Annotated in this window: 49 protein-coding genes and 2 pseudogenes (1 of these 51 only partly in view); 20 read left to right on the forward strand and 31 right to left on the reverse strand. The window is 73.0% G+C overall.

Going from position 1 to position 57,345, the window contains the following annotated elements:
• On the reverse strand, window positions 1–1,577 hold a 1,577-nt coding region (locus NX794_RS23675; protein WP_258780824.1), incomplete at its 3' end, for an AAA family ATPase.
• A gap of 183 nt (window positions 1,578–1,760) precedes the next feature.
• On the opposite strand from NX794_RS23675, the gene NX794_RS23680 reads away from it, so the two are divergent.
• The gene (locus NX794_RS23680) at window positions 1,761–2,645 is read left to right on the forward strand and encodes a DUF6426 family protein (RefSeq protein ID WP_258780825.1); all 885 of its coding nucleotides are present in this window, start codon (window positions 1,761–1,763) and stop codon (window positions 2,643–2,645) included.
• 77 nt (window positions 2,646–2,722) lie between these two features.
• On the opposite strand, the gene NX794_RS23685 is transcribed toward NX794_RS23680, so the two are convergent.
• From NX794_RS23685 to NX794_RS23695, 3 genes are all read right to left on the reverse strand, one after another.
• Complete coding sequence (locus NX794_RS23685) at window positions 2,723–4,168, reverse strand: aldehyde dehydrogenase family protein (RefSeq protein ID WP_258780827.1); 1,446 nt, start codon at window positions 4,166–4,168, stop codon at window positions 2,723–2,725.
• A 145-nt stretch (window positions 4,169–4,313) separates the two neighbouring features.
• On the reverse strand, window positions 4,314–5,960 hold the full coding sequence (locus NX794_RS23690) for a PucR family transcriptional regulator (RefSeq protein WP_258780828.1): 1,647 nt from the start codon (window positions 5,958–5,960) through the stop codon (window positions 4,314–4,316).
• A gap of 93 nt (window positions 5,961–6,053) precedes the next feature.
• The gene (locus tag NX794_RS23695; protein ID WP_258780829.1) at window positions 6,054–8,180 is read right to left on the reverse strand and encodes an ATP-binding protein; all 2,127 of its coding nucleotides are present in this window, start codon (window positions 8,178–8,180) and stop codon (window positions 6,054–6,056) included.
• Window positions 8,181–8,468: 288 nt separating this feature from the next.
• Between NX794_RS23695 and gabT the strand changes: the two genes are divergently transcribed.
• Entirely contained in the window at window positions 8,469–9,803 is a 1,335-nt protein-coding gene (gene gabT, locus NX794_RS23700) for a 4-aminobutyrate--2-oxoglutarate transaminase (RefSeq protein ID WP_258780831.1), read from the forward strand.
• Between the two features lie 388 nt (window positions 9,804–10,191).
• Window positions 10,192–10,905, forward strand: a pseudogene (locus NX794_RS23705) (phosphatase PAP2 family protein); the annotation flags it as partial.
• Here the strand turns inward: NX794_RS23705 and NX794_RS23710 are convergent.
• From NX794_RS23710 to NX794_RS23745, 8 genes are all read right to left on the reverse strand, one after another.
• A complete protein-coding gene (locus tag NX794_RS23710) occupies window positions 10,847–12,676 on the reverse strand; it encodes a chitinase (RefSeq protein WP_258780832.1) in 1,830 nt (609 codons plus the stop codon). The pseudogene NX794_RS23705 and the gene NX794_RS23710 overlap by 59 nt on opposite strands.
• Window positions 12,677–12,762: 86 nt before the next feature.
• Window positions 12,763–13,221, reverse strand: coding sequence for a hypothetical protein (locus NX794_RS23715; RefSeq protein ID WP_258780833.1), 459 nt, complete (start codon window positions 13,219–13,221; stop codon window positions 12,763–12,765).
• Window positions 13,222–13,355: 134 nt separating this feature from the next.
• A complete protein-coding gene (locus NX794_RS23720; protein WP_258780834.1) occupies window positions 13,356–14,786 on the reverse strand; it encodes an NAD(P)/FAD-dependent oxidoreductase in 1,431 nt (476 codons plus the stop codon).
• A 27-nt stretch (window positions 14,787–14,813) separates the two neighbouring features.
• Window positions 14,814–15,614: an ABC transporter permease gene (locus NX794_RS23725; RefSeq protein WP_258780835.1), complete on the reverse strand. Its 801-nt coding sequence runs from the start codon at window positions 15,612–15,614 to the stop codon at window positions 14,814–14,816.
• Window positions 15,615–16,544 carry an ABC transporter permease gene (locus NX794_RS23730; RefSeq protein ID WP_258780836.1) on the reverse strand — a complete coding sequence of 310 codons (930 nt, stop codon included), beginning with the start codon at window positions 16,542–16,544 and terminating at the stop codon, window positions 15,615–15,617.
• Window positions 16,544–17,707 carry an ABC transporter ATP-binding protein gene (locus tag NX794_RS23735; protein WP_258780837.1) on the reverse strand — a complete coding sequence of 388 codons (1,164 nt, stop codon included), beginning with the start codon at window positions 17,705–17,707 and terminating at the stop codon, window positions 16,544–16,546. The genes NX794_RS23730 and NX794_RS23735 overlap by 1 nt, the downstream gene beginning before the upstream one ends.
• Window positions 17,704–18,951, reverse strand: coding sequence for a polyamine ABC transporter substrate-binding protein (locus NX794_RS23740; protein WP_258780838.1), 1,248 nt, complete (start codon window positions 18,949–18,951; stop codon window positions 17,704–17,706). The genes NX794_RS23735 and NX794_RS23740 overlap by 4 nt, the downstream gene beginning before the upstream one ends.
• Window positions 18,952–18,985: 34 nt before the next feature.
• The gene (locus NX794_RS23745) at window positions 18,986–20,539 is read right to left on the reverse strand and encodes a gamma-aminobutyraldehyde dehydrogenase (protein ID WP_258780839.1); all 1,554 of its coding nucleotides are present in this window, start codon (window positions 20,537–20,539) and stop codon (window positions 18,986–18,988) included.
• A gap of 210 nt (window positions 20,540–20,749) precedes the next feature.
• On the opposite strand from NX794_RS23745, the gene ybiA reads away from it, so the two are divergent.
• Window positions 20,750–21,307, forward strand: a complete 558-nt coding sequence (ybiA, locus tag NX794_RS23750) for a riboflavin biosynthesis intermediates N-glycosidase (protein ID WP_258780840.1) — start codon at window positions 20,750–20,752, stop codon at window positions 21,305–21,307.
• A gap of 34 nt (window positions 21,308–21,341) precedes the next feature.
• Here the strand turns inward: ybiA and NX794_RS35930 are convergent, their stop codons facing one another.
• On the reverse strand, window positions 21,342–22,031 hold the full coding sequence (locus NX794_RS35930) for a DUF4190 domain-containing protein (protein WP_309506017.1): 690 nt from the start codon (window positions 22,029–22,031) through the stop codon (window positions 21,342–21,344).
• Window positions 22,032–22,193: 162 nt separating this feature from the next.
• Here NX794_RS35930 and NX794_RS23760 point away from each other — a divergent pair.
• From NX794_RS23760 to NX794_RS23775, 4 genes and pseudogenes are all read left to right on the forward strand, one after another.
• Window positions 22,194–23,319: pseudogene (locus NX794_RS23760) on the forward strand (adenosine deaminase).
• 47 nt (window positions 23,320–23,366) lie between these two features.
• On the forward strand, window positions 23,367–24,056 hold the full coding sequence (locus NX794_RS23765) for a glycerophosphodiester phosphodiesterase (protein WP_258780843.1): 690 nt from the start codon (window positions 23,367–23,369) through the stop codon (window positions 24,054–24,056).
• 224 nt (window positions 24,057–24,280) lie between these two features.
• Entirely contained in the window at window positions 24,281–24,688 is a 408-nt protein-coding gene (locus NX794_RS23770) for a hypothetical protein (RefSeq protein ID WP_258780845.1), read from the forward strand.
• 60 nt (window positions 24,689–24,748) lie between these two features.
• Window positions 24,749–25,378, forward strand: coding sequence for a CBS domain-containing protein (locus NX794_RS23775; protein WP_258780846.1), 630 nt, complete (start codon window positions 24,749–24,751; stop codon window positions 25,376–25,378).
• A 71-nt stretch (window positions 25,379–25,449) separates the two neighbouring features.
• Here the strand turns inward: NX794_RS23775 and NX794_RS23780 are convergent, their stop codons facing one another.
• Genes NX794_RS23780 through NX794_RS23790 form a run of 3 tightly spaced genes read right to left on the reverse strand, consistent with a single transcriptional unit; the run spans window position 25,450 to window position 28,290 of the window.
• Window positions 25,450–26,298, reverse strand: a complete 849-nt coding sequence (locus tag NX794_RS23780) for a universal stress protein (RefSeq protein WP_258780847.1) — start codon at window positions 26,296–26,298, stop codon at window positions 25,450–25,452.
• The gene (locus NX794_RS23785) at window positions 26,295–27,335 is read right to left on the reverse strand and encodes a zinc-dependent alcohol dehydrogenase (protein ID WP_258780848.1); all 1,041 of its coding nucleotides are present in this window, start codon (window positions 27,333–27,335) and stop codon (window positions 26,295–26,297) included. Before NX794_RS23785 ends, NX794_RS23780 begins: the two co-directional genes overlap by 4 nt.
• Window positions 27,336–27,384: 49 nt before the next feature.
• Window positions 27,385–28,290, reverse strand: a complete 906-nt coding sequence (locus tag NX794_RS23790) for a universal stress protein (protein WP_258780849.1) — start codon at window positions 28,288–28,290, stop codon at window positions 27,385–27,387.
• A 306-nt stretch (window positions 28,291–28,596) separates the two neighbouring features.
• Here NX794_RS23790 and NX794_RS23795 point away from each other — a divergent pair, with 306 nt between their 5' ends.
• Complete coding sequence (locus tag NX794_RS23795; protein ID WP_258780850.1) at window positions 28,597–30,549, forward strand: PAS domain S-box protein; 1,953 nt, start codon at window positions 28,597–28,599, stop codon at window positions 30,547–30,549.
• Window positions 30,550–30,567: 18 nt separating this feature from the next.
• On the opposite strand, the gene NX794_RS23800 is transcribed toward NX794_RS23795, so the two are convergent.
• The 5 genes from NX794_RS23800 to NX794_RS23820 all read right to left on the reverse strand — a co-directional run bounded on the left by NX794_RS23800 (window position 30,568) and on the right by NX794_RS23820 (window position 37,089).
• A complete protein-coding gene (locus tag NX794_RS23800; protein WP_258780851.1) occupies window positions 30,568–32,298 on the reverse strand; it encodes a GAF domain-containing sensor histidine kinase in 1,731 nt (576 codons plus the stop codon).
• A 136-nt stretch (window positions 32,299–32,434) separates the two neighbouring features.
• Entirely contained in the window at window positions 32,435–33,349 is a 915-nt protein-coding gene (locus tag NX794_RS23805) for a carbamate kinase (protein ID WP_258780852.1), read from the reverse strand.
• A gap of 5 nt (window positions 33,350–33,354) precedes the next feature.
• Window positions 33,355–34,356, reverse strand: coding sequence for an ornithine carbamoyltransferase (gene argF, locus NX794_RS23810; protein ID WP_258780854.1), 1,002 nt, complete (start codon window positions 34,354–34,356; stop codon window positions 33,355–33,357).
• 35 nt (window positions 34,357–34,391) lie between these two features.
• On the reverse strand, window positions 34,392–35,606 hold the full coding sequence (locus tag NX794_RS23815; protein ID WP_258780855.1) for an arginine deiminase: 1,215 nt from the start codon (window positions 35,604–35,606) through the stop codon (window positions 34,392–34,394).
• Between the two features lie 34 nt (window positions 35,607–35,640).
• Entirely contained in the window at window positions 35,641–37,089 is a 1,449-nt protein-coding gene (locus NX794_RS23820) for an APC family permease (protein ID WP_258780856.1), read from the reverse strand.
• Between the two features lie 223 nt (window positions 37,090–37,312).
• Between NX794_RS23820 and NX794_RS23825 the strand changes: the two genes are divergently transcribed.
• Window positions 37,313–37,723: a pyridoxamine 5'-phosphate oxidase family protein gene (locus NX794_RS23825; protein WP_258780857.1), complete on the forward strand. Its 411-nt coding sequence runs from the start codon at window positions 37,313–37,315 to the stop codon at window positions 37,721–37,723.
• 105 nt (window positions 37,724–37,828) lie between these two features.
• Here the strand turns inward: NX794_RS23825 and NX794_RS23830 are convergent, their stop codons facing one another.
• The 8 genes from NX794_RS23830 to NX794_RS23865 all read right to left on the reverse strand — a co-directional run bounded on the left by NX794_RS23830 (window position 37,829) and on the right by NX794_RS23865 (window position 46,030).
• Window positions 37,829–38,518: a response regulator gene (locus tag NX794_RS23830; protein ID WP_258780858.1), complete on the reverse strand. Its 690-nt coding sequence runs from the start codon at window positions 38,516–38,518 to the stop codon at window positions 37,829–37,831.
• A gap of 160 nt (window positions 38,519–38,678) precedes the next feature.
• Window positions 38,679–39,293, reverse strand: a complete 615-nt coding sequence (locus NX794_RS23835; protein ID WP_428985948.1) for a hypothetical protein — start codon at window positions 39,291–39,293, stop codon at window positions 38,679–38,681.
• Window positions 39,233–41,617, reverse strand: a complete 2,385-nt coding sequence (locus tag NX794_RS23840; RefSeq protein WP_258780860.1) for a phosphoketolase family protein — start codon at window positions 41,615–41,617, stop codon at window positions 39,233–39,235. The genes NX794_RS23835 and NX794_RS23840 overlap by 61 nt, the downstream gene beginning before the upstream one ends.
• Before the next feature lie 174 nt (window positions 41,618–41,791).
• Window positions 41,792–42,232 carry a pyridoxamine 5'-phosphate oxidase family protein gene (locus tag NX794_RS23845; protein WP_258780862.1) on the reverse strand — a complete coding sequence of 147 codons (441 nt, stop codon included), beginning with the start codon at window positions 42,230–42,232 and terminating at the stop codon, window positions 41,792–41,794.
• Window positions 42,233–42,403: 171 nt separating this feature from the next.
• Window positions 42,404–43,051 (reverse strand): superoxide dismutase, encoded by a 648-nt coding sequence (locus NX794_RS23850; RefSeq protein WP_258780863.1) that lies wholly within the window; start codon window positions 43,049–43,051, stop codon window positions 42,404–42,406.
• A gap of 85 nt (window positions 43,052–43,136) precedes the next feature.
• Window positions 43,137–44,171 carry an ABC transporter substrate-binding protein gene (locus NX794_RS23855; protein WP_258780865.1) on the reverse strand — a complete coding sequence of 345 codons (1,035 nt, stop codon included), beginning with the start codon at window positions 44,169–44,171 and terminating at the stop codon, window positions 43,137–43,139.
• A gap of 41 nt (window positions 44,172–44,212) precedes the next feature.
• On the reverse strand, window positions 44,213–44,971 hold the full coding sequence (locus NX794_RS23860) for an ABC transporter ATP-binding protein (RefSeq protein WP_258780866.1): 759 nt from the start codon (window positions 44,969–44,971) through the stop codon (window positions 44,213–44,215).
• A gap of 3 nt (window positions 44,972–44,974) precedes the next feature.
• Window positions 44,975–46,030 carry a FecCD family ABC transporter permease gene (locus NX794_RS23865; protein WP_258780867.1) on the reverse strand — a complete coding sequence of 352 codons (1,056 nt, stop codon included), beginning with the start codon at window positions 46,028–46,030 and terminating at the stop codon, window positions 44,975–44,977.
• Between the two features lie 330 nt (window positions 46,031–46,360).
• On the opposite strand from NX794_RS23865, the gene tsaD reads away from it, so the two are divergent.
• From tsaD to NX794_RS23915, 10 genes are all read left to right on the forward strand, one after another.
• The gene (gene tsaD, locus NX794_RS23870) at window positions 46,361–47,395 is read left to right on the forward strand and encodes a tRNA (adenosine(37)-N6)-threonylcarbamoyltransferase complex transferase subunit TsaD (RefSeq protein ID WP_258780868.1); all 1,035 of its coding nucleotides are present in this window, start codon (window positions 46,361–46,363) and stop codon (window positions 47,393–47,395) included.
• Complete coding sequence (locus NX794_RS23875) at window positions 47,392–47,967, forward strand: GNAT family N-acetyltransferase (protein ID WP_258780870.1); 576 nt, start codon at window positions 47,392–47,394, stop codon at window positions 47,965–47,967. Before tsaD ends, NX794_RS23875 begins: the two co-directional genes overlap by 4 nt.
• Window positions 47,968–48,067: 100 nt before the next feature.
• On the forward strand, window positions 48,068–49,276 hold the full coding sequence (locus NX794_RS23880) for an exo-beta-N-acetylmuramidase NamZ family protein (protein ID WP_258780871.1): 1,209 nt from the start codon (window positions 48,068–48,070) through the stop codon (window positions 49,274–49,276).
• 93 nt (window positions 49,277–49,369) lie between these two features.
• Window positions 49,370–50,389: a GNAT family N-acetyltransferase gene (locus NX794_RS23885; RefSeq protein WP_258780872.1), complete on the forward strand. Its 1,020-nt coding sequence runs from the start codon at window positions 49,370–49,372 to the stop codon at window positions 50,387–50,389.
• Window positions 50,386–51,711: an extracellular solute-binding protein gene (locus NX794_RS23890; protein ID WP_258780873.1), complete on the forward strand. Its 1,326-nt coding sequence runs from the start codon at window positions 50,386–50,388 to the stop codon at window positions 51,709–51,711. The genes NX794_RS23885 and NX794_RS23890 overlap by 4 nt, the downstream gene beginning before the upstream one ends.
• Entirely contained in the window at window positions 51,705–52,664 is a 960-nt protein-coding gene (locus NX794_RS23895) for a carbohydrate ABC transporter permease (protein ID WP_258780875.1), read from the forward strand. The genes NX794_RS23890 and NX794_RS23895 overlap by 7 nt, the downstream gene beginning before the upstream one ends.
• Window positions 52,664–53,533 (forward strand): carbohydrate ABC transporter permease, encoded by an 870-nt coding sequence (locus NX794_RS23900; RefSeq protein ID WP_258780876.1) that lies wholly within the window; start codon window positions 52,664–52,666, stop codon window positions 53,531–53,533. The genes NX794_RS23895 and NX794_RS23900 overlap by 1 nt, the downstream gene beginning before the upstream one ends.
• Before the next feature lie 172 nt (window positions 53,534–53,705).
• On the forward strand, window positions 53,706–54,221 hold the full coding sequence (locus tag NX794_RS23905) for an MmyB family transcriptional regulator (RefSeq protein ID WP_258780878.1): 516 nt from the start codon (window positions 53,706–53,708) through the stop codon (window positions 54,219–54,221).
• 310 nt (window positions 54,222–54,531) lie between these two features.
• Entirely contained in the window at window positions 54,532–54,825 is a 294-nt protein-coding gene (locus NX794_RS23910) for a hypothetical protein (protein WP_258780880.1), read from the forward strand.
• A gap of 170 nt (window positions 54,826–54,995) precedes the next feature.
• Entirely contained in the window at window positions 54,996–55,292 is a 297-nt protein-coding gene (locus NX794_RS23915) for a hypothetical protein (protein WP_258780882.1), read from the forward strand.
• A 54-nt stretch (window positions 55,293–55,346) separates the two neighbouring features.
• On the opposite strand, the gene NX794_RS23920 is transcribed toward NX794_RS23915, so the two are convergent.
• Window positions 55,347–56,546: an ABC transporter substrate-binding protein gene (locus NX794_RS23920; RefSeq protein ID WP_258780883.1), complete on the reverse strand. Its 1,200-nt coding sequence runs from the start codon at window positions 56,544–56,546 to the stop codon at window positions 55,347–55,349.
• 171 nt (window positions 56,547–56,717) lie between these two features.
• Window positions 56,718–57,345, reverse strand: the end of a protein-coding gene (locus tag NX794_RS23925; RefSeq protein ID WP_258780884.1) for a gamma-aminobutyraldehyde dehydrogenase. 809 nt of this gene lie beyond the right edge of the window; only the last 628 of its 1,437 coding nucleotides appear in the window; its start codon lies beyond the right edge, outside the window; its stop codon occupies window positions 56,718–56,720.

Raw genomic sequence — 57,345 nt, forward strand, 5'->3', positions numbered from 1 at the left:
CCGGCCAACCCGGCATACGGCTGCGGGTGACGGTCGGAGGCGTCGGCCGGGACCACGTGCCGCTGGCGGTGCAGGCCGGGGGCATCACCCGGGCCCGCGTACGCCTGGGGGCGCCGATCCGGGGCGGCCTCCGGGCCGCCGGACCCCCGGAGGGGCCCATCCGGGGCGGCGCCCGGGCCGCCGGACCCCCAGAGGGGCCCATCCAGGGCGGCACCCGGGCCGCCGTACGCCCGGAGGGGCCGGGACGGGGTGGTGTCCGGGTCCAGGCCGGACAGGAGTTCGTGGGCGAGGGTGCGGGCCTCTTCCAGGTGGCCGGCTGCTATCAGGGCGCGGCAGCAGGCGAGGCGGAGGGTGTTTCCGGCGGCGTCGCGGGGCGGGCGGGTGTCCAGGGCGAGGCGGAGCCAGCGCGCGGCCGTCGCGGGGGCGCCGGTGACGACCTCGGCGGCGCCCGCGGCGAGGATATCCGCCGCCTCGGCGTCGGTGCCCGCCAAGTGCTCGGCGTGCCGGGCCTGTTCGCGGGCGGGGCCGCCCCGGTCGATGATCGTCCGCAGGGCCTGCCGGTGGGTGCGCAGCCGGAAGGACAGGTCGGCGCTCTCGTGGGCGACGTGGCCGATGACGGGGTGCCGGAAGGCCGGGGGCCCGCCCCAGCCGGCCGGCTGCATCAGGTCCGCGCGCACCAGCTCGGTGAACGCGTCGAGCGTGGCCTCCTCGCCGAGTCCCGAGACGCGGGCGACATCGGCGAGCCGGAACGGTTCACCGAGGACGGCCGCCGTTCGCGCGACGGCCGCCGTGCGCGGACCGAGCGCGTCCAGTTCGGCGATCAGCGGGGCGGCCTCGCGCAGCATCCCGGCGCTGTCGGAGCCGGGCCGGTCCGGCCACTGGTCCGGGTCCCAGCGGGCGGCGACGAGCAGCCGCAAGTGGCGCGGGTTGCCGCCGGACGCGGCCGCCAGCCGGTCGCTGAACCGCCCGGGGCCGGTCGGGCCCGCCTCGGCCTCGTCCTCGTCGCGGAGTCCGCCGGGCGCCCGCCAGGTGTCGAGCAGGGCGGCGACCGCGTCGGCGTCCAGGGGCCCGGGCGCAAGGCGGGTCACGGTGCCCGTGCGGACCCCCTGGTCCAGCTCCGCGAGCAGCGCCGGGGCGCTCTGCCGGGGCCGGTGGACGACGGCGAGGACCAGGCGGGCCGGGGTGCGGACCAGGCGCAGCAGGAGGTCGAGCGAGGCGGGGTCGCACCACTGCGCGTCCTCCAGCACCAGGACGGCGCCTGCGGCCCGCTCGGCGACCGTCTCGTACGGGTCCCGCTCCCCCGCTTGCGGGCCTGCGCAGCCGGCGTCCCGGAAGACCTGTAAGGCGGTGGCGCCGGTGCGCAGGGCGTGGGCCCGCAGCACCGGGAGTCCGTGGCGGGCGGCCAGGTCCGTCAGCGCGACGGCCAGCCGGGTCTTGCCGATGCCGGGGTCGCCGGTGATCTCCAGCACGGCGCCGCGTCCCGCCGCCAACCGGCCGATGGCGTCGGCGAGTTGCGCTGTCTCCCGGTCGCGTCCGACCAGCGGGCCGTCGGCCATCTCCGCGGGCACCACGAACACGGTCACTCCCCCTGGCGGCCTCACAGGAACCCTACAGAAAGCCCGAAGGCGACGCTACGTAGTCCGTTACGCAGTTCTACGGCTACCGGGGCGGCCGCGCGCCGGAAAGACTCCGTTCCCGTCAGCACTCGTCAGACACACGTTCGAAATTCGTCTGGCACCCGTCCGACCTGGAGGAACACCTTGAGGCTCAGATCCATGGCGGTGGCCGCCGCGCTCGGCACCGCCGTCCTGACCGCCGTACCCGCGGTCATCGCCCCGTCCACCGCGTTCGCCTGCGGCGGCAGCACCCTGTGCCAGGACGAGGACCCGGGCGACGACGGCGGTGGCGGGGACAGCGGCGGCGACTGGGGCGGCGGGGACCCCGGCGGCTGGGGCGGCGGCGGAGACGGTGGCGGCGGCTGGGGCGGTGGGGACTCCGGCGGCGACTCCGGTGGCGGCGACTACGGCGGCGGGGGCAACGCGGGGTACGGCGACTACGGCAACTACGGGGACGGGGACGCGGGCGGCGACCCGGGCAGCACCGGCGAGGGCCTGCCGAACGTGAGCGAGGGGGAGATCGGCCAGCCGGTCGACGCGACGCTGCCCACCGTGGTGGTCAGCGGCACCGCCACGCGGCCCTCCGCGCCGGAGAGCCCGGAGATCCCCAGCTTCAGCTGGAGCGACGGCGGAGGCGGGGGCGGCAGCGGCGCGGGTCCGCTGGTGACCCTGTACCGCGAGGGCCGGAAGTGGGAGGACCAGCAGAACTGCTACGTCAACGACCTGAACGTCCCGAAGAAGGTGTCCGACACCTTCGGGTACAACGTGGCGTTCGAGGTGAGCACCAACATCAGCGCGAAGGCGAGCGACCTGCTCTCCGCCACGCTGGGGACGAAGCTCAACACGACCGTGACGCGCAGCTTCACCAGCGAGGTCACCATCGAGCCGGGTGGCTCCTGGGCGCCGTACGTCGAGTACCAGACCAAGGTGTACGCCATCACCACGTACAACCTGTTCGGTCAGTACACGACGGAGTACGTGAACGTCACGGCGCCGACCGGCAAGGTCACCGGCCGCGAGTGCCGCTGACCGGAAACGGCGGGACGGCCGCAGCCCCCGCACAGTGGGCTGCGGCCGTCCGGCCTTCCTGACCTGTCCGTGGCAGGTCAGAGCGCGAGACCGGTGAGGACCAGCACGCGCTCGTAGGTGTAGTCCTCCATCGCGAACCGGACGCCCTCGCGGCCCACGCCGGACTGCTTGGCGCCGCCGTACGGCATCTGGTCGGCGCGGTAGGACGGGACGTCGCCGATCACCACGCCGCCGACCTCCAGGGCACGGTGGGCGCGGAAGGCGACCTGGACGTCGTGGGTGAACACGCCCGCCTGGAGGCCGTACTTGGAGCTGTTGACGGCCGCGAACGCCTCGGCCTCGCCGGCCACCTTCTGCACCGTGAGGACCGGTCCGAAGACCTCCTCGCGGGCGAGGGTGGTGTCGGCCGGTACGTCGGTGAGGACGGTCGGCGCGTAGGAGGCGCCGTCGCGGTCGCCGCCGGTGAGCAGGGTGGCGCCGGCCTCGACGGCCTCCTTGACCCAGGACTCCACGCGCCGGGCCGCGTCCTCGCTGACCAGCGGGCCGACGTCGGTCTTGGCGTCGCCCGGGTCACCGGTGACCTGGGCCTCGACGGCGGCGACGACGCGCGGCAGCAGGCGGTCGTACACGGCGGCGTCGGCGATCACGCGCTGCACGGAGATGCAGGACTGGCCGCCCTGGTAGTTGGAGAAGGTCGCGATGCGGGTCGCGGCCCAGTCCAGGTCGGCGTCGGAGGCGTAGTCGCCGAGGACGACCGCCGCGCCGTTGCCGCCCAGCTCCAGCGTGCAGTGCTTGCGGGGCACCGAGTCCATGATCGCGTAGCCGACCTTCTCGGACCCGGTGAAGGAGATCACCGGCAGCCGCTCGTCCTGGACGAGGGCGGGCATCTTGTCGTTGGCGACCGGCAGGATCGACCAGGAACCGGCCGGCAGCTCGGTCTCGGCGAGCAGGTCACCGAGGATCAGGCCGGACAGCGGGGTGGCCGGGGCCGGCTTGAGGATGATCGGGGCGCCGGCGGCGATGGCCGGGGCGACCTTGTGCGCGCACAGGTTCAGCGGGAAGTTGAACGGCGCGATGCCGAGCACGACGCCCTTGGGGAAGCGGCGGGTGAGCGCGAGGCGGCCCTGGCCGCCGGCGTCGGTGTCGAGCCGCTGGGCCTCGCCGCCGTTGAACCGGCGGGCCTCCTCGGCGGCGAACCGGAACACGGAGACGGCCCGGCCGACCTCGCCGCGGGCCCACTTGACCGGCTTGCCGTTCTCGGCGGAGATCAGCTGGGCGATCTCCTCGGTGCGCTCGGCGAGCCGCCGGCTGACGTGGTCGAGGGCGGCGGCCCGGACGTGCGCCGGGGTGCCGGCGAACTCGTCCCGCACGGCGTACGCGGCGGCCACGGCCTCCTCGACCTGGGCGTCGGTCGGCACGCTGACCTTGCCGACGAGCCGGCCGTCCCAGGGGGACGTCACGTCGAAGGTGTCCTCGCCGGTGACCTGGCGGCCGGCGAGCCAGAAGGCGTGGGTGGAAGTCATAGGTGATTCCCGGCCCTTCCGCGTTGGGGGTGTGCTTGGCTTTCGTGGTCCACGGTAGGGCGGACCCGGCCGGTGGTCGCTTGTCCGTGCCGTAGCAGTCGGAGCGGGGGCTGCGCCGGAATGGCGGGGTGACCGGGGGCGCGGGTCAGTCGGGGGAGGTGGCCTTGAGGGCGAGCCACAGCTCCATCCGGACGTCGGGGTCGTCCAGGGAGCGGCCCAGGATCTCCTCGACGCGCCGCATCCGGTAGCGCAGGGTGTGCCGGTGGACGCCGAGGTCGGCGGCGGCGGCGTCCCACTGGCCGTGCCGGGACAGCCAGGCCCGCAGCGAGGCGACCAGGTCGCCGCGGCCGGTGGCGTCATGCTCGCGCAGCGCCCGCAGCAGGCCGTCCGCGAAGGCCTTCACCGCGTCCTCGGCCAGCAGTGGCAGCACGGAGCCGGCGGCGAGCTGCTCGTGCTCCACGAGCACGCGTCCGCGCCGGCGCGCCACCGACAGCGCCTGCTCGGCCTGTTTGTAGGCAGCGGCGGCGGCGATCGGCCCGGCCGGTGCGGACAGTCCGACGACGAGTTCGTGGTCCGCGCCCGTGGACTGCCCCGCGGCCTGTCCCGCCGCCTGCCCCGCGGACCGCTCGGGCGCCGCGCGGACCGCCTCAAGGGCGGTGGTGTGCTCGGTGCAGGCGGTGACGGCCGCGCCGCCGTCCGCGGCGAGCACCACCAGCCGTTCGCCGTCGGGGACGACGAGGACGGCCTCCCCGGCGCGGGCGGCGGCGGACTCCACGGTCTCGGTGAGCGTGCCCAGCGGGTCCCCGGCGGGGCCGGCGGGGCCGGCGGGGCCACGGGCGGCGGGGCCGGGCACGGACTCGGCGACGACCATCCGGAACGGCGCGTCCAGCAGCGCCCCGTACAGGTCGCCGGCGACGGCGCGGGCGTGGTCGGGTTCGCCGGCCAGCAGCATGCGCAGGACGGCGGTGCCGATGCGCTGTTCGGCGGCGTGCAGGGAGCGGGAGCGTTCGGTGGTGAGGGTGAGCAGGGCGATGGCGGAGTGCACGGCGTACCGCTCGGCGGTGCCGAGGGCGGCGGCGGTGCCGACGGCGAGGGCGGCGCGGGGTCTGCGGCCGGTGCCGAGGGAGTGCAGCTCGACGCGGTCCTCGTGCTCGGGGCCGCCGACGACGGAGGAGGCGGGGGCGGGGCGCTCGCGCAGCCGCTCCACCTCGGCGGTGAGCCGGGCGGCCCGCCGGCCGGCCCACTCGGGGGCGGCGGCGACGACGGCGCCGGAGGCGTCGTAGAGCGCGGCCCAGCCGTCGACCTGGGCGGCGAGGGCGCCGAGCAGGCCCTCGGGGCCGGCGTTCAGCGCCTGCCGGGTCAGCTCGCGCTGGGCGGCGAAACCGGCGGTGACGGCGCGGTACTGGTCGGCGGCGATGGCGGCGGAGACGGCCTTGCTGATGGCGAGGAAGGGCGTACGCCGGGGCACTTCGAGCAACGGCAGCCCCTCTTCACTCGCCGCGTCGACGAGCGCTTGGGGGACCTCCTCGTAATTCACCCCGACGGCGAACCCAAGCCCCACCACGCCCGCACCGGCGAGCCGCCGTACGTACCGGCGCATGGCCTCCGGGTCCTCCGCGTCCAGCTTGAGCGCGGTGATCAGCAGCAGCTCGCCGCCCTCCATATAGGGGACGGGGTCGGCCAGCTCACTGACGTGCGCCCAGCGGACGGGCACGTCGAGGCGGTCCGCACCGGCGCGCACGGTCAGTTTCAGCGCGGAGTGGTGGACGAGCGAGGCGAGGGTCGGGGGCATGGCACCTTCACGGTGAGGGGGGCCGCTGATCTTTTGGCCGCCGCGTATGAACGGCTCAACCCGATTCTGCCTCACCGTACGGGTCGCCCGCCCTCATCCCCGCAGATCCACCAGCAACGGCGGCGCGTGCTCCCCCCGCACACTGGTCAACGACAACACGGCATGCCCGGCCGGCACGGCATGAGCCAACTCGGAGGCGGACCAACGCTCGCGCTCCACCTGGCGGACGGTGACGGCGCGGGCCGTCGGCGCCTGCCCGGTGATGACCCGGCGCAGCATGTGCACGGCCTTGCCGGCCGGGGTCTCGGCGATGATCTGCCGGTCGGTGACGTCCCGGGTCTCGGTCCACTCCTTGCCCCACACCTCGGCGAAGTCCTGCCCGTCCCAGGGGGTGAGGCCCGACAGGGCCATCCGGCAGCCGATGGCGCCGAGCAGCGGGCCGCGGAGCGGACGGGGCGCGTCGTCCAGGGTGCGGAGGGTGAGCACCGCGCCGGCGCCCGCTGACCGCAGCCGCTGGATGCCGCGCACGGCCTCCGGGGTGACGACTCCGGAGGCGTCGTCCAGCAGCAGGCAGGCGAACAGGGAGCGGTCCTCCCGCGCCGTCACGGCCGCGGTGAACTGGGCGAGCACCAGCCGGGCGAGGATCCGGGAGGCGTCGGCGTGGCCGCGCTGCGGCAGGTCGACGCGGACGCGGACGGGATGGTCGAGGGCCTTGAGGGAGAACGGCCGGGTCCGGCCGGAGGTGTCGAAGAAGGGCGCGAAGGCCGGCCGGTCGAGCAGGGCGATCCGGTCGGCGAGCACCGTGCCGACATCGCCCGGGTGGGCCACCTGCCGCTCCCGGGCGTCCAGTTCCCTGAGCAGCGGCTCCTGCCCGGTGTCCGTGAGCGCCTTGCGGAGCGCGGCCAGCGGGCCGGGCGCGCCGTCGAGGAGTCCACGCAGCTCGGGCACGGACGGGAAGCGGCCGTGGACGGCGTGGAACGGGCCGAGAAGCTGGGCGAGGACCGTGGTGGAGCGGCGGCTGTCGCTGCCCGGGTGCGGGTCGGCGAGGTCGCCGACGAGGGCCTCGGCGAGTATGGCGGCGGCCTCGTCGGGGTCGGTGGTACCGCCGTAGAGGTCGAGGTCGTAGACGGAGTCGGTGTGGCCGATGCGGACCACGACGTCGTAGGACTCGGCCGGGCCGAGGCCGGCGCCCGCCGCGCCGACGACCACGACGGCGGCCTGCCCGGCTAGGGCGTGCAGGCACAGGGACTCGGCGAGGGGCCGGATCACGCCACCCGTCTTGCCGGAGCCGGCCGGGCCGACCGCGAGCAGCGAGGTGCCGAGCAGGTCGGGGCCCAGGCCGAGGCCCGCGCCCCGGTAGTGGTAGGGGTTGCGGGGGTCGTCGGCGGTGGTGCCGAGCCGGACCTGCCCGGTGAGCAGGTCGTGCCGGGCGTGCCGGGCGGGCAGGTCGCGCTCGCCCGAGGGGTGCAGGCAGGCGGCGGAGCCGTCCTTGAGCACGGCGCCGGTGAAGGCGGCGAGGGAGTGCCGGCCGGAGCGTACGCCCTGCCAGGCCCGGTCGATCCGCGCGTGGTCGACGTCCCGCATCACCCCGGCCCGGGCCTCAGCGGCCAGCCGCTCGGCGGCGGCTCCCGCACCGGCGGCCCGCAGGTGCGGGAACTCGGCGGGGTCCTGGCCGGGGGTGGGCGGGGGCTCGGCCGTGGGCTCGGACGGCTGCCAGGCGGGCGGCCCGAAGCGCCGCCACACCTCGCCCCAGCGGCCGAGGCGGCCGACGACGAACAGGATGGCGAGGGCGATGACCGTGTAGTAGCCGTACCAGAGGAACGCGTTGCCGACGCGGTCGTTGCCCTCCCGCCAGGAGTCGGGGGTGAACAGGTCGAGGGGCAGTACCCACCAGGTGCCCAGGTAGCCGTTCCACAGCAGCGACCACACCAGCCAGCCCACGAGGAAGGCGATGAGGGCGCCGCTGAGCAGTTGCCGGGTCGGGATCCGCTCGGGTTCCCGCTCCGGCCGGGGCCGGTGCCCCAGACGCCACACGCCGGGTGCCGCCTGGGGGCGCGGTGCCCGCAGCCAGGTGAGGAAGGTGCTGCCGTCCGGCCTGGGGGGCGCGCCGGGTGGCATCGTGGGCATGGGCGGCATGACGGCCCCCTCCACCGGTCCCGCCGGTCGTGGCAGTGGGGTCGCGTGGGTGTTGTGGGCGTCCCTGGTGCCGTCGGTGTCCATGTGTCGCGCCCCCTGGCCGGCCGTTCCGTGGTCGTCAGCGAGCAATGTAACGCTCCGGTACGGGGAGTTCAGCGCTCACGCGGCCGGGAAGTGGGCGCGGTGGTATGTCCACGGCGGACAACCGTGCGGACCGACAACGCCCACATGGAGCATGCCCACCCCGCACACCCGGCCCTAGCCTGCGAAGAAAGAGGTAAGCGTCCGAAAACGCACCGCCCGGACCAGCCCGGGACCGCCCGGTACGCAAGAGCACCGCACGAGCCACGCAAGATCATCAGGGAGCCCTCCATGACCGCACTTCCGCAGGAGCGCCGCGTCGTCACCGCCATACCCGGCCCGAAGTCGCAGGAGCTGCAGGCCCGCCGTACCGCCGTGGTCGCGCAGGGCGTGGGCTCCACGCTGCCGGTCTTCGTCGCCCGCGCCGGCGGCGGTGTCATCGAGGACGTCGACGGCAACAGCCTGATCGACTTCGGCTCCGGCATCGCCGTGACCAGCGTCGGGGCGTCCGCCGAGGCCGTCGTACGGAAGGCGAGCGCTCAGCTCGCCGACTTCACCCACACCTGTTTCATGGTCACCCCTTACGAGAGCTACGTCGCCGTCGCCGAGGCGCTGGCCGAGCTGACCCCGGGTGACCACGCCAAGAAGTCCGCGCTGTTCAACAGCGGCGCCGAGGCCGTCGAGAACGCCGTCAAGATCGCGCGTGCGTACACCAAGCGGCAGGCCGTGGTGGTGTTCGACCACGGCTACCACGGGCGCACCAACCTGACGATGGCGCTGACGGCGAAGAACATGCCGTACAAGAACGGCTTCGGTCCGTTCGCGCCCGAGGTGTACCGGGTGCCGGTGGCCTACGGCTACCGCTGGCCCACCGGCGCCGAGAACGCCGGCCCCGAGGCCGCCAAGCAGGCCATCGACCAGATCAGCAAGCAGATCGGCGCGGACAACGTCGCCGCGATCATCATCGAGCCGGTGCTCGGCGAGGGCGGCTTCATCGAGCCGGCCAAGGGCTTCCTGCCGGCCGTGCGCCAGTTCGCCGCCGACAACGGCATCGTCTTCGTCGCGGACGAGATCCAGTCGGGCTTCTGCCGGACCGGCCAGTGGTTCGCCTGCGAGGACGAGGGCATCGTCCCGGACCTGATCACCACCGCCAAGGGCATCGCCGGCGGTCTGCCGCTGTCCGCCGTCACCGGCCGCGCGGAGATCATGGACGCCGCGCACGCCGGCGGCCTCGGCGGCACCTACGGCGGCAACCCCGTCGCCTGCGCCGGTGCGCTCGGTGCCATCGAGACGATGAAGGAGCTTGACCTCAACGGCAAGGCCAAGCGCATCGAGGAGGTCATGAAGGACCGCCTCACCGCCATGGCCGAGAAGTTCGACATCATCGGCGACGTGCGCGGGCGCGGTGCCATGATCGCCATCGAGCTGGTCAAGGACCGCGCCACCAAGGAGCCGAACGCGGAGGCCGCCGCCGGTCTCGCCAAGGCCTGCCACGCCGAGGGCCTGCTGGTCCTCACCTGCGGCACCTACGGCAACGTGCTGCGCTTCCTGCCCCCGCTGGTCATCGGCGAGGACCTGCTGAACGAGGGCCTCGACATCATCGAGCAGGCCTTCTCGCGCATCTGAGCGATCGGCCCGCGTCTCACAGAAGGTGTCCCTCCGGTGGGCCGTGTGAAGAAGGTGTGCGAGGTGGATGGCGGGACGGGAATCCGTCTGCCCAAGCGCCTCGGCCTGCCGTAGGTTCTACCCCGATGAGAGATACACCCCGCCCGCAGGGGACTGCGGGCGGTCTCAGGCCGAGGCATCCCCAGCTCCGACCTGGCCGTGCCCTCGCGCACACAACCGGCGCCTGACGGCTCCGGGATCTCCTCACCGATCGGACGGTCGCCGCCCCAAACCCCCCGGGGCGCGCGACATCCCGATCCGGACGGCCGCCTCGGAACCATCCCCCCCGGTTCCGGGGCGGCCGACCTCCTTCCCCCGGCCGGCCCGGGTCTCTGCCAGGCTGGGAGCCGTGTCGACCTCCGTCCGCCGCTCCCTGTCCCTCCTCGCCGGGCTCGCCCTGCCGCCCGCTGTCCTGCTCGTGCTGATCACCTGGCAGGTCCTCGTCCACGGGCCCCTGCTCCGGCTCGACGCGGACGTCAGCCGGGCCCTGGTGCGTCCGGACGGGGTCGGCCAGTTCCTCTCCGATCTCGGAAACGTCCAGGTCGCGGTGCCGGTGCTGGTCGTCGCCGTCGGGTACGCGGCTTGGCGGGGGCGGGCCGCCGGCGCCGACCGGTGGTGGCTGTCGCCGCTGGGCGCCTGTGTGCTGATGGCGCTGGTTCCGGCGGCCGTCGTCCCGCTCAAGGCGTGGACCGACCGGCCGGGGACACCCGTGGTGCCCCCGGCCGTCGGCTACTACCCGTCCGGCCATACGGCGACGGCGATGGCCGCGTACGGCGCCGCGACCCTGCTCCTGCTGCCCTGGCTCCGCTCCCCCGCCGCCCGCCGGACGCTGGTGGCGGGCTGCGGGGTCCTGGTGCTCGGGGTGTCGTACGGGCTGGTGCGGCACGGGTACCACTGGCCGCTGGACGTGGTGGCGAGCTGGTGTCTGTGCGGCGTGCTGCTGACCGGCCTCGCCCTCGTCAGCCGAAGCAGCCGAAGTAGCCGCCTCAGCCGAAGCAGCCACCTCAGCCGAAGTAGCCGTCGAAGGTTTTCTGGAACTCCCCGTTCGAGAAGCGGTCCCAGTTCACCGACCATGTCATCAGACCGCGCAGCGCGGGCCACGTCCCGTGGGTCTGGTACGAGCCGCAGTTCGTCTTCTTCGTCAGGCAGTCCAGGGTCTTCGTGACCTCGGCCGGGGCGACGTAGCCGTTGCCCGCGTTGGTGGACGCCGGCATGCCGATGGCGACCTGGTCGGGGCGCAGCGGCGGGAACACGTTGTCCGGGTCGCCGGCCACCGGGAAGCCGGTGAGCAGCATGTCGGTCATGGCGATGTGGAAGTCGGCGCCGCCCATGGAGTGGTACTGGTTGTCCAGGCCCATGATCGAGCCCGAGTTGTAGTCCTGGACGTGCAGCAGGGTGAGGTCGTCGCGCAGGGCGTGGATGACCGGGAGGTAGGCGCCGCAGCGCGGGTCCTGGCCGCCCCACTTGCCGGTGCCGTAGTACTGGTAGCCGTTCTGCACGAAGAACGTCTCGGGGGCCATGGTCAGCACGAACTTGGCGCCGTACTTGGCCTTGAGGGTCTTCAGGGCCGAGATGAGGTTGACGATCACGGGCGTGGTGGGGTTCCTGAAGTCCGTGTCGTTCGCGTTCAGGGAGAGCGAGTGGCCCTCGAAGTCGACGTCGAGGCCGTCTAGGCCCCAGGTGTCGATGATGTTCGAGACCGAGGAGACGAAGGCGTCGCGGGCCGCCGTGGTGGTGAGCTGCACCTGACCGTTCTGGCCGCCGATGGAGATCAGCACCTTCTTGCCGGCCGCCTGCTTGGCCTTGATCGCGGCCTTGAAGTCGGCGTCGCTCTCCACGTTCGGGCACTCGGTGACCGGGCAGCGGTTGAAGCGGATGTCGCCGGAGGTGGCCGAGGTGGGTTCGCCGAAGGCCAGGTCGATGACGTCCCAGCTGTCGGGGACGTCGGCGAGGCGGGTGTAGCCGGCGCCGTTGGCGAAGCTGCTGTGGAGGTAGCCGACGAGGGCGTGGGTGGGGAGGTCCGAGGAGCCGCCACCGCCGCCGCCCGTGCCGGTCGTCGCCGTCACGGCCGCCGACTTCGCGGACTCGCCCGCGTCGTTGCCCGCCGTGACCTGGAAGCTGTACGCCGTCGACGCCGCGAGGCCGGTCACGGTGGCCGAGGTGCCGGTCGCGGTCTGCACCTTGGTGCCGTCGCGGTAGACGGTGTAGCCGGTCGCGCCGGTGACCGCCGACCAGGACAGGGTGACGGAGGACGCGGTGACCGAGCCCGTCTTGAGGCCGGTGGGCGGGGCGGGCGGCTGGGTGGTGCCGCCGCTGCCGCCGGGGCCGGTCAGGGAGATGTCGTCGGCGTGGTAGGCGCCGGTGCCGTACCAGCCGTGGGTGTAGATGGTGACCTTGGTGGTGGCGCCGGTGCGGAAGGTGGTGCTCAGCTTCTGCCAGTCGGGGGCGGACTGGGTCCAGGCTGAGACGTCGGTGGTGCCGGTGCCGCTCGCGCCGAGGTAGACGTAGGAGCCGCGTACGTAGCCGGCCAGGGTGTACTGGGAGTCGGGCTGGACGGTCACCGTCTGGGCGCACTGGGCGTTGTCGCCGCCGGCGGGGGTGGCCTGGAGCGCGGAACTCCCGCTGTGCACGGGCGAGGTGACGGTCGTACCGGCCGTGCAGGTCCAGCCGGTCAGGCCGGACTCGAAGCCGCCGTTGCGGCTGACGTCCGCGTCGGCCGCACGGGCGGCCGACGAGAGCGCGGTGACACCGGGCACGGCCAGCAGCGCGGCCGTGAGCAGGGCGAGGACGGATCTGGGACGTCGAGCGCGGTGCGTGCTCGGGGAGCGTTCCACAAGGGCCTCCGTGGAAGGGGGAGTTGGAGGGGGTGGAGCGCCCTCAATTTGGTCCAGACCAATCCTCCTGTCAAGGTGTTCCGGCGCTAGCCGTGTTCATCCCGTCGCCCGGCCAGTCCCGCCGCCGCCTCGTGCATCGCCAGTTCCAGCAGCGCCGGATCGGTGAGCGTGCCCGAGCCGTCCGGGGTGACCAGCCAGCGCACGCCCTGGGTCACCCGGCCCGGGTACGGCACCACGATCCAGGTGCCGGTCCCGGCGGTGCGGATGCCGGTGCCCAGCCAGCGGGCCGCGGTGCCCGGCGGCACGAAGAACCCGACCCGGTTGTCGCCGAAGTCGACGAGCACCGGGCCGGGTTGGTCTAGGACGCGGACGAGCACGTCCAGGGTGGGATAGCCGAGGTCGCCCGGCAGGATCAGCACGTCCCAGGCCCGGCCGGCCGGCAGCAGGGCGACCCCCAGGGGGTTGCGCTCCCACTCCCAGCGGCAGGCGCCGGGGTCCGGTGCGACGGATGTCAGCCACTCGACCGCCGTCTTCGCCCCAGTCATCAGAATGCCTCCCTCTCTCTTCCTTCGTCTTCTTCCGTCGACGCGGATGCGTCGGAAGGAGAGAGGGAGGCGGCACCGGAGCATTACGCGGGTTCCGCGGTTCCGGTCGAGTGACCTGGGTCACATGACGGGTCCTAGCTGTCGAAGCCCAGGCCCAGCCTGTCCATCGCGCGCAGCCACAGGTTGCGCCGGCCGCCGTGGGCGTCGGCGCGGGCCAGCGACCACTTGGTGAGGGCGATGCCCGTCCACGCGAAGGGCTCCGGCGGGAACGGCAGCGGCTTGCGGCGGACCATCTCCAGCTCGGTCCGCTCGGTGCGCTCGCCGTCCAGCAGGTCCAGCATCACGTCCGCGCCGAAGCGGGTCGCGCCGACGCCGAGACCGGTGTAGCCCGCCGCGTACGCGACCCGGCCCTGGTGGGCGGTGCCGAAGAACGCGGAGAACCGGGAGCAGGTGTCGATCGCGCCGCCCCAGGCGTGGGTGAAGCGGATGCCCTCCAGCTGCGGGAAGCAGGTGAAGAAGTGGCCGGCCAGCTTGGCGTAGGTCTCCGGGCGGTCGTCGTACTCGGCGCGGACCCGGCCGCCGTAGTGGTGGATCGCGTCGTAGCCGCCCCACAGGATGCGGTTGTCGGCGGACAGCCGGAAGTAGTGGAACTGGTTGGCCGAGTCGCCGAGGCCCTGGCGGTTCTTCCAGCCGATCTCCGCGAGCTGTCCGGCGCTGAGCGGCTCGGTCATCAGGGCGTAGTCGTAGACCGGGACGGTGTACGAGCGCACGCGCCGCAGCAGGCTCGGGAAGATGTTGGTGCCGAGCGCGACCCGGCGGGCCCGGACGGCGCCGTAGGGGGTGCGGACGGCCATGCCGGCGCCGTACTGCTTCAGGCTCAGGGCGGGCGTGTGCTCGTACACCCGCACCCCCAGCTCGATACAGGCCCGCTTCAGGCCCCAGGCGAGCTTGGCCGGGTTCAGCATGGCCACGCCCCGGCGGTCCCACAGGCCGGCCTGGAAGGTGGGCGAGTTCACCTGCTCGCGCAGGGCGTCGGCGTCCAGGAACTCGATGCCGTCCGCGAGGCCCTTCTCCTCCAGCTCGCGGTGCCAGTCGCGCAGCTCCCAGGCCTGGTAGGGCTCGGTGGCGACGTCGATCTCGCCGGTGCGCTCGAAGTCGCAGTCGATGCCGTGCCGGGCGACGGCGGCCTCGATCCCGTCGAGGTTGCGCCGCCCCAGCTCCTCCAGCTTCGCGATCTCGTCCGGCCAGCGGGTCAGCCCGTTGGGCAGGCCGTGGGTGAGGGAGGCGGCGCAGAAGCCGCCGTTGCGGCCGGAGGCGGCCCAGCCCACCTCGCGGCCCTCCAGCAGGACCACCTCGCGCCCGGGATCGCGCTCCTTGGCGTTGAGCGCGGTCCACAGTCCGCTGTAGCCGCCGCCGACGACCAGCAGGTCGCAGGTCTCGGGGCCGGTCAGGGCGGGCTCGGCGTGGGGCTTGCCGGGGTCTTCCAGCCAGTACGGGACCGGCCGGGCTTCGGAAAGTGCGGCGATCCAGTTGTCTTTGCCACGGCTCATGGCGCTTGGGGCCATGATTTCAACTCCCTACAGAGGACGTGCCTAGGCCTTTTGCCTGTTGCGGCGGTTGGTGATGAGCATCGACGCCAGCACGAACAGCACGGCGAGCAGGAACATGGCCGTACCGATCACGTTGATCTGGACGGGCGTTCCGCGCTGCGCCGAGCCCCACACGAACATGGGGAAGGTGACGGTCGAGCCGGCGTTGAAGTTGGTGATGATGAAATCGTCGAAGGAGAGCGCGAAGGACAGCAGCGCGCCCGCGGCGATCCCGGGTGCCGCGATGGGCAGGGTGACCCGCAGGAAGGTCTGCACCGGTCCCGCGTACAGGTCCCGGGCGGCCTCCTCCAGGCGCGGGTCCATCGACATCACACGGGCCTTGACGGCGGTGACGACGAAGCTCAGGCAGAACATGATGTGGGCGATCAGGATCGTCCAGAAGCCGAGCGGCGCGCCCATGTTGAGGAACAGGGTGAGCAGCGAGGCGGCCATGACGACCTCGGGCATCGCCATCGGCAGGAAGATCAGCGAGTTGACGGCGCCGCGCGCCCGGAAGCGGTAGCGGACCAGCGCGAACGCGATCATCGTGCCGAGCAGGGTGGCCCCGAGCGTCGCCCAGACGGCGATCTGGAGGCTGAGGGAGAGCGAGCCGCACATGTCGGCGACGCCGCACGGATCCTGCCACGCGTCCGTGGAGAACTGCTGCCACTCGTAGTTGAAGCGCCCCTTCGGCTTGTTGAAGGAGAACACCGTGACGATGACGTTCGGCAGCAGCAGGTAGGCGAGCGTGATCAGGCCGGCGATGACGACCAGCCGGCGCTTGAGCCAGGTGAGGAAGGGCATCTAGACCAGGTCCTCCGTCCCGGATCGGCGGATGTAGATCGTGACCATGGCCAGGATCGCGGCCATGAGGATGAAGGACAGCGCGGCGGCGGTCGGATAGTCCAGGATGCGCAGGAACTGCGTCTGGATCACGTTGCCGATCATGCGGGTGTCGGTGGAGCCGAGCAGTTCGGAGTTGACGTAGTCGCCGGCCGCCGGGATGAAGGTCAGCAGGGTGCCGGAGACCACGCCGGGCATCGACAGCGGGAAGGTGACCTTGCGGAAGGTGGTCCAGGGCTTGGCGTACAGGTCGCCGGCGGCCTCGTGCAGGCGTCCGTCGATCCGCTCCAGCGAGGTGTAGAGCGGCAGGATCATGAACGGCAGGAAGTTGTACGTCAGTCCGCAGACCACCGCCAGCGGGGTGGCCAGGACCCGGTCGCCGGCCGTCCAGCCGAGGAAGTCGGTGAGGTCCAGGATGTGCAGCGAGTTCAGCGCGTGCACCACCGGGCCGTTGTCGGCGAGGATCGTCTTCCAGGCCAGGGTGCGGATCAGGAAGCTGGTGAAGAACGGCGCGATCACGAGGATCATGATCAGGTTGCGCCAGCGGCCGGCCCGGAAGGCGATCAGGTAGGCCAGCGGATAGCCCAGCAGCAGGCACAGCACGGTCGCGGCGGCGGCGTAGAACACCGAGCGCAGGAACTGCGGCCAGTACTCGGCGAGCGCGTCCCAGTAGGTCGCGAAGTGCCAGGTGACGTTGTAGCCGTCCTCCAGGGAGCCCGTCTGCACGGAGGTGGAGGCCTGGTAGATCATCGGCAGCGCGAAGAAGACGACCAGCCAGAGCATGCCGGGCAGCAGCAGCCAGTACGGGGTGAACCGGCCGCGTTTGCGCGGGGGCTTGCCCTCGGGTTCGGCGGGGGCGAGGGGCGGGGGCGCCTCGGTGAGGGTCGACATCAGGCGGCCGCCTCTTCCTCGGTGCCCGCGCCGATGTCCTGGGCGGCGTCCAGGCCGAAGGTGTGGGCCGGGCTCCAGTGCAGGACGACGTCGGCGCCGGGCACCAGGCGGCCGTCGCGCTCGACGTTCTGGACGTAGACCTCGAACTCGTCGCAGACCGGGGTGTCGATCACGTACTGGGTGGAGACGCCGATGAAACTCGCGTCGGCGATCTTGCCGGTGACGCGGTTGCGGCCCTCCGGGACGGTACCGGCGTCGTCGGCGTGGGTGAGGGCGATCTTCTCGGGGCGGACCCCGACCAGCACCTTGGCGCCGGCCGTCGTCGGGCCCGAACATCGCGCCTGGGGCAGCACCAGCTTGCCGCCGCCCGCCCTGAGCACGAGGTCGTCGCCGTTCTTGGTGTCGACCTCGGCCTCGATGAGGTTGGAGGTGCCGAGGAAGTTCGCGACGAAGGTGGTGTTCGGGTTCTCGTACAGCGCGCTGGGCGAGCCGAGCTGCTCGACGCGGCCCGCGTTCATCACGGCGACCGTGTCGGCCATGGTCATGGCCTCCTCCTGGTCGTGCGTGACGTGCACGAAGGTGATGCCGACCTCGGTCTGGATGCGCTTCAGCTCCAGCTGCATCTGGCGGCGCAGCTTGAGGTCGAGGGCGCCGAGCGGCTCGTCGAGCAGCAGCACCCGGGGGTGGTTGATCAGGGCGCGGGCGACCGCGACGCGCTGCTGCTGGCCGCCGGAGAGCTGGTGCGGCTTCTTGCGCGCCTGCTCGCCGAGCTGCACCAGGTCCAGCATCTCCTCCACCTGCTTCTTCACGCTCTTCAGACCGCGCCGGCGCAGACCGAAGGCGACGTTCTCGAAGATGTCCAGGTGCGGGAAGAGCGCGTAGGACTGGAAGACCGTGTTCACCGGCCGCTTGTACGGCGGCAGGTGCGTGACGTCCTGGTCGCCGAGGCACACGGTGCCGCTGCTCGGGTCCTCCAGGCCGGCGATCATGCGCAGCGTGGTGGTCTTGCCGCAGCCGGACGCGCCGAGCAGGGCGAAGAAGGAGCCCTCGGGGACGGTCAGGTCCAGCGGCTGTACGGCGGTGAAGCCGTTGTCGTAGGTCTTGGAGATGCCGGAGAGGCGGACGTCGCCGCTGTTGTCCGGTGTCGTCTTCATCGTCGTCACGCCCCTGTGAGCTTCGCGAACTTCTCTTCGTAGGCCGTCTCTTCCTTCTGGCTCAGCGAGCGGAAGGCATGGGAGCGGGCCTGCATGGCCTTGTCGGGAACGATCAGCGGATTGTTCGCCGCGTCCTTGTCGATCTTCGTAAGGTAGGGCTTCACGCCGTCGACCGGAGTCACGTAGTTGATGTAGGCGGCGAGCGCCGCGGCCTGCTCGGGCTCGTAGTAGAAGTCGATCAGCCGCTCGGCGTTCGTCTTGTGCCGCGCCTTGTTGGGGACGCACAGGTTGTCGGTCGACGTCATGTAACCGCTGTCGGGGATCACGAAATCCACGTCGGGGCTGTCCGACTTGAGCTGGACCACGTCTCCGGCCCAGGCGACGCAGGCCGCGAGGTCGCCCTTGGTGAGGTCGGAGGTGTAGTCGTTGCCGGTGAAGCGGCGGATCTGGCCCTTGTCGACGGCCTTCTGGAGGCGGGCGATCGCCGCGTCGTAGTCGTCGTCGGTGAAGTGCGCCGGGTCCTTGCCCATGTCGAGCAGGGTCATCCCGATGGAGTCGCGCATCTCGGACAGGAACCCGACCCGGCCCTTGAGCCTGGGGTTGTCCAGCAGGTCCGACACCGACTTCACCTCGATGCCGTCCAGCGCCTTCTTGTTGTAGGCGATGACGGTCGAGATGCCCTGCCAGGGGTACGAGTAGGCCCGCCCCGGGTCCCAGTCCGGGTTGCGGAACTGGGGCGAGAGGTTCGCGTAGGCGTGCGGCAGGTTCGAGGGGTCCAGCTTCTGCACCCAGCCGAGCCGGATCAGCCGGGCGGCCAGCCAGTCGGTCAGGACGATGAGGTCCCGCCCGGTGTCCTGGCCCGCGGCGAGCTGCGGCTTGATCTTGCCGAAGAACTCGTTGTTGTCGTTGATGTCCTCGGTGTAGTCGACCGTGATCCCGGTGCGCTTGCGGAACGTCTCCAGGGTCGGGTGGTGCTTGCCGCTGTCGTCGACGTCGATGTACTCGGTCCAGTTCGAGAAGTTCACCTTCTTGTCCTGGGCCGAGTGGTCCTCGGCGGACGTGCCGCCCTGGGTCTTGCCGGCTGCGGGGATCCCGCAGCCGGCCAGCGCCCCGATGCCGCCGGCCGCGAGCGCGCCGCCGGCGGAGGCGCGCAGCAGGGACCGGCGGGTCATGGCCGCCCGGCCATCGCGCAGGCTGCGCCGCATGGCGGCCGCTTGGGCCGGGGTCAGGCGGTCGGGCTCGTACTGCTCCATGCGTGTGCTGCCCTTTCGGGAGGGTTCGGCCGGGTCACTGGCCTGTCTGCTGCTGACGGTCCCCGAAGACGGTGCGGTGCCAGTCCTTCTCGGCCACCGCGGTGTTGTCGAACATTACGTGTTTGACCTGCGTGTACTCCTCGAACGAGTACGCCGACATGTCCTTGCCGAAGCCAGAGGCCTTGTAGCCGCCGTGCGGCATCTCGCTGATGATCGGGATGTGGTCGTTGATCCAGACGCAGCCCGCCTTGATCTCGCGGGTGGCCCGGTTCGCGCGGTAGACGTTCGTGGTCCACGCGGAGGCGGCCAGGCCGTACGGGGTGTCGTTGGCCAGCCGGATGCCCTCATCATCACTGTCGAACGGCAGCACGACCAGTACCGGGCCGAAGATCTCCGACTGGACGATCTCGCTGTCCTGGGCCGCGTCCGCGACCAGGGTGGGCCGGTAGTAGGCGCCCTTGGCCAGGTCGCCCTGGGGGGCCTCGCCGCCGGTCACCACGCGCGCGTAGCCGTGCGCCCGCTCCACGAAGCCGGCCACCCGGTCGCGCTGGACGTGCGAGATGAGCGGCCCGAGGTCGGTGCCGGCCGCGAAGGGGTCGCCGAGGCGCACGGTCTCCATCAGGGCGGCGACGCGCTCCACGAAGGCGTCGTGGAGGGGGCGCTGCACGTACACGCGCGTGGCGGCCGTGCAGTCCTGCCCGGTGTTGATCAGCGAGCCGGCGACCGCGCCGTGGGCGGCGGCCTCCAGGTCGGCGTCGTCGAAGACCACGAACGGCGCCTTGCCGCCCAGCTCCAGGTGGAGCCGCTTGACGGTGGCGGTGGCGATCTCGGCGACCCGCTTGCCGACGGCGGTGGACCCGGTGAAGGAGGTCATGGCCACGTCGGGGTGGCCGACGAGGTGCTCGCCCGCCTCCCGGCCGGTACCGGTGACGATGTTGATCACGCCGTCCGGGAGGCCCGCGTCGGTGGCGGCCTGGGCGAAGAGCAGCGAGGTGAGCGGGGTCAGCTCGGCCGGCTTCAGGACGATCGTGTTGCCGGCGGCGATCGCCGGGAGGATCTTCCAGGCGGCCATCTGGAGCGGGTAGTTCCAGGGCGCGATGGAGCCGACGACGCCGATGGGCTCGCGGCGCACGTAGGAGGTGTGGTCGCCGGAGTACTCGCCGGCCGACTGCCCCTGGAGGTGCCGGGCGGCACCGGCGAAGAAGGCGGTGTTGTCGACGGTCCCCGGCACGTCGAACTCGCGGGTCAGCTTCAGCGGCTTGCCGCACTGGAGCGACTCGGCGCGGGCGAAGTCCTCGGCACGCTCGGCGAGCACGGCGGCGAACCGGTGCAGGGCGTCCGAGCGCTCGCCCGGGGTGGCCCCCGACCAGCCCGGGAACGCGGCGCGCGCGGCGGCTACGGCGGCGTCGACGTCCTCGGTGCCGGCCAGCTCGTAGGTGTACACCTCGTCACCGGTGGCCGGGTCGATCACGGCGTGGGTGCGGCCGGACGTGCCCTTCGTCAGGCGGCCGGCGATGAACTGCGCGCCCTCGGCGAATCGCTCCTGCGCGGGGAATCGTTCCGGGGTGGCGGTGCCCGGGTTCTGCATGTCGCTCTCCTCCGCCGTTTCGCCCCGTCCCGGGGGGTGGGTGGCGTAGCTCCAGCTCGAATTGAGTGCCGATCCTGACAGAGCAGTGGCACTCCAACAAGTGATTCCGTTGTTGCCTTTTGGTTACGCGACGGAATCTGTCGACCAGGTGTCGAGTCCGGGCGGAAAAGGACGGACGGTGTGTCAGTGGTGCGTGCCACACTCGCGTGCATGGAAACGACCGCTGGGCTGGACGCCCTGATCAGGCAGGTCCGTGCGGGGTCCCGGATCAAATATCTCCACTTCTGGGGCCACCGGCCACTGCCGGACGGACGGCTCGGCGCGAGCTGTCTGAGCCAGTGGTGGCCGTCACTCTTCGTGGTCGACGGGGTCGGGTACGCGACGGCCGAGCACTGGATGATGGCCGCCAAGGCCCGCCTCTTCGGCGACGCGGAGGCGGAGCGGCGGGTGCTGGCCGCCGGGCACCCCGCCGAGGCCAAGAAGGCGGGCCGCCTCGTGCGCGGGTTCGACGAGGCGATATGGCGGCGGGAGCGGTTCCGGATCGTGGTCGAGGGCAGCGTGCACAAGTTCGCCGCCGACGCCGCTCTGCGCGCCTTCCTGCTGGGCACGGGCGAGCGGGTGCTGGTGGAGGCGAGCCCGGTGGACCGCGTGTGGGGCATCGGCCTGGCGGCGACGGACGACGCCGCGTCGGACCCGGAGCGGTGGCGGGGGCCGAACCTGCTGGGGTTCGCGCTGATGGAGGCGCGGGAGCGGCTGGCGAGGGGCTAGAGGGAGCGCCGCGGTACCGCGGTCGCCGGTCGGCTCAGGTGCTGACGGCGATGAAGGCCGCGAAGAGGCCGACGACCAGGACGATGCCCACGGCACCGCAGATGAGGCCGGCCAGGGCCACGCCCGGGTTGGTGGCCTCGCCCCGGCGGGCCTTCGCCCGGCCGATCACGCCGAAGACGACGGCCAGGATGCCGAGCACCAGCGCCACCGGGTACAGCAGGAACCCGGCCGCCGCCAGGATGCCCAGCACCAGGGAAGCCGTGCCCAGGCCGTTGCTCGGGGGCAGGGCCATGCCGGGCCAGCCGTAGCCGGGTGCGGGGGCCGGGTAAGGGGTGAGGCCGTATGCCTGCTGCTGGTGCGGCTGCCCGGGGTAGCCGTAGGAGGCGGGGGCGTTCGGGTAGCCGTACGGCACCTGGCCCGGTCCGTCGGGGGCGATGGGCGGGGGCGGGACCGCCTCCACTCCGCCGTACGGCGTGGGGGCGGGCGGGGCGTAGGGGTTCGCCGGTCCGGTCGGTGGCGCGTAGGGGTTCGCTGCCGTGGCCGGTGGGGCGTAGGGGTGGGCCGGGGGTGTGGCGGGGCCTGCGGGGCCGGCCCAGGGGGCGGAGGGCACCGGCCCGCCCGGTGTCCCGGGGCCCGTCGGCAGGGAGGTCAGCGTCTGCTGGTCGTGGACGGGGGTGGGCGGCGTGCGGTCGGCCGGGGGCGCGGTCGGCTTCGCCAGGGACACGTGAGGCGGCCTCGGCGCGTCCGCTGGGGATTGCTCCGGCGGTGTGGACACCTCGTCGGACATGCTCGCGGACCCCCTCGCTGGACGTCCTGTCATGCTACGGGCAGGCCGGGGCCGGTTCGGACCGGGGCCTACGATGTTCCCCGCTCGACCGATCAGCCGATCACCGCGCCCGGAGCCGTACCGCTCCGCGAGCGCCCGTCCCGGGGAGGACCCCATGACCGACAGCAGCACCGTACCCGCCACCGGCACCGCCGACCGTGACCTGCGGGCGTTCATCGCCGGGCTGCCGAAGGCCGAACTGCACGTCCACCACGTGGGCTCCGCCTCCCCGCGCATCGTCTCCGAGCTGGCCGCCCGGCACCCCGACTCCAAGGTGCCCACGGACCCCGGAGCCCTGGTCGACTACTTCACGTTCACCGACTTCGCGCACTTCATCGAGGTGTACCTGTCGGTGGTGGACCTGATCCGCACCCCGGAGGACGTCCGGCTGCTCACCTACGAGGTGGCCCGCGACCTGGCCCGCCAGCAGGTGCGCTACGCCGAGCTGACCATCACCCCCTTCTCCTCCACCCGGCGCGGTATCGAGGAGACGGCGTTCATGGCGGCGATCGAGGACGCGCGCAAGGCGGCCGAGTCCGAGTTCGGCACCGTACTGCGCTGGTGCTTCGACATCCCCGGCGAGGCCGGCCTGGAAGCCGCCGAGGAGACCGCGCGGCTGGCCACCGACGACCGGGTCCGCCCGGAGGGCCTGGTGTCCTTCGGGCTCGGCGGTCCGGAGATCGGGGTGCCCCGGCCGCAGTTCAAGCCCTACTTCGACCGGGCCATCGCGGCCGGCCTGCACTCCGTCCCGCACGCCGGTGAGACGACCGGCCCGGAGACGGTGTGGGACGCGCTGACCGAGCTGCGCGCCGAGCGCATCGGGCACGGCACCAGCTCCGCGCGGGACCCGAAGCTGCTCGCCCACCTCGCCGAGCGGCGGATCCCGCTGGAGGTGTGCCCGACGTCCAACATCGCGACCCGCGCGGTCCGCACCCTGGACGAGCACCCGATCAAGGACTTCACGCGGGCCGGGGTGCTGGTCACGATCAACTCGGACGACCCGCCGATGTTCGGCACCGACCTGAACAACGAGTACGCGGTGGCCGCCCGGCTGCTCGACCTGGACGAGCGGGGACTCGCCGGCCTCGCCAGGAACGCGGTGGAGGCGTCGTTCCTGGACGCGCCGGGCAAGGCGCGGATCGCGGCGGAGATCGACACGTACACCGCGGCCTGGCTGGCCGGCTGACGGGCGCGGTCGCGGGCGCGGGGCGGCTCGGCGGCCACAATGGGGGCATGCAGACCGTGACCGCCGTGGCGCACCGCGGCGACCCCTACCGTTTCCGAGAGAACACGATCGACTCGCTGCGTTCCGCGCTCGACCAGGGCGCGGACGCGGTCGAGGTGGACGTGCGGCTCACCCGTGACGGCGTACCCGTGCTGCTGCACGACGACACGCTCCAGCGGCTGTGGGGGGTGGACCGGCCGCTGCGGGCGCTGTCCGCCGAGGAGGTGCGCGGGCTCACGGCGGGCGGGGTGCCGGCTCTCGCGGAGGCGCTGGCCGCGACCGGGGACAGCCGGGTGCTGGTGGACCTGTGCGGGCGGGTGGACCGCCGCTGCGTGGAGCGGGTCCTCGACGTGGTCCGGCAGAGCGGGGCGCGGGATCGCGTCTACTACTGCGCGGGCGCCGAGGCGATGCTGGCCGTCCGCGCGGCCGACCCGGCCGCGGAGATCGCCCTGACCTGGACGTCCCTGGCCCCGCCCCGGCCCGCCCTGCTGGCCGCGATCCGCCCGCGCTGGCTCAACTACCGTTTCTCCCTGGTCACCCGGGACCTCGCGGCCCACGTCCACCGCACCGGCCACCTCCTCTCCACCTGGACCCCCGACACCCGCCGCTCGATGCGCCGCCTGCTGACCCTGGGCGCCGACTCGATCACCACCAACCGGGTGGACCTTCTGCACGCGTTGCGCGCCGAGGGGAGCTAGTCCGCCTCCGTCAGAGCTTCCAGGCGCTTGGTCCTCCAGGCCATGAGGCCGGGCAGGTGCTCCGGCACGGCCAGGGCGCGCGGCGCGCCGTTGTTGAGCGTGTTCAAAAATGTGGATCGGGGGTCACCCGGACTGGCTGCCGGGGCCGTTCGGCCCTGGGGTGCGGGCGGTGCGCGCAGGAGGCTGGGTGCGCTGCACCGGAACGATCCGAAGGAGTGGAGCACATGACTGCCAGCGAGACCGGCACCCGGGCCCGTACTCGTACCCGCACCCCCGACGTCAGCGGCGCCGTACGGCTGCGGGCCGAGGGTGAGGTGGGCGAGGACGAGCTGGGCTATCTCAGGGAGAAGGTCGACGCCGTGCTCGGCCGGGCCGGGCTGCCGCCGGTCACCGGTGAGGTGCGCGTCACCCGGGCCGACGCCCCCTACCTCGGCCGGCCCTGGTCGGTCGGCGCGGAGATCCGGGTCGGCCGCACCCTCGTCGTCGCGCACGCCCGGGAGGCGACCGCCCGGGAACTCGCGGACCGGCTCCAGGACCGGCTGCGCTGCCGTGTCGACCGGGTCGTGCACCGCGCGGACACCGGCCGCCGTACGGCCACCCCGCCGCCGTGGCGGGGCGGACCGGAGCGCTGACCGCACCCGGTCGAGGAGGCGGGGAGGCCCCGGCCGGCCCTGTTGTGAGGAGGAACCACCGTGACCAGTCGCACCGTTGGCGAGGTGATGACCGGCGACGTCGTCCGGGTGCGGGCGACGACACCGTTCGAGGTGGTGGTCCGGCTGCTGGACCGGCACCGGATCGGCGGGCTGCCGGTCGTGGACCGGGACGACAAGGTGGTGGGCGTGATCTCGGGCACCGACCTGGTGCGCGAGCAGGCCGCCCGGCACCACGGCCCGCCGGGTCCCGACCGCACCGCGCGGGAGCTGATGACGAGCCCCGCGATCACCGTGCATCCCGAGCAACGGGTGCCGGACGCCGCCCGGTTGATGGAGCGGCGCGGGGTGGAACGGCTGCCGGTGGTGGACGAGGAGGACCGGCTCATCGGCATCGCCACCCGGCGCGATCTGCTGCGGGTCTTCCTGCGCGCGGACGGTGACATCCGCCGGCAGGTGACCGACGAGATCGTGACCGGCGAACTGGGCCTGCCCGCCGACGCCGTGCTGGTGTCCGTGCGGGACGGTGTCGTCACCCTGAAGGGGCGGGTGGAGCTGCGCAGTGACGTGCCCCTGGCGGTGCACGCGGCCTGGCGGCTCGACGGGGTGATCGGCGTGGTGAACCTGCTGAGCCATCGGGTGGACGACGCGTCCGGAGCCGCCGTGGGGTGATCAACAGGCAAGCGGCAGACCTGGAGGGCGGTCCCCTTGGCGGGGCCGCCCTCCGTCGCGTCTCCGGTTCGTCACCCGTGCGGGACCACCGCGACCGGGGCGGTGGCGTGCTGGAGCACCGCGTCCGTCACCGGCCCGATGTGCGTCGCCAGGGCCGGGCGCCGGCCGGTGCGGCCGACGACCAGCAGGCAGGCGTCCCGTGCGGCATCCACCAGGTGCGCGGCGGCCGTGCCGACCACGGGCTGCCGGGCGACCCGGACGTCCGGGTACTTGTCCTGCCAGGCGCGCAGGGCCTCGGTGAGCCGTTGCCGGGTGCGGCCCGCGGGGTCGTCGCCGTGCACGACCCGGAGGGGGGCGGTACGGCGGGAGGCGGCGTCGAAGGCGAAGCCGAGCACCGTGTCGTCCGGACCGGCGGGGCCCACCCCCACCACCACGTCGCCCTGGCCGGTACGGTCCTCGTCGTCGCCGGGGCGGACCAGCACCACCGGGCGGCCGGAGCGGGCCACCGCGGCGCGGGCGAGCGAGCCGAGCAGCAGTCCGGTGGCCCGGCCGGAGCCCCGGGAGCCCAGCACCAGCAGCCCGCCGTCCGCGCCGGCGCCGGTCAGGGCGGCGGCGAGTGGCCCGCACCGGCTCTCGGTGGTGACCGTGAGCCCCGGATACCGGCGGGCCAGGGTGTCCCGGGCCGCCGCGAGCAGGGCGGCGGACCGGTCCCGGTCCGGCGGCGGTACGACGCCCGCCACCGCGTCCGCGAGAACCGCCGACGGCTGGTCCCAGGCGTGCACGAGCCGCAGGACCGTACCGCGCGAAAGGGCTTCGCGGGCCGCCCAGTCGGCGGCGGCGAGGCTTCCCGGGCCGCCGCCCACGCCGGCGGTCACGCACCCGGCGGTCTCACACCCGGTCGCGCCCTCGACGCCGGTCACGACCGCGTCCCGAGGCCGTGGTCGAGGCCGAGGTCGAAGACGATGCGGGCCTTGACCTGGCCGCTCAGCACCTCGTCGACGCAGTCGTTGACGGCGGCGAGCGGACGCGTCTCGTACACGACCTTCGTACGGCCCGCCGCGTGCAGGGCGAACACCTCCGCCAGGTCCTGCCGGGTGCCGACGATGGAGCCGATCACGGAGGTGCCGCCCAGTACGGTGTCGAAGATCGGGACCTGGAGGGTGCCGTGGGCCGGCAGCGCGACCATGACCAGCCTGCCGCCGCGCCGCAGGCCGGAGTTGACGGCCTGGAACGCCCTCGGGTCCACCGCGAGGGCGAGCGCCACATGTGCGCCGCCGTGCTTGCGCAGCTCGCCGGCCACTTCCTGGGTACGGGCGTCGATGACGAGGTCGGCGCCGAGTTCCCGGGCCAGTTCGAGCTTGTCGTCGGTGACGTCGATCGCCGCGACGGTGGCCCCGGCGATCTTCGCGTACTGCACGGCCAGGTGCCCGAGCCCGCCGACCCCGGAGACGGCGACGAGCTGCGCGGGCCGCACGCCGGCGACCTTGAGCGCCTTGTACGTCGTCACGCCGGCGCAGGTCAGCGGGGCCGCGTCGAACGGGCTCACGCCGTCCGGCACCGGCTGCGCGAAGTCGGCGCGGGCCAGCATCTTCTCGGCGTACCCGCCGTCGCGGCCGTACCCGGTGTTGACCTGCTGCTCGCACAGGGTCTCCCAGCCGGACAGGCAGTGCTCGCAGCGCCCGCAGGCCGAGCCGAGCCAGGGCACGGCGACCCGTTGCCCGACGGTGAGGTGGGTGACGCCGGGGCCCAGTTCCTCGACCAGACCGACGCCCTCGTGGCCCGGCACGAACGGCGGGACCGGCTTGAGGGGCCAGTCGCCGTGCGCGGCGTGGATGTCGGTGTGGCACAGCCCGGACGCCTCCAGGCGGACCCGCACCTCGCCGGGGCCGGGTTCCGGGTCGGGGCGGTCCTCCAGCGTGAGGGGCGCGCCGAACGCGCGGACGACAGCTGCCTTCATGGTCTGTTCTCCTTGCCGGGGCCTGCTGGCGCCGAGTCGGCGTCGGCGGTCAGTCGTGCGGGACGACGGCGACGGGGGCGGCCGAGTGGTGCAGCACGGCGTGGGTGACCGGACCGACGTGGGTGCCGTACCCGGCCGGGCGCCGGCGGCGGCCCACGACCACCAGGGACGCGTCGCGCGCGGCCTCGATCATCCGCAGCGACGGGCTCGCGAACTCGCACTCCTCGACGACCTCGACGGAGGGGTACTTGTGCCGCCAGGGCTTGAGGACCTCGCTCAGCGCGGCCTTCTCCTGCGCGGCGATCTCCTGGTCAAGGGTGGGGTCGGCGGCGAACCCGTAGACGTAGTACGGCGGCATGTTCCAGGCGCGCACGGCCCGTACCGACGTCTCGCGGCGGACAGCCTCCTCGAAGGCGAACGCGAACAGCGCGTCGTGCGGTGCCGCCGTGTCCACGCCGAGGACCACCGGCCGGAAGGGCGTGCGCTCGGACGGGGTGCCCGCGGTGTCCGGCTCGTGCTCGTCGGCCGCCCGCTCCCCCGCCCGCACCAGGACGACGGGCCGGCCGGCGTGCGCGACGACCGACAGGCCGACCGAGCCGACCAGGAAGCCGCCGATGCCGCTCAGCCCCCGGGAGCCCAGTACCAGCAGCTCCGACTCCTCGGCGGCCTCGGCCAGCACGGCGGCGGAGGCGCCGTCGAGCTGCTCGGTGCGGATCTCCAGGCCGGGGTGGGCTGTGCGCAGTTCGGCGGCGGCCTCCCGCGGGATCCGCTCGGTCCAGTGCCGGTGCGTCTCGGCGCCGAGCAACGGGGCCTGGGCCATGGGCCCCGGCACCGGCTCCCACACGTGCACCAGCCTCAGCGGCAGCCCGCGCAGCCGGGCCTCGCGGGCCGCCCAGTCCGCGGCGGTGCGGCTCTCCGGGGATCCGTCGAGGCCCACGGTGACGGTGCGGGACATGACGTCCACCTCCTGCTTGTCCGGTATCCGGCCCCTTCTTTGGGGCCACTGCCAGCTTCTCGGGCGGCGCGTGGCGGGGGCAGGGCCCTGAAGTCCTGCCGCGCGGGTCCGACCGGCCCTAAGGCGCCCAGGGCGACCGGATGTGCTCGGTTCGGGGCGTGTCGTGGACGTGTTCGTCGATTGTTCGAGCGCTTTCCGGGCAGCGGACGTCCATGACGCGACAAGGCAGGGCGCGGGCGCGTCATATGCGCTGGGATGTCCGCAGGCATGCCGGGTGAGCATGGCGGGCGACGGTGCGGGGTAGGGATGAACGCTTTCGTGGAGGGGCCGGCCCGTCCGGCGGGCCCCGCGGTCCTGGAGCACTGCCGGTGCGGCGCCCGCCTGCCACAGGCGACCCCCTCGGCGGCCGAGGAGCGGTTCCGCGGACTGCTGGAGGCGGCGCCGGACGCCATGGTCATCGTCGACGACACCGGCACCATCCGGCTGGTCAACGCCCAGACCGAGGCGCTGTTCGGCTACCGGCGCGAGGAACTGCTCGGCTGCCCGGTCGAGGTCCTCGTACCGAACCGCTTCCAGCCCCACCACACCCGGCACCGTGACGGCTACACGCACAACCGGCAGGTGCGCCCGATGGGTGCCGGGCTGGAACTGCACGGGCTGCGCAAGGACGGCACCGAGTTCCCCGTCGAGATCAGCCTGAGCCCGCTGGAGACGGCGGACGGCCTGCTGGTGTCGGCGGCGGTGCGCGACGTCAGCGACCGCAAGGCGGCCGAGGCCCGGATCAACGAGCTGGCCGCGCTCGTGGAGTCCTCCCAGGACGCCATCCTCGCCAAGACGCTCGACGGGTACATCACCTACTGGAACGCGGCGGCGGCCCGGCTGTACGGCTACACCCCCGAGGAGGCCATCGGGCGGCACGTGTCGATGCTCGCCCAGACCGAACTGCACGACGACATCGCGGTGTTGCTCAAGCGGCTGCGGCACGGGGAGCGGATCGAGCACTTCGAGACGCTGCGGGTCACCCGGTCGGGCTCGCTGCTGGACGTCGACGTCACGCTGTGGCCGACCCGGGACACCTGCGGCACGGTCGTCGGGGCGTGCGCGATCGTCCGGGACATCAGCGACCGCAAGCGCGCCGAGGCCGAGCTGACGGCCCTGCTGGAACAGCAGCGGCACATCGCCCTCACCCTGCAGCGCAGCCTCATGGGCACCCCGCCGGCGCTGCCCGGCCTGGACACCGCCAGCCGGTACCGGCCCGCCACCCAGGGCGCCGGGGTGGGCGGTGACTGGTTCGACCTGATACCGCTGGGTGCCGGGCGGGTCGGGGTGCTGATCGGCGACGTGATGGGCCGGGGTCTGGAAGCGGCGGCGGTGATGGGCCAGTTGAGGTCGGCCGCGCACGCGCTCGCCAAGACCGGGATGCAGCCCCGCCAGCTGATGCAGGCGCTGGACACCGTGGTGGCGGACCTGGACGTCCCCGACCAGCTGGTGACCTGCTGCTACCTGGTCATCGCACCGGACGCGGGCACGGTCACGGTGTGTTCGGCGGGGCATCTGCCGACGCTGGTCGTCGGCCCCTGGGAGGGCGTGCGGTCCCTGCCGGCGCCGGTCAACGCGCCGCTCGGTGTGGGCGGGATCCTCTACGAGCAGTCCTGTACCGAGATGGCGCCCGGTGCCACGCTCGTGCTCTACACCGACGGCCTCATCGAGACGCCCGACTGCGACATCGAGACCCGGATCGACGACCTGGCCACCGTGCTCGACACGTTCTTCCGGCGCTTCCCCGGCCTGGAGGCGGCGGCCGACCACGTGCTGTCCGCCCTGCTGCCCGACGCCGAGGGCCACAACGACGACGTCACCCTGCTGCTGGCCCAGCTCCCGGCCGCGCCGCTGGCCGCCGTCACCACGGCACTGCCCGCGACACCGTCCGCCGTCCCGGAGGGGCGGGCCTTCCTGCGCCGGACGCTCACCGCGTGGGAGTGCGCCACGCCGGCCGACGACGCCCTGCTCCTGCTCTCGGAGACCCTCACCAACGCCGTCCAGCACGCCGAGGGCCCGCTCGCGCTCCGGCTGTGCCGTACGGCCACCGACCTCACCGTCGAGGTGGGCGACCGCAGCCCCCAACTCCCCCGGCCCCGCACCGCCGCCGAGGACGAGGAATCCGGCCGCGGCCTCCTCCTGGTCCGCACCCTGGCCGACAGCTGGGGGGTACGCCCGACGGACGAGGGGAAGACGACCTGGTTCACGGTGAAGCTGTGAGCGGTGCTCCGGGCACCGTCAGGGCCGGGGCGCGTCCGGGAGCGGGGCGTGCCAGAGCAGGTGGGTGCCGCCGCCTGGCGGGGTGCTGATCTCCAGGTCGCCGCCGAGGCCCCGGGCGCGTTCCGCCATGTTGCGCAGGCCGCTGCGGCGGCCCTCGGCCGGGATGCCGACGCCGTCGTCCACGACCGTGAGGCGGACCTCGTGGCCGTCGGTCTCCAGGAGTACCTCGGCACGGCCGGCGTGGGCGTGCCGGGCGATGTTGGTGAGGGACTCGGAGAGGACGGCCACCACGTGGTCGGCGACCTCGGGCGGCACATGGGTGTCGAGCAGGCCCTCCATGCGCATGCTGGGCGCGAAGCCGAGGACCGGCGCGGCCTCGCCTGCGGCCCGCACGGCACGCGAGCGCAGTCCGGGCGCGTCCTCGTCGCGGGCGCGCAGCCCGAAGATGGTCGAGCGGATGATCTTGATGGTCTCGTCCAGGTCGTCCACGGCCCGCAGCACCCGCTCGGAGGCTTCCGGGTGCTCGATGAACCGGCCCGCGCTCTGGAGTGTCATGCCGGTCGCGAACAAGCGCTGGATGGCGAGGTCGTGCAGGTCACGGGCGATCCGGTCGCGGTCCTCCAGCAGCGCGATCTGCTCGGCGTCCCGGCGGCGCTCGGCCAGTTCCATGGAGACGGCGGCCTGCGCGGCGAACGCCGTCAGGGGCTCCGTCTCCGTCACCGAGAAGTCGCTCGCGCCGGCCTCCCGGGCCAGCAGGACCACCCCGCGCGCCTGCTCGCCGAGGCCGATGGGGACGGCGACGGCCGGGCCGAGGCCCGCGAAGTGCTGGGGCCCGGCCGGGAACCGGTCGTCGTGGGCGGCGTCCGCGCTGCGCACCAGCGCGCCCCGGGCGTAGGCCTCCCCGCTGAGCGTGCCCGCCACGGGCAGTACGAGCCCCTGGAGCACCTCGGCGCCGAGGCCCTGCACCAGCTCCACGGCGAGCGAGTCGGTGTCCTGCATCGGGATCGCCACGGCGGCGAGGGCGGCCCCGGTGAGGGTGCGGGCCCGGTCGGCCATCAGGCCGAGGACCGCCCGCTGGTCGGTGCCGGACATCAGGCTGCTGGTGATCTCGGCGATGGCCTGGAGCCAGCGCTCGCGGCGCAGGGACTCCTCGTACAGGCGGGCGTTGTCGATGGCGACACCGGCGGCGACCGCGAGGGTGGCGAGGACGGCCTCGTCCTCCTCGTCGAACTGCTGCCCGCCGCGCTTCTCGGTCAGGTAGAGGTTGCCGAAGACCTGCTCGCGCACCCGGATCGGGACGCCGAGGAAGGAGTCCATCGGCGGGTGGTGGGCCGGGAAGCCGTACGAGGCCTTGTGCTCGGAAAGCTTGGTCAGGCGCAGCGGCTCGGGGTGCCGGATCAGCTCGCCGAGGATGCCGTGGCCCTCCGGGTAGGAGCCGATGCGGGCGATCTCCTCGGGGCCGACGCCGACGGTGATGAACGCCGAGAGGCGCCGGCCGTCGGGGCCGATGACACCGAGCGCCGCGTACTCGGCGTCGACCAGCACGGCCGCGGCCTCCACGATGCCGCGCAGCGCGTGTTCCAGGTCCAGCTCGCGGCCGACCGAGAGCACCGCCTCCAGCAGGCTGTGGACCCGGTCCCGGGTGCCGCGGGCCGCGTCCAGGCGGGCCTGCAACTCCTCCAGCAGCTCGTCCAGCCGCAGCTGGGGCAGCCTGATCCGGGCCTCCCTGGCCTCCTCGGCGCTTCCCACCGCTGTTCCTCCCAGCCCCCGTCACCTGCCGAACCTCCGCCCCGTACCAGTCACGGTAGCGGGCCGGGCAAGGGGACCTTACGGGATCAAGGGGACCGGCGGCATGCCGAGGGTCACAGGGCGGGTGGTACGAAGATCACAGGTCGGGTCGTACCAGGGTGCCCGCCCTGCCGTGCACGATCTCGTACGCGGCGTCGAGCGCGCCGATCGCGGCCAGTTGCCCGGTGCGTTCCACGAACCGGGCCGCCGCCTCGGCCTTGGGTCCCATGGAGCCGTCGGCGAAGTCGCCGCGCCGCAGCTCGGCGGGGGTGGCGTCGAGCAGGGGCCGCTGCCGCGGGGTGCCGTAGTCGGCGTAGACGTGCGGCACGTCGGTGAGGATCAGCAGGAAGTCGGCCTTCAGGTCCTCGGCGAGCAGGGCGGCGGTGAGGTCCTTGTCGACGACGGCCTCGGCGCCGTGCAGCGCGCCGGTGGCGGCGTCGGCGGTGACCGGGACTCCCCCGCCGCCGGCGCAGACCACGAGGGTGCCGAGGCCGAGCAGGTCGTGCACGGTCTCCGTCTCCACGATCCGCTCGGGCGGCGGCGAGGGGACCACGCGGCGCCAGCCGGTGGTGTCCCGGGCCGTCTGCCAGCCGCGTTCGCGGGCCAGCGTGCGGGCGCGCTCGGCGGGGTAGACCTGGCCGATGAACTTCACGGGCCGCTCGAAGGCGGGGTCGTCGGCGCGGACCACGGTGTGGGTGACGAGGGCGGCGATCCGCCGGCCGGGCAGGGCGTCGTGCAGGGAGCGCACCAGCAGGGAGCCGATCATGCCCTGGGTCTGGGCGCCGAGCAGGTCGAGCGGGTAGGGGGCGGTGAGCGCGGGGTCGGCGGCGCTCTCCATGGCCAGCAGCCCGATCTGGGGGCCGTTGCCGTGCGTGACGACGATCTCGTGTTCCTTGGCGAGGGCGGCGACGGCGGTGGTGACCCGGTCGATGTTGGCCTGCTGGACGTCGGCGTCGGGCCGTTCCCCGCGGTGCAGCAGGGCGTTGCCGCCGAGGGCGATGACGATGCGCATGGCGTTCAGTCCTCCAGGGTGGCGACGAGGATGGCCTTGATGGTGTGCAGCCGGTTCTCCGCCTGGTCGAAGACGAGGGAGGCGGGCGAGGAGAAGACCTCGTCGGTGACCTCCAGGGCGCTCAGCCCGTAGGTGGCGAGCAGGTCCCGGCCGAGCCGGGTGCGGTCGTCGTGCAGGGACGGCAGGCAGTGCATGAACTTCACGTCGGGGTTGCCGGTCGCGGCCAGCGTCTTGGCGTTCACCTGGTACGGCAGCAGCAGCGCGATGCGTTCGCGCCAGGTGTCGGCGGGCTCGCCCATCGACACCCAGACGTCGGTGTGCAGGAAGTCGGCGCCGTTCACGGCGAGTTCGACCTCCTCGGTGAGGGTGATCCGGGCCCCGCTCGTCTCGGCGAGGGTCCGGCAGCGGGCGACCAGGGCCTCGTCCGGCCACAGGGCGCGCGGAGCGGCGATGCGGACGTCCATGCCGAGCAGGGCGCCCATGGAGAGCAGCGAGTTGCCCATGTTGTTGCGGGCGTCGCCGAGGTAGCAGTAGGCCGTGTCGGTCAGCGGCTTGCCGCTGTGCTCGCGCATGGTGAGGGCGTCGCACAGACTCTGGGTGGGGTGACAGCGGTCGGTCAGGCCGTTGTAGACCGGGACGCCGGAGTACGTGGCGAGGTCGGTGACGATCGTCTGGGCGGAGCCCCGGTACTCGATGGCGTCGAACATCCGGCCGAGGACGCGGGCGGTGTCGGCGATGGACTCCTTGGCGCCGACGTGGGTGTCGCCGGGGCCGAGGTAGGTGGTGCGGGCGCCCTGGTCGGCGGCGGCGACCTCGAAGGCGCAGCGGGTGCGGGTGGAGGTCTTCTCGAAGATCAGCGCGAGGTGCCTGCCGGTCAGCCGGGGCGTCTCGGTGCCGGCGTGCCGGGCCGCCTTCAGCTCGGCGGAGAGGTCGAGGAGGTGGTGGATCTCGTCGGCGGTGAAGTCGAGTTCGGCGAGGTAGGAGCGGCCGCGCAGGTCGATGGTCATCTCGGTGTTCCTTAAGGGGAGTTGTGGGGGGGGGATCAGGCGACCGGGTCGCGTTCGATCGGGCAGCTCATGCAGCGCGGGCCGCCCCGGCCGCGGCCGAGTTCACCGCCGGCGATGGTGACGATCTCGATGCCCTGCTTGCGCAGATAGGTGTTGGTGGTGACGTTGCGCTCGTAGCCGACGACGACGCCGGGGGCGAGGGCGAGGAAGTTGCTGCCGTCGTCCCACTGCTCGCGCTCCGCGTTGCGGATGTCCTGGGGCGCGGAGAGCATCCGGACCTTGTCCACGTCGAGCGCCTCGGCGAGCGCGGTGGCGAGGTCGGAGTTCGGGGCGACGGCGAAGCCGGCGGGGCGCCCGGTGTCGGGCATGAGGGTCCACGAGCGCAGCGAGTCGGCGAGGCCCGGGTAGACGACGAAGGCGTCCCGGTCGACCATGGTGAGCACGGTGTCGAGGTGCATGTACGCCCGCTGCGGCGGGAGTCGCACGGCGATCAGCCGGTTCGCGGTGCCGCCGGCGAAGAGCCGGGCGGCCAGGTTCTCCACGGCCTGCGCGGTGGTCCGCTCCCCCATGCCGACCATGACGGCCCCGTTGCCGAGGACGTGCACGTCCCCGCCCTCCAGGGTGCCGGCGGACGCGTCCAGGAGCGGCTCGGGGGCCTGGGCGGCGAACAGCGGGTGGAACCGGTAGACGGCCTCGGCGTGCAGGCTCTCGCGACGGCGGGCCGGCTTGGCCATCGGGTTGACCGACAAACGGTCGTAGATCCAGCAGGAGTTGTCGCGTGGGAAGAGGTGGTTGGGCAGCGGGGCGAGGGCGAAGTCGTCGGCGCCGAGCGCGTTCCAGACCAGGCTGTGCGGGGTGGCGAGCGGCAGGTCGCTCTTGAGCAGGCCGCCGATGAGGTAGCGGGTGAGGGTCTCGCCGTCGAGACCGGCGCACAGCTCGCGCACCGGGTCGACCAGGGCGGGGCCGACGGTGCCGGGGGTGACGACCCGGTCGAGCAGCCAGTCGCGGGCGGCGGGCAGGTCGAGGGTCTGGGCGAGCAGGTCGGCGAAGTGGTGCACGCGGGTGCCGTGGTCGCGCAGCACCTGGGCGAAGGCGTCGTGCTCCTCGCGGGCCCGCTTGGCCCACAGGATGTCGTCGAAGAGCAGCGCGTCGACGTTGCGCGGGGTCAGCCGGGACAGTTCCAGTCCGGGGCGGTGCAGGATCACCTGGCGCAGCCGGCCGGCCTCGGAGTCGACGTGGAAGGTGTTCATGAGGGTTCCTTTGAGCAGGCGGAGAAAGCGGAGGTCAGTCGCGGTGGCGCGGGGCGGGCACCGGGTGCGGGTCGCGGGCCGTGGGCGCGGGCGGGGCCTCGGGTGCGCTGGCCACGCCGACCGGGGCGGGTGCGGCGGGGTGTGCCGCCCGGTCGTCGCCGCGCTTGAGCCAGACGTACACCGGCAGGCCGAGGAGCAGCACGAACAGGCCGTAGTAGACGGTCTGGTAGCCGCTGCCCTGGATCGACCAGTACGAGAAGGCCATCGCCAGCGCCGAGACGGTCACGTCCCGGGCCAGCCGGCGGGGGGCGAGGCTCCGCCGGCCCTCGGTCAGCAGCCAGCGGAGCTGGGCGGCGGCCGAGAAGAGGTAGGGGATGACGGCGGTGAGCACGCTGAGCAGCACGATCTTGGTGAAGACGTCCTCGAAGCGCGTGTAGCTGAACACGGTGATCAGCGAGGCCAGCACCGTGGAGGCGACGATCCCGAAGACCGGCGTGCCGTTCGCGCCCCGCAGCCGGCCGAAGGCGCCGGGGAAGAGCCCGTCGCGGGCGGCGGCGTACGGCATCTCGGCGCACAGCATGGTCCAGCCGTTGAGGGCGCCGAGCCCGGACACGATGGCGGCGACCGCGACCGCGTCCCCGGCCCAGCTGCCGCCGAAGATGCTGTTGACGGCGTCGGTGAAGGGCGCCGTGGAGGAGCCGAGCCGGCTGTGCGAGACGGTGCCGAAGACCGCGAGGGTGCCGAGGATGTAGATCACGGCGCAGACGAGGGTGCCGTACACGGTGGCGCGCGGCACGTTGCGGCCGGGCTCCCGGACCCGCCCGGCGACCACCGAGGCGGCCTCCAGGCCGAGGTAGCTGAACAGGGCGATGGCCGCGGCGGCCGAGACGGCGCCGGCCGCCGACTGCCCACTGGCGTTGAACGGGCCGAAGTTGCCGGGGTCGACGAAGAACAGGCCGACGGTAGCCATGAAGACCAGCGGGACGAACTTCAGCACGGTCGTGACCAGTTGGAAGGCCCCGGTGTTGCGCACACCGGTGAGGTTGACCAGGGCCGGGATCCACAGGCCCACCAGGGCGATCAGGATCGACAGCGCCTTGCGGTGGCCGGTGTTGACGAACACCTCCACATAGCCGACCCAGGCGACCACGATGGCGGCGTTGCCGGCCCACGCGGTGATCCAGTACGACCACGCGTTGAGGAACCCGGCGAACTCGCCGAACGCCTCCCGGGCGTAGACGTAGGGGCCGCCACTGGCCGGGACCCGCCGGGCGAGGGAGCCGAAGGTGACGGCCAGCGCGAGCGCGCCGAGCGTGACGGCGCCGAAGGCCACCAGCGAGATCGGCCCGTACGGCGCGAGGGCCGCCGGGAGCGCGAAGACCCCGGTGCCGATGATGCTGCCGATCACCAGGGCGGACGCGGCCGGGAGGCCGAGCGCCGCCGGTGGCGCGGGGGTGCCGGCGCTCCGGGTGGGTCTGGACATGGCTGTGCTCCTCGTACGCCGCGGTGGGGCTCCGGTGGTTACGGAACTGATCCTGCGGGCACGGAGGTGTCCGGATGAGCGGCCACAGGTCCCCCGACCAGGGACGTTGGGCCCTGCTTCGTCCCGGACCCCCCGCGTCGGCCGCGCAAGGCACCGGCCCCGGCGTGTTGAGAAGGGCCGACCGGCCCTATGCCGGCCGTGGCGGCGCGGGGACGATGGCCTGATGCTCCAGAACAGCGGCTTTCGTCCCCTCGGCAGGCAGGAGTGCCTGCGCCTGCTGGCCAAGGTGCCGGTCGGCCGGATCGTCTACACCCGGCAGGCGCTGCCCGCGGTGCTGCCGGTGAACTTCTGCCTCGGCCCGGACTCGGCGGTGCTGCTGCGCACCTCGGGCGACTCGGATCTGGCGCGGGCCGTCGACGGGGCCGTGGTCGCCTTTGAGGTGGACGAGTTCGACGCGGCGACCCGCTCGGGCTGGAGCGTGGTGGTCACCGGCCGCGCCGGACTCGTACCGGACCCGGCCGAATCGGAGCCGCCGGACGGCGAGGGTGGCCCCGACTCCTGGATGCCGGTGCGGGACGGGGTGCTCGTGCGCATCGAGACCGAGGTGGTCTCGGGGCGCGAGCTGACGGGCTGAGGGGCTGGGGGGTAAGGGCACGCCGCCGGGAACGGGACAGCGCCGCCGGCCACTGACTGGGGCCGACGGCGCCGTGCCGTGCGTACTGTCCGCTGTCCCGGGGGCTCAGCGCCCTTCGCGTGCCCGGTCGCGGGCCTGGGTGGCGATGACGGCGGCCTGGATGCGGCGCTCCACGCCGAGCTTGGCCAGCAGCCGGGAGATGTGGTTCTTGACGGTCTTCTCGGCCAGGTAGAGCCGCTGGCCGATCTGCCGGTTGGTCAGGCCCTCGCCGATCAGCTCCAGGATCTCCCGCTCGCGCTCGGTCAGGCCCGGCAGCACGTCCGGCTCCGCCTCCTTCTGCTGACCGCCGCGCAGCCGTGCCATCAGCTTGGTGGTGGCGCTGGGGTCGAGCAGCGACTGTCCGGCGGCCACCGTGCGCACCGCCGAGACCAGGTCCGAGCCCTGGATCTGCTTGAGCACATAGCCGGCGGCGCCCGCCATGATCGAGTCGAGCAGCGCCTCCTCGTCGTCGAAGGAGGTCAGCATCAGGCAGGCCAGCTCCGGCATCCGCGAGCGCAGTTCCCGGCAGACGGTCACGCCGTCGCCGTCCGGCAGCCGTACGTCGAGGACCGCCACGTCGGGGCGCAGGGCCGGGACGCGCACCAGGGCCTGTTCGACGGTGGCCGCCTCGCCGACGACGGTGATGTCCGCCTCGTCGTTCAGCAGGTCGTGCACCCCGCGGCGGACCACCTCGTGGTCGTCCAGGAGGAACACCCGGATCGGGGTTCCGGTGCCGGCCTGCTCACGGTCTGCCATCGATCGCTCCTCGTGACGAGTTCGGTGCGGTGCACGTCCGCGCGGGTACGTGCTCCCAACAGCGCTACAGCGAGATCCTTCCCTGCCGCCGGGACCGAGGTCCAGGGCCTAACGGCCCTGTTTCCCCGATGCCCGGCGCTCCCGTCCGCCCGGCGTTCCGTCACCGCAGCCGGCGGTTGCGGCTCAGCCACGGCACCCGCGCCCACAGCCGGCCGAGCCCCCAGGTGGTCCCGGCACCGGTGGCCGCTGGGGCGACCAGGGCGAGGGCGTAGACGAGGTGGTAGTGGGCGAAGGGGTTGGACGACATGCTCGGCGAGCCGTCCGACAGGTGCCGGGCGGGCGGCCACTCGGCGAGCCACATGAGCGCCATCATCACGGTGCCGGCCGCGGCGGCGAGCCGTACGCCGATACCCGCGAGGAGCGCCGCGCCGACGCCGAGCAGGCCGAGCATGAACAGCCGGTCGGCCCAGGCCTGGCCCGCCCAGGAGTGGAACACCGACTCCATGGGTCCGGCGGCGACCGAGCCGAGGAAGCCCTTGGTGGGCGAGCCGCCGTCGAGCCGGCCCTTGCCGGAGGCGGTGGCGTAGCCGAGGCCGAAGGTCTTGTCGGGGAAGGCCCACAGGAAGACGAACCCGAGCGGCAGGCGCAGGTGGGAGGCCGACGGGCCCACGGGACCGAACGGCTCTGTCCCGTGGGCCCGTTGGGCAGGCTTCGTCAGCCGTCCCAGGACCAGTCGGCCACCTCGGGCAGGTCGACGCCGTGCTCGCGGATCCAGACCTGGTGGCGCTGGCGGGTGTCCGCCATGTGCTGGCGTACGGAGGCGGCGCGCACGGCGAGGCCGGGGACGCGGTCGATGACGTCCATGACCAGGCGGTAGCGGTCCAGGTCGTTGCGGACCACCATGTCGAACGGCGTGGTGGTGGTGCCGATCTCCTTGTAGCCGCGCACGTGCAGGTTCTGGTGTCCGGTGCGGCGGTAGGCGAGGCGGTGGATGAGCCACGGGTAGCCGTGGTAGGCGAAGATGACCGGCTTGTCGGCGGTGAACAGGCCGTCGTACTCGAAGTCGGTCATGCCGTGCGGGTGTTCGTCGCCGGGCAGCAGGCGGGCGATGTCGACGACGTTCACCACCCGCACCGCCAGCTCCGGCAGGTGGCGGCGGAGCAGCTGGGCGGCGGCCAGCACCTCCTGGGTGGGCACGTCGCCGGCGCAGGCCAGCACCACGTCGGGTTCGCGGGTGCCGTCCTCGGTGCCGGCCCACGGCCAGATGCCGGCGCCGCGCGCGCAGTGCACGCGGGCCTCGTCCATGGACAGCCAGTCGAAGCAGGGCTGTTTGCCGGCGACGACGACGTTGACGTAGTCGCGGCTGCGCAGCACGTGGTCGGCGACGGACAGCAGGGTGTTGGCGTCCGGCGGCAGGTAGACCCGCACGCACTCCGGGCTCTTGTTGAGGACGTGGTCCACGAAGCCGGGGTCCTGGTGGGAGAAGCCGTTATGGTCCTGGCGCCAGACGTGCGAGGTGAGCAGGTAGTTGAGGGAGGCGATGGGGGCGCGCCAGGGCAGCCGGCGGGTGACGCGCAGCCACTTGATGTGCTGGTTGACCATCGAGTCGACGATGTGCACGAACGCCTCGTAGCAGGAGAACAGTCCGTGCCGGCCGGTCAGCAGATAGCCCTCCAGCCAGCCCTGGCAGGTGTGTTCGGAGAGGATCTCCATCACCCGGCCGTGCGGGTCGAGGTCCTCGTCCACGGGCAGGGTCTTGGCCTGCCAGGCCTTGCCGCTGGCCGCGTAGACGGCCTGGAGCCGGTTGGAGGCGGTCTCGTCGGGGCCGACGAGCCGGAAGTCGCGCCGGTCGGCGGTGGCCGCCATGACGTCCCGGAGCATGTCGCCGAGCACCCGGGTGGGTTCGTGCAGGGTGGCGCCGGGCTTGTCGACGGCGACGGCGTAACGCTCCAGCGGGGGCAGCGGCAGTTCGCGCAGCAGCAGGCCGCCGTTGGCGTGCGGGGTGGCGCCGAGCCGGCGGGTGCCCTCCGGGACGCAGGCCAGCACCTCGGGGCGCGGGGCGCCGTCCGCGTCGAACAGCTCCTCGGGCCGGTACGACCGCAGCCACTGCTCCAGCTGACGCAGGTGCTCGGGGTTGTCCCGCACGGCGGCCAGCGGGACCTGGTGGGCCCGCCAGGTGCCCTCGACCGGGAGTCCGTCGACCTCGGCGGGACCGGTCCAGCCCTTGGGGGTGCGCAGCACGATGACCGGCCAGCGGGGCCGCTCGGTGGCGCCCTCCTCGCGGGCGGCGCGCTGGAAGGCGGCGATGCGGTCGACGGCGGTGTCCATCGCGGCGGCCATCGCGCGGTGTACGGCGGCGGGGTCGTCGCCGGTGACGTGCAGGGGCTCGTGGCCGTAGCCCCGCAGCAGCGCGTCCAGCTCCTCCTCGGGCAGCCGGGACAGCACCGTGGGGTTGGCGATCTTGTAGCCGTTGAGGTGCAGGATCGGCAGGACGGCGCCGTCGCGGGCCGGGTCGAGGAACTTGTCGGAGTGCCAGGAGGCGGCCAGCGGACCGGTCTCCGCCTCGCCGTCGCCGATGACGCAGGCGACCAGCAGCCCGGGGTTGTCGAAGGCCGCGCCATACGCGTGCGACAGCGAGTACCCCAGCTCACCGCCCTCGTGGATGGAGCCCGGCGTCTCCGGGGCGACATGGCTGGGCACCCCGCCGGGGAAGGAGAACTGCTTGAACAGCCGGCCCATGCCGTCCGCGTCCCGGGTGACGTCCGGGTAGGTCTCGGTGTACGACCCCTCAAGCCAGGAGTTGGCGAGGACGGCGGGCCCGCCGTGTCCGGGCCCCCAGATGCACAGGGCGTCCAGTCCGCGGGCCTTGACGAGCCGGTTCAGGTGGGTGTGGACCAGGTTGAGGCCGGGTGAGGTGCCCCAGTGGCCGAGCAGCCGCGGTTTGACGTGCTCGGGGCGCAGCGGCTCGGTGAGCAACGGGTTGGCCATGAGGTAGATCTGGCCGACGGCGAGGTAGTTCGCCGCGCGCCAGTGGGCGTCCAGGGTGGCGAGTTCCTCGTCCGTGAGGTCGGTGGTCGCCTGCTGCGTGTCGAGGGACAATTGGGGGTCCTTCCCGGTTCGGACGGCGGTCGGGGGTGGCGGTGAGGCGTGCCGTGGGGCACGGTGACGCGTGCCGTGCGGCCACCGCACTCCACCCTCCGGTGGACCCGTGCGTACCCGACAGGGCCGTTCGGGCCACGTCCCGGGGCCGAGCCGTCCGTACCGGGGTCCCGCTCAGGGCGCGAGGTCCACCCCGTAGAGCGTCCGCCCTCCGACCAGCTCACGCCCGGTGACCAGCTCCGGATGGATGCGCACGAACACCTCCCGGGGGGACGGCGCCCAGGAGCGCGGGGCGATCCGGGCCAGCCGGGCCCGCTCGGCCGGCTCGGTGACGACGGCGGCCCGCCCGGTGACGACGACGCTCCACCCGGCGTTCCGGACGGCGTCCACCTCGTCCACCTCGAAGGCGACCACCGCCCCGTCCACCGCCCGGGCCAGCTCGGAGGCCGCCGAGGCGCGCAGCAGCACCGAGCCGTCGCCGTCCAGGCAGAAGTTCACCGGCAGCACCGCGGGCAGCGCCTGCCGCGTGTGCACGATGCGCCCGACCGGCACAGAGACCAGCAGCCGCAGACACTCGTCCCGGCCCAGCTCGCGAAAACCGTCGTTGGGATACATGGCCGGCCCGCCTTTCACCCTGGAAACCGCCATCTGCCCATCGTCGGCACCGCCCGCCGTCCCGGGGAGGGACCACCGGTCCCTCCCCGGCCGGAGACCAGTCCCGGCCGGGCACCCGGAGGACCCCCGCGGCCACTGCGGGCACGGGGGTCCTCCGGGGGATGAGGCGCGTCAGGGGCGCAGCAGCAGGCTGTCGCCGCGCTCCTTCGCGGTGGCGTAGCGCTTGGCGACGTCCTGCCAGTTGACGACGGCCCACATGGCGTCGATGAAGTCGACCTTCTGGTTCTTGTACTGGAGGTAGAAGGCGTGCTCCCAGGCGTCGAAGACCAGGATGGGGGTGGCGCCCTGGCCGACGTTGCCCTGGTGGTCGTAGACCTGCTCGACGATCAGGCGGCCGCTGAGCGGCTCGTAGGCGAGGACGCCCCAGCCGGAGCCCTGCGTGGTGGCGGCGGCCTTGGTGAGCTGGGCCTTGAAGCCGGCGAAGGTGCCGAAGGACTCGGTGATCGCGTCGGCCAGGTCACCGACGCCGTCGGCGGCCAGGGGCTCGCCGCCGCCGTCCTTCGGGCCGGTCATGTTCTGCCAGTAGATCGAGTGCAGGATGTGCCCGGACAGGTGGAAGGCCAGGTTCTTCTCCAGGCCGTTGATCGAGCCCCACGTCTCCTTGTCCCGCGCCTCGGCCAGCTGCTCCAGCGTGTCGTTCGCGCCCTTCACATAGGCCGCGTGGTGCTTGTCGTGGTGCAGCTCGATGATCTCCGGGCTGATGACCGGGGCGAGCGCCGAGTAGTCGTACGGAAGCTCCGGGAGCGTGTAAAGCGCCATGTCCAACGTCCTCCGACGTTATTGCCAATGGTATGCAACTGCACGCTAACAGTAGGAACAGCTGATGTGCGATCAGGCCTTGGACCTAGGACTTCGCCGTGTCGCCGGACACCGTGCGCAGATAGGCGCCGAGGCGGGCGATCGCCGCCGGGTTGCGGGGGCTCTCGACCAGGTCGGCGTAGTCGAGGGCGATGACGCGCCGGTGCTTGACGGCGGAGACGTTGCGCAGCGGGGCGTAGGAGAGGAGGAACTTCTTCTTCTGCTCGGCGCTGACGTCGCCGTAGTCGCAGACGACGATGACGTCCGGGTTCCGTTCGACGACGGTCTCCCAGCCGACCGTGGTCCAGGAGTCGGCCATGTCGTGCATGACGTTGACCCCGCCGGACTCGGCGATGATCTGTTCGGGCGCGGCGTAGCGGCCGGAGGTGAAGGGGGTGTCCTGGCCGCTGTCGTAGAGGAAGACGGAGGGGCGGGCGTCCCCCTCGGGGGCCTTGGCGCGGACGTCCGCGATCCGCTTCTTGAAGTCGGCGACCAGCTTCGCCGCGCGCTTCTCGACGCCGAACAGCCGCCCCAGGTTGGTGAGATCGGTGTACAGCGCCTCCAGCGGCGGCATGATGCCCCGCGCGGACCCGGAGCGGCCGTTGCGGCAGGACTCGGTGAGGACGTACGACGGGATGCCGAGCTTCTTGAGCGCGTCGGGGGTGAAGCCGCCGTCCTCGCGGAAGCCGTAGTTCCAGCCGGCGAAGACGAGGTCGGCGTGGGCGTCGAGGACGTTCTCCTTGGTGAGCTGGTCCTTGGAGAGCCACTTGACCTTGTCGTAGCCGTCCTTCCAGGGCACCGCGTCCAGGTCGCCCTTGTCGTCGGGCATCGCGAAACCGGCCATGCGGTCCTCCAGGCCGAGGGCGAACATCAGCTCGGTGATGCCGACGTCGTTGGTGACGACCCGCTCGGGGACCTTGTCGTACGTCACCTCGCGGCCGCAGTTGGTGAGGGTGACCGCCGGGGACTTCGCGCCCGAGGACTTCGCGTCCGGGGACGACTCGACCTTGGCGCCGCAGCCGGTGGCGGTCGCTGTCGCGGTCGTGAGGAGGCAGAGGGCGGCGATGAGGGCCTTGCGCATGGGTGTCCTTGGGTCCTTTGCGAGTGTCTTCGGGTGTGTGGTCAGGGGAGCAGGTCGAACAGGAGTTGGAGGGCGCCGGTCTCTGGGTGCCGTACGGGATGCGCGCGGACGCCGAACACCCGGGCCAGCAGGGCGGGTTGGAGGACGTCGTGCGGGGGGCCGGACGCCACGATCCGGCCGCCGTCGATGACGTACAGCACATCGCAGTGCGCGGCGGCCAGGTTGAGGTCGTGCAGCGCGGCCAGCACGGTCAGGCCGCTGTCGCGCACCAGGGACAGCACATCCAACTGGTGCGCGATGTCGAGGTGGTTGGTGGGCTCGTCCAGGACGAGCACCCGTGGCTGCTGGGCGAGCGCGCGGGCGATCAGGACCCGCTGCTTCTCCCCGCCGGACAGTCCGAGGAACCCCCGCCCGGCCAGGTGCCCGACCTCGGTGCGGGCCATCGCCTCGGCGCAGATCCGCCGGTCGGACACGGCCGTACGGCCGGTGTGCGGCAGCCGGCCCATGGCGACCACCTCGGCCACGGTGAAGTCGAACTCCGCCGACGACTCCTGCGGCAGCGCGGCCAGCACCCGGGCGGCGGCCCGCGCATCCATGGCGTGCAGGTCGGCGCCGTCCAGCCGTACCGCCCCGGCGGCTGGCCGCAGCGCCCGGTACACGGTGCGCAGCAGGGTCGACTTGCCGCTGCCGTTGGGGCCGACCAGGCCGACGAACTTCCCTTCGCAGGCGCTGAGCCGGACCTCGTCCACCAGCCGGGTCCCGGCGATCTCGACGGTCACGTCGTCGATGTCGACTCGCATCTCTCAGCGCCCTCCGAACGCGTAGCCGCCGCGCCGCATCAGCAGCAGGAAGGCGGGGACCCCGAGGACGGCGGTGATCACGCCGACCGGCAGTTCGGCCGGAGCCAGCAGCAGCCGGGACAGCACGTCCGCCCACACCAGCAGCACGGCCCCGGCGAGCGGGGCGACGGCGAGCACCCGGCGGTGGTCGGCGCCGACCAGCATCCGCACCACGTGCGGCACCATCAGCCCGACGAACCCGATGGCCCCGCTGACCGCGACGACGGTGCCGGTGACGGCGGCGGTGACGAGGAACAACTCCCGCCGCAGCCGCCCGGGCCGGACGCCGAGCGCGGCCGAGGTCTCGTCGCCCATGGCGAGCGCGTTGAGCGGTTCGGCCCGCCACCGCAGCCACGCCCAGCCGGCCGCGACGGTCACCGCGGCGAGCGGCACCTGCGCCCAGGTGGCCCCGCCCAGGCTGCCCAGCAGCCACATCAGGGCCGACCTGGCCGCCTCGCCCCGGGCGGCACCGAACACCATGACGGTGGTGACGGCCTCGAAGCCGTACGCCAGCGCGGTGCCGGTGAGGATCAGCCGCAGCGGGGTCAGTCCGCGCGGCGAGCGGGCCACGGCGTAGACGAGGGCCATGGCCACGAGCGCCGAGGCGAACGCGGAGACGGACAGCGCCCACACCCCGAGCCCCGCGAACGCCCCCAGCAGGATCACCGCGTTGGCGCCCACGGCCGCGCCCGAGGAGATGCCGAGGACGAAGGGGTCGGCGAGGGCGTTGCGGACCATCGCCTGCACCGCCACGCCGACGGCCGCGAGGCCCGCCCCGACGACGGCGCCGAGCAGCACCCGGGGCAGCCGGATCTCCCAGACGATGGTGTAGGAGGCGGCGTCCGCCGCGTGCACGGTCCCGCCGCTGAGACCGGCCCACAGGAAGCGCGCCGTCTCGGTCCAGCCGACCCCGGCGGCGCCGAGTCCGGCCCCGCACACCAGGGACAGTACGAGCACCAGCGCGAGGGCCAGGCTGAGCGGCAGCACGGGTATCCGGCCAGGGGCCGTCGTTCGGCGCACGAGGAGGGCCGTCCTTCACACGGGCCCGCCGGACGGCACGCGGGAGCCGGCCCGGACGGCCGTACCGGCCGCGCGGTCCCCTCTCGCAGTCCACGGCGAGCAGTCAACGGGTCGCAAGGCTCCCCACGGGCGATCGGGCTCACGCGACGACGGACCGTCAGGGGTCGCCGCGCACACCGTTGCGGGTCAGCGCCGGACTCTCACCGGACTTCCCCCGCGGGAGGCGAGGGGAGCCTAACAAACGCCGCACCGGCCCGGTTTCCCACAGCGGGCCTACTTATTGCACACTATGCGCAACAGCGTATGGGATGCAGGAAGAGGTGGAGGGGTATGGGCGGCTCGCCGATCGTGCTGGGCATCGAGTCGTCCTGTGACGAGACCGGCGCCGGGCTCGTCCGGGACGGGCGGCTGCTCGGGCACGCGGTGGCGTCGAGCATGGCCGAGCACGCCCGCTACGGCGGTGTCGTACCGGAGATCGCCTCCCGTTCCCACCTGCACGCCCTGCGCCCGGTCATTCGCCAGGCGCTGGGCGAGGCCGGCCTCGCCCTCACCGACGTCGGCGCGGTCGCCGTCACCACCGGTCCGGGCCTGTCCGGCGCGCTCCAAGTCGGCCTGGCCGGGGCCAAGGGGCTGGCGTACGCGCTGGGCGTCCCGCTGTACGGCGTCCACCACCTCGCCGGTCATGTCGCCGCCGACACCCTCGCGCACGGGCCGTTGCCCGACCCGTGCGTGGTGCTGATCGTCTCCGGCGGCCACACCTCTCTGCTGCTCGTGCGGGACCTGGCCCGCGAGCCGATCGTCCACCTCGGCGACACCCTCGACGACGCCGCCGGGGAGTGCTTCGACAAGGTGGCGCGGGTCTTCGGGCTGCCGTACCCCGGCGGTCCGGCCATCGACCGGACAGCGCGCGCGGGGGATCCGCGCGCTGTCCCCTTCCCGCGTCCGCTGCCGGGCTCGTACGACTTCTCCTTCTCGGGGCTGAAGACGGCCGCCGCGCGCTGGGCCGAGGGCCACGCCGGGCGCGAGCTGCCGGTGGCGGACGGCGCGGCCTCGCTGCAGGAGGCGGTGGCCGACGTGCTGACCCGCAAGGCGGTGGCCGCGTGCGCCGAGTACGGCGTCGGCACGCTGGTCGTGGTCGGCGGGGTCGCCGCCAACTCCCGGGTGCGGTCGCTCGCCGAGGAGCGCTGCCGGGCGGCGGACGTCACCCTGCGGGTACCGCCGCTCGGGCTGTGCACGGACAACGGCGCGATGATCGCCGCCGTCGGCGACCTGCTGGTGCGGGCCGGGGCCGAACCGGCGCCGCTTGGCGTGTCGGTGGACCCGTCGGCGCCGCTGGAGTACGCGGCGCTGCACCCGGCCGCGTGACCGCGCCCGAGGTCCACGTCGTCGGGGGCGCCGGGCTGGAGGCCCACGCGGACGCCCTGCGCGCGGTGTACGCCGAGGCCTTCTGCGCGCCACCCTGGGACGAGGACCCGGCCCGCGCCGAGGAGTTCGCCGGCCGGCTGCCCGCCTCGGTACGGTGCCCCGGCTTCCGGGCGGCCGTCGCCGTGCGGGACGGAGAGGTGCTCGGCTTCGCCACGGCCCGGACGACCCCCTCGCCCTTCCCCGCCGACCGCTGCTATCCGCAGGCCGAGGCCGGGCTCGGTGCCGAGCGCACCGCGGCGTGGCTGGTCGGCGCCCGTGAGGTCGAGGAACTGGCGGTCCGCGCCGGCGCGCGAGGCACCGGTCTCGCGGCCCGCCTCCTGACGGCGGTCACGGCGGACGCCCCGGCCGGCCGCTGCTGGCTGCTGACCTCGGTACGGGCGCCCCGGGCCCTCTCCTTCTACCGACGCCAGGGCTGGATCCAGGCCACCCACCCCTCCCCCGACGGCCAGGGCACCGCTGTCTTCCTGGGCCCTCGCCACCCCTCCCGCTCCCTGGTCACCGGGCCGCTGTGACACCACCGGCGCACACCACCCCTCAATGACCACCGCAGGACCGGGCAAAGCTGTACATTCCTGCACCATGCGGAGAGGTCACCGGCGGACGGGGCAGCGGATGAGCGCGGACGGCCGAGACGCGGTGACCACGGACGGCCGAGCCCCGGTGACACCCGGCGTCGCACGCCTGCACCGCTCCCCCGCCCTCGCCGGACCCGGCCGCCTCGGCCTGGTCACCAACCACACCGGCGTCCTGCCCGACCTGCGCCCGGCCGCGCCCGCGCTGCTCGCGGCCGGCGTCCGGCTGACCGCGCTGTTCGGTCCCGAGCACGGGCTGCACGGCACCGGGCAGGCGGGCGAGAGCGAGCCCGCCGGTCAGGACCCCGGCACCGGGCTGCCCGTGTACGACACCTACGGCCGCGAGGGCGACCGGCTCGACAAGCTGCTGATCGACAGCGGCGTGGACGCCCTGGTGTACGACCTCCAGGACATCGGCGCCCGCTTCTACACCTACGTGTGGACCATGTTCGACCTGCTGGTCTCGGCGGCCCGTACGGGTGTCCGGTTCGTGGTCGCCGACCGGCCCAACCCGCTCGGCGGCCTGGTCGCCGAGGGCCCGCCGCTCGATCCGGCGTGGGCGAGCTTCGTGGGGCGCGCCCCGGTCCCCGTCCGGCACGGTCTGACCTGCGGCGAACTCGCCCGGTGGCTCAACGCCTCGGCGGTACCCGAACAGGCGGGCCGCGCGGCCGACTTGACGGTGATCGGGATGGCCGGCTGGCGGCGCGCCCTGGACGCCGGGGCCACCGGCCTGCCGTGGGTGGCGCCCTCGCCGAACATGCCGACGCCCGCCACCGCCGCCGTCTATCCCGGCACCTGCCTGTTCGAGGGCACGAACCTCTCGGAGGGGCGCGGCACCACCCAGCCCTTCGAGATCGTCGGGGCGCCCTACCTCGACGCGCGGTTCGCACCCGCGCTGGCCGAACTCGCCCTGCCGGGAGTGCGCTTCCGTGATCTGCGCTTCGTACCGACCTTCCACCGGCACGCCGGACGCCCGCTGCGCGGAGTCCAGGTGCACGTCACCGACCACGCCGCCTTCGCCCCCGTGCGTACCGCCGTCGCGATGCTCGCCACGCTGCGGCGCCTCCACCCGGACGACTTCGCCTGGTCGGCCCCGGCCGGGACGGACGGCCGGTACGTCGTCGACCTGCTGTGGGGCTCCGACCGGCTGCGGCGCACGGTCGACGCGGGCGAGGACCCGCTGCCGCTGTGCGCTCCCCCGGCACCGCCCGCCCGCTGGGCCGGCGACGACACCCTGCTCTACGCCTGATCCGGACCGGCGGGCCGTAGCGGCCACCCGGCCACCCGTACGGCCCGGCACCCAGCTCGCCGCACGGCCCGCGCACGGAAGGACCACCCGCCGATGACCGACCGCCTGGCGACGACCGACCACTGGACGACACCCGATCACTGGACGACGCCCCGCTCCCGGCCCGCGACCCGTGGCTTCCGGCCGGGCGACGGCCCGGGACTGGTGGCGGCGTGGTGCCGCAGCGCCCCGGCCGACCCGGTCACCGCGGACCGCTTCCGCCGACTGGTGCTGCTCGACGCCAACTTCGACCCGGAGGGCCTGCGGGTCGCGGTGGCGGGCGGCCGGATCGTCGGCGCCGCCTACGCGGTGCGCCGGCTGACCCCGATGACCGGCACCGACCTGGAGCCGGAGCAGGGCTGGATCCCGTTCTTCTTCACCGACCCTGCCGCCCGCGGCCGGGGCCTGGGCCGCCGGCTGCTGACCGAGGCCCTCGACTGGCTCGCCGGCCACGGCCGCGACCGGGTGGACTTCGCGTCGTACACCCCGCACTACGTGCTGCCCGGCCTGGACGCCGAGACGTACCCGGAGGCGGCCGGGCTGCTCGGCTCGCTCGGCTTCCGGACGCTGTACGAGGCGGCGGCGATGGACCGGAGCCTGGTCGGGTACCGCCTCCCGGCGGACGTGGCCCGGCTGCGGGACGAACTCACCGCCCGGGGCCACCTGTTCGGCACCCCGGCCGACGACGACCTGGTGGACCTGCTCGCGCTCGCCGGGACCTTCACCGCGGACTGGGCGCGCGCCCTGAGGGAGTGTCTGGCCTCGGGCACCCCGCTGGACCGGATCGTCGTGGCCCGCGACCCCGCCGGGCGCCTGGCGGGCTGGGCGGCGCACGGCGCGTACGAGGGGGCGGACGAGCGGTTCGGGCCGTTCGGGGTGCGCGCGGGGTCGCGCGGCACCGGCCTCGGCAAGGTCCTGCTCCATCTGACCCTGGAGCGGATGCGGGCGGAGGGCGCGCACACGGCGTGGTTCCTGTGGACGGGCGAGCACTCCCCGGCGGGCCACCTGTACCGGGCGGCCGGTTTCAGCACGACCCGGGTGTTCCGGGTACTGCGCCGGGAGACCGGACGATGACCTCGTACGGCCGCCGCCGGGCCGGGCTGAGCCGCCGTACCGTCGCGCTCGCCCTCCCCTCCGCGCTGCTGGGCTGTGCCGCGCCGCACCGGGGTACCGGGCGGCCCGGGGACTCGGTCGTCCTCACCCTGCTCTCCCACTACGCGAGCGGCGCGCTGCGGACGGCGCTCCAGGGGCCGGTGGACGAGTGGAACGCCACGCACGACCGGGTCAAGGTGCGCACGACGGCCGTGGAGTTCTCGGACCTGCTGACCACCTTCATGGTCCGGCAGGCGGCGGGCCGGGGCGCCGACATCCTCCAGCCGTACTGCCTGTGGACCGGCCAGCTCGTGCGGGCCGGCGTCCTGCGGCCGGCCCCCTCCGGGCACGCCGGGGAGATCAGGCGCGGCTACGGCACGGCGGCGGCCGGCTCCGCGTCGTTCGGCGGCCGGGTCTACGGCTATCCCACCGAGGCGCAGACCTACGCGCTCTACTACAACCGGCGGCTGCTGCGGGAGGCCGGTGTCGGCACCCCGCCGCGCACCTGGCGCGAGCTGGAGGAGACGGCCCGCCGCACCACCCGACGGGACCGGTACGGCAACTCCCTGGTGCAGGGCTTCGGACTGTCGACGTACGACGACTCCACCACGGTCGGCCTGACCCTCGCCCTGCTGAGCGCCGCCGGCGGGAGATTCGTCACGGCGGACGGCAGGAGCACCGCCCTCGACTCACCGGCCGGCCGGGCGGTGCTGGGCCTCCAGCGGCGGCTGGTGGACGCGGGGGCGAGCGACCCCGGCGTCAACGTCTACCAGGCGTTCCCGTCCGGGCAGGTGGCCATGGTGGTCGGCGCGGGCTGGTGGACCGACAGCCTGAAGTCGGTGATGGGCGCGGCCTACCGGGACGTGGGCGTGGCACCGCTGCCGGTCCCGGAGCCGGGCGACCGTCCGGCCACACTCGCCACCGGTTTCCTGCTCGGCGTCAACACGGCCTGCGAACACCCGGCCGAGGCCTGGGAGTTCCTGCGCTGGCTCAACGCGGAGAAGGTGCCGGTGCGGGACGCGAGGGTGACCCGGATGAGCGCGCTCCAGGTGTCGGTGGGCTCGCTGACCGGCCGCGCCGACGACATGCGGGCACTGCTCGGCAGGGGCGGCGATCCGAACCTGCGCCCGTTCCTCGACGCGCTGGCGTACGCGGTGCCGGAGCCGAACGGGCCGGGCGCGCAACAGGCCAAGTCGCTGCTGCGCAAGAACATCGAGGCGCTGTGGACCGGTCAGCAGTCGGTGGCGGAGTCGCTGCGCGCGGTCCGCCGCCAGGTCGACCAGGAGGTGGCGCGCTCGTGGTGAACACCCTGGCACCCAAGGCGCCCGCACCACGGCCGCTCGGTCGGCGGCCCGCCTCCCCCGCCGTCGAGGGGCGCGCCCGGCACCGCCGCCAGAGCGTGGTCGCCTACCTCTTCCTCACACCCGCACTGCTGTTCTTCGCCGTCTTCCTGATCCTGCCGCTCGGCTTCGCACTGCTGCTGTCGCTGTCCCGCTGGACCGGGTTCGACCTGGGCGACATCGACCCGGTGGGCCTGGACAACTTCGCGGCCCTGTTCGCGGACGGCGCCACGTTCCTGACGCCGGTCCTGACCAACACGCTGCTGTTCGCGCTGGGCACCGTGGCGCTCGCGCTCGCCGGTTCCGTACTCGTGGCGACCTGCGTCGACAGGCTCCGCTTCCAGGGGCTCTGGCGCACCCTCTACTTCCTGCCGATCGTCACCACGGTGGTGGCCGTCGGCAACGTGTGGAAGTACATGTACGAGCCGGGCGGCCTGGTCAACGGCGTGCTCAACGCCCTCGGGTTCGGCTCGGTGGCGTTCCTCGCGGACCCGGACACCGCGCTGCCCTCCGTCATCGTCGTCCATGCCTGGGCGTCGCTGGGCTCGGCGATCCTGATCCTGACCGCCGGACTGAAGTCCATCCCCGAGTCGTACTACGAGGCCGCCGCGCTGGACGGCGCCGGCCCCGCCACCGTCTTCCGGAAGATCACCCTGCCGCTGCTGCGCCCGTCGCTGCTGTTCGTGTGCGTCACCCAGTTCCTCACCGGTCTCCAGTCGTTCGCGCTGATCAGCGTGATGACCAAGGGCGGTCCGGGAGACGCGACCGCCGTGGCGGCCCTGGAGATGTACCGCCGGGCCTTCAGCTACGGCGACTGGGGCACCGCGAGCGCCGCCGCCTTCGTGCTGTTCGCGGTGGTCCTCGCGGTCACCCTGGCGCAGTTGTGGCTGTTCCGCCGGAAAGGGGAGGACGCGTGATGGGTCGCGGGCGTTTCCCGTTCTGGGCCTACCTGGTGGTGGCCACCGGGGCCGTGCTCACGGTGGTGCCCTTCCTGGACATGGTGATGACGTCCTTCAAGGGCCCCGGCGAGTCCGGCACGCTGCCGTACCACTTCCTGCCAAAGACATTCGACCTGTCCAACTACCAGGCCGCTGTCCGGCAGTTGAACCTACCCGTACTGTTCCGCAACAGTGTCGTGGCGACCGCCGTGATCACCGGCTCGGTGCTGCTGACGTCGTCGCTCGCGGGCTACGCCCTGGCCAAACTACGCTTCCCAGGACGGCAGTTCGTCTTCCGCCTGGTGCTGTCCACGATGATGTTCCCCCCGTTCCTCTTCTTCATCCCGCACTTCCTGATCCTGGTGCACTGGCCGCTGGCGGGCGGCAACGACCTCCTCGGACGGGGCGGAGCGGGCCTGACCGTGAGCATCGCGGCGCTGGCCGTGCCGTTCCTCGTCAACGGCTTCGGCATCTTCCTCACCCGCCAGTTCATGCTCGGCATCCCGGACGAGGTGCTGGAGGCCGCCCGCATCGACGGGGCCGGCGAGTTCACCGTCTGGTGGCGCATCGTCGTCCCCCAGACCCGCCCGCTGCTGGTCACCCTCGGCCTGCTGACCTTCGTGGACGCCTGGAACGAGTACATCTGGGCCCTGCTGGTCTCGACCGCCAACCCGGACGTGATGACACTCCCGGTCGGCATCCAACTCCTCCAGGACCACGTCGACCCCGCCCGCACCATGCCGATCGTCATGGCCGGCCTGGTCCTGAGCGTCCTGCCGGTGCTGGCCCTGTTCCTGCTGCTCCAGAAGCACTACATCCGGGGCGTGATGCTGAGCGGGCTGAAGTAGGACACCGGCGATCACCTCGCGGCCGGGGCGCAGGTCCTGCGCAGCCGCCGAGCCACCCTGCCCCCCGAGGAGATCGGGCTGCCGCAGTTCGCGGAGCGCCGCCGGGTGCCCCGTGGCGGCCGGCCTGAGCGTCACGCTCTAGACGCGGCTGGAGCAGGGCCGTACGAACCAGGTGTCCCACACGGACCTCCCCCGACCGGACCCGACCGGCTCCCGCCGCACCCAGCCCCAGGGCGTCCGCCAGCCCATCGACACCTTCACGAACACCCCGGCACTGGTCCTGGACCGCCGCAACGACATCCTCGCCTGGAACCCCAGGGGCCACCTCCTGCTGGCCATGCACCTGGCCCCGGGCGCCCCCGAACACCCGGCGCCCCGCCCGAACCTGACCCGGATGCTCTTCCTGGACGACCGCACCCGCGACCTCTACCCGCACTGGCAGGACGAGGCCCGGCTCGCGATGGCATCCCTCCGCCTGGCCACCGGCTACCACCCACACGACAAGCGGCTGGCCGAGCGGACCGGCGAACTCACTATGAACAACGAGAGCCTCCTGCACCCGGACGCCTCCGACCCTCGTGTGATCGCATACTCGGCCCGCTTCGGCGCCGGCTCCGAGGCGGTCCTGCGCCTGCTCGCGGCCACCCTCCGGGTACCGGACACGGGTATCGCGACGTCCGTCGACTGAGGCCGAGAAGCGTTGCCTGGCTCAGGTCGGCACACTGGACGGCGAACGCTGGAGATACGCGTACGGTGGGTCACAACCGGGAAAAGGATATGTTTTGATCACCGTCGACCACGCCACCGAAGTGATTACGGCCTTCCCGAGAAGCAGGAACCGGAACTGATGGACAAGGTCGCCTGCGCTGACCGGGGATCCCGCAAAGGACTGGGAGATCATCACTCCGTGCGGCTGAGAAGGCAGAGGGTGTCGACTCGAAGGCCGAAGCCGGATCACGGCCTTCTCTTCGACAAGTAAAGCAAAAGGGACAGACCCCGTGATCACTGTGCGGTTCACCGTACGGGCCGGCCAAGGCGGCGCCGGTGGGTTCGGTCTGGGTGACATGGCCGTCTCCGGGAACCTCGGCACAGCCGACTCGGCCGGGCACGTCCCGCACCAGGGCATGATGACCTACCTGTCCGTCGTCCAGCTGCTCGTACGACGGGACGACGACGGCCTGTCGGTCGCCGGCAAGGGCGGGGGCGTCGCTCGGACGGAAGACCCGGTCGCATCCGACTGGGAAGCCGCCCTCGCCGTGTTCCGTCCCCTTGTATCGGGCCCTAAGACGTGAGGGCCGGGTGCCGGGATGATGAGCCCGGGTACCGTCCGGAACACTTCGTCGCAGACGGAGCACTACGGGACGTCTGCGTCCTCGACACCACGATCGACGACTGGCGGCACATGTTCGCCGGGCTGGGCGCGGTCCCGTGGCGCCATGTCCTGACCTGGACCCTCTCCGATGTGGCGGAGGACGGCGCTCTGGACGCCGCTGCCGTGTGGTCCCGGCTCGAAGGTGATCCGGAGGAGTCGGCGAACCTGGCCATCGACGTCGACGGCGTGTGGTTCACCTGCTACTTCTTCGACATCGAAGAGATCGAATTCACCTTCGATCCCTCCGACGTGATCGACGCGACGTCCTTCGCACCCGTGCGCGCCTTCGTGACCTGGCTGGGCAGGGCGACGGGCAGAGAGGTCATCGTGACGATGGAGGGCACCGATCACGCCGCCATGCCTGCCCTGATCCGGTGGCGGCCGTGAGGCTTGCCGTGGTGTCCCGCAAGGCCCTGTGACCAGGATCGGTACTTCGCACTGCTACAACCCCGCGATCCTGTTCCACCGCCTCGCGAACTCCACCCGCTCCGCAGACGTGATGTCCCGCGCGATGGCGAGGCGTTCGCGCATCGTGGAGTCGGGGAAGATCAGGGGGTTGTCGGCGAGGGCGGCGGTGTCCTTGTCCTTGGAGGCGGACAGGACCTCGCGGGCCGCGGGGACGGGGCAGACGTAGTTGACCCAGGTGGCCAGTTCGGCGGCGACGTGCGGGTCGTAGTAGTAGTCGATCAGCCGCTCGGCGTTGGTCTTGTGGGCGGCGCGGTCGGGGATCATCAGGGAGTCCGACCACAGCTCGGCGCCCTCCTCGGGGACGACGAAGCGGATGTCGGGGTTGTCGGCCTGGAGCTGGATGACGTCGCCGGAGTAGGCCTGGCAGGCCAGGACGTCGCCGCTGACCAGGTCCTTGGTGTAGTCGTTGCCGGTGAAGCGGCGGATCTGGCCGCGGCGGACCTGCCGTTCGACCTCGTCGCAGACGTCGTGGAAGTCGTCGGCGGTCCACTTGGTGATGTCCACGCCGTTGCCCTGCATCAAGAGCGCGAAGGACTCGTCCAGGCCGGACAGGAGGGTGACGCGGCCCTTGAGGTCAGGAGCCCAGAGGTCCTTCACGTGCCGGATCTCGCGGCCCAGCTTCCGGCGGTCGTAGGCGATGCCGGTGATGCCCGACTGCCAGGGCACGGTGTGCAGCCGGCCCTTGTCGAAGGCGGGCGAGCGCAGCAGCGGGTCCAGGTACTTCGCCACGTTCGGCTGGTGGGCGCGGTCCATCCTCTGCACCCAGCCCAGCCGGACGAACCGGGCGCACATCCAGTCACTGATGACGATGAGGTCCCGGCCGGTCGACTGGTGGTTCATCAGCGCGGGGCTGATCTTGCCGAAGAACTCGTCGTTGTCGTTGATCTCCTCGACGTACTCGACGGAGATGCCGGTGCGCTTCTGGAAGGCCTCCAGGGTGGGCCGCCGGCTGGGGTCGTCGTCGGCGGTGTCGATGTACAGCGGCCAGTTCGCCCAGGTCAGCTTCCGGTCGGCCGCGGACCTGTCGGCCACGGCCCGGTCGCCGGGACGGACGTAGGCGGCGGGCACCCCGCAGCCGGCCAGGGCGCCGAGCGCGGCGGTGCCGCCCAGCGCGCGGAGCAGGGAGCGGCGGGACAGGGCACGGGAGTGGGCACGGGAGGAGGTCTGGGGCACCCCCGCAGGATGCCGCGCGGGCCCTCGGCCGCACAATCGACGCTGCGTCGAGCCCACCGGGAGGGACCCGACACCTTGTCGATCAGGGGGCACCGCCAGGGAAGCGCGACGGCCCCCGGGCGGGGAGGTGTCCCGCCCGGGGGCCGTACCCGTGAAGGGTCGCCGGTCCGCTCAGTCCAGCGACGTCATCACGTGCTTGATCCGCGTGTAGTCCTCGAACCCGTACGCCGACAGGTCCTTGCCGTAGCCGGACTTCTTGAAGCCGCCGTGGGGCATCTCGGCGACCAGCGGGATGTGGGTGTTGATCCACACGCAGCCGAAGTCGAGCTTCTTGGACATGCGCATGGCGCGGCCGTGGTCCTTGGTCCACACCGAGGAGGCGAGGGCGTACTCGACGCCGTTGGCCCACTCGACGGCCTGGTCCTCGTCGCCGAAGGACTGGACGGTGATGACCGGGCCGAAGACCTCGTTCTGGATGATCTCGTCGTCCTGCTTGAGGCCGGAGACGACGGTCGGGGCGTAGAAGTAGCCCTTGTCGCCGACCCGCTGACCGCCGGCCTCCACCTTGGCGTGCGCCGGGAGGCGGTCGATGAAGCCGGCGACCTGCTTCAGCTGGTTGGGATTGTTGAGGGGGCCGTAGAGCACGTCCTCGTCGTCCGGCTGCCCGGTCTTCGTCTCGGCGGCGGCCTTGGCGAGCGCGGCCACGAACTCGTCGTGGATGCCCTCCTGGACGAGGACGCGGGTGGCGGCCGTACAGTCCTGGCCGGCGTTGAAGAAGCCCGCCACCGAGATGCCCTCG

The organism is Streptomyces pyxinicus (assembly GCF_024753135.1).
Lineage (GTDB): Bacteria > Actinomycetota > Actinomycetes > Streptomycetales > Streptomycetaceae > Streptomyces > Streptomyces pyxinicus.

Coding starts and splice junctions, on each gene's coding strand:
- NX794_RS23685 (WP_258780827.1), bottom strand. CDS start 4,168: ATGACTTCCACCCACGCCTTCTGGCTCGCCGGCCGCCAGGTCACCGGC.
- NX794_RS23690 (WP_258780828.1), bottom strand. CDS start 5,960: ATGCCCCCGACCCTCGCCTCGCTCGTCCACCACTCCGCGCTGAAACTG.
- NX794_RS23695 (WP_258780829.1), bottom strand. CDS start 8,180: ATGGACACCGACGGCACCAGGGACGCCCACAACACCCACGCGACCCCA.
- gabT (WP_258780831.1), top strand. CDS start 8,469: ATGACCGCACTTCCGCAGGAGCGCCGCGTCGTCACCGCCATACCCGGC.
- NX794_RS23715 (WP_258780833.1), bottom strand. CDS start 13,221: ATGACTGGGGCGAAGACGGCGGTCGAGTGGCTGACATCCGTCGCACCG.
- NX794_RS23720 (WP_258780834.1), bottom strand. CDS start 14,786: ATGGCCCCAAGCGCCATGAGCCGTGGCAAAGACAACTGGATCGCCGCA.
- NX794_RS23725 (WP_258780835.1), bottom strand. CDS start 15,614: ATGCCCTTCCTCACCTGGCTCAAGCGCCGGCTGGTCGTCATCGCCGGC.
- NX794_RS23730 (WP_258780836.1), bottom strand. CDS start 16,544: ATGTCGACCCTCACCGAGGCGCCCCCGCCCCTCGCCCCCGCCGAACCC.
- NX794_RS23740 (WP_258780838.1), bottom strand. CDS start 18,951: ATGGAGCAGTACGAGCCCGACCGCCTGACCCCGGCCCAAGCGGCCGCC.
- NX794_RS23745 (WP_258780839.1), bottom strand. CDS start 20,539: ATGCAGAACCCGGGCACCGCCACCCCGGAACGATTCCCCGCGCAGGAG.
- ybiA (WP_258780840.1), top strand. CDS start 20,750: ATGGAAACGACCGCTGGGCTGGACGCCCTGATCAGGCAGGTCCGTGCG.
- NX794_RS23765 (WP_258780843.1), top strand. CDS start 23,367: ATGCAGACCGTGACCGCCGTGGCGCACCGCGGCGACCCCTACCGTTTC.
- NX794_RS23770 (WP_258780845.1), top strand. CDS start 24,281: ATGACTGCCAGCGAGACCGGCACCCGGGCCCGTACTCGTACCCGCACC.
- NX794_RS23785 (WP_258780848.1), bottom strand. CDS start 27,335: ATGAAGGCAGCTGTCGTCCGCGCGTTCGGCGCGCCCCTCACGCTGGAG.
- NX794_RS23790 (WP_258780849.1), bottom strand. CDS start 28,290: ATGTCCCGCACCGTCACCGTGGGCCTCGACGGATCCCCGGAGAGCCGC.
- NX794_RS23795 (WP_258780850.1), top strand. CDS start 28,597: ATGAACGCTTTCGTGGAGGGGCCGGCCCGTCCGGCGGGCCCCGCGGTC.
- NX794_RS23805 (WP_258780852.1), bottom strand. CDS start 33,349: ATGCGCATCGTCATCGCCCTCGGCGGCAACGCCCTGCTGCACCGCGGG.
- argF (WP_258780854.1), bottom strand. CDS start 34,356: ATGACCATCGACCTGCGCGGCCGCTCCTACCTCGCCGAACTCGACTTC.
- NX794_RS23815 (WP_258780855.1), bottom strand. CDS start 35,606: ATGAACACCTTCCACGTCGACTCCGAGGCCGGCCGGCTGCGCCAGGTG.
- NX794_RS23820 (WP_258780856.1), bottom strand. CDS start 37,089: ATGTCCAGACCCACCCGGAGCGCCGGCACCCCCGCGCCACCGGCGGCG.
- NX794_RS23825 (WP_258780857.1), top strand. CDS start 37,313: ATGCTCCAGAACAGCGGCTTTCGTCCCCTCGGCAGGCAGGAGTGCCTG.
- NX794_RS23830 (WP_258780858.1), bottom strand. CDS start 38,518: ATGGCAGACCGTGAGCAGGCCGGCACCGGAACCCCGATCCGGGTGTTC.
- NX794_RS23845 (WP_258780862.1), bottom strand. CDS start 42,232: ATGTATCCCAACGACGGTTTTCGCGAGCTGGGCCGGGACGAGTGTCTG.
- NX794_RS23850 (WP_258780863.1), bottom strand. CDS start 43,051: ATGGCGCTTTACACGCTCCCGGAGCTTCCGTACGACTACTCGGCGCTC.
- NX794_RS23855 (WP_258780865.1), bottom strand. CDS start 44,171: ATGCGCAAGGCCCTCATCGCCGCCCTCTGCCTCCTCACGACCGCGACA.
- NX794_RS23860 (WP_258780866.1), bottom strand. CDS start 44,971: ATGCGAGTCGACATCGACGACGTGACCGTCGAGATCGCCGGGACCCGG.
- tsaD (WP_258780868.1), top strand. CDS start 46,361: ATGGGCGGCTCGCCGATCGTGCTGGGCATCGAGTCGTCCTGTGACGAG.
- NX794_RS23880 (WP_258780871.1), top strand. CDS start 48,068: ATGAGCGCGGACGGCCGAGACGCGGTGACCACGGACGGCCGAGCCCCG.
- NX794_RS23885 (WP_258780872.1), top strand. CDS start 49,370: ATGACCGACCGCCTGGCGACGACCGACCACTGGACGACACCCGATCAC.
- NX794_RS23890 (WP_258780873.1), top strand. CDS start 50,386: ATGACCTCGTACGGCCGCCGCCGGGCCGGGCTGAGCCGCCGTACCGTC.
- NX794_RS23900 (WP_258780876.1), top strand. CDS start 52,664: ATGGGTCGCGGGCGTTTCCCGTTCTGGGCCTACCTGGTGGTGGCCACC.